The organism is Streptomyces sp. NPDC001536, assembly GCF_042894505.1.
GTDB lineage: Bacteria > Actinomycetota > Actinomycetes > Streptomycetales > Streptomycetaceae > Streptomyces.
The window spans coordinates 396,371-454,041 of record NZ_JBIAVQ010000006.1 but is presented as its reverse complement, the minus strand read 5'-3'; the positions used below and the strand labels follow the sequence as shown (position 1 = coordinate 454,041).

Genomic DNA, 57,671 nt, shown 5'->3' with positions numbered 1-57,671 from the left:
ACCTCTGCCAGCTCAACGGCGGTCTGGTTGAGGTCGACGCCGTAGCAGTTGTGCAGGGCGAAATACGCCTTGACTTTCTGCAGCTCCGCCTCGTACCGGTCCGGCGGCAGTTGCTCGCCGCCCAGCTCCGCCATCCTGCGCTTCAGGTACTCCGCAGCCAGCTGATTGATGGCCTCGTTGAGGAACGCGCCCGAGCCCAGGGCGGGCTCACACACCGTCAGGTCCAGGATCGCCCGCGCAGGCGTCGTCTCACCGTCCTGGTCCAGCAGCTCCGCCAGCGCGTGCTTGACCGTGCTCCGGGTCAACACTTCCGGCGTGTAGTACGAGGCCGACCGCTGTCGTTCCCGCCCTGACAGGCGGTACACGAAGCTGCCCTTCTTGTGCAGGACACGCTTCTTTACGCCTGTCAGCTCGTCTGTCCGCTTGACGAAGACGTCCTCGTCGTAGTTGTCGGCGTCCTTCAACGGCACGACCCAGGTGCCGCTCAGCCCGTCTGAGTCCGGCTTGGCGACCTCATACAGGTCGTCCCACGCGAAGAAGCCGGTGTAGGACATCAGGCCCTCGTACACCGCGCCAAGCTGGTTGATGCCCAGCTGCGCGTACGAGATGAAGCCCTTGCCGGTTCCACCGCCGGCCTTTCCGCGGCCACTGCGGCGGCCCTGGGTGAGCATCAGCAGGTTGAGTACCCGCCACAGCACCTTGTTCCGCAGCTTCGTCTCGATCCGCTCGCCCTCGACCGACACCGAGCCGATCAGCGGGGTCGCGTCGGCCTTGAACAGGTCGCTGCGCAGGGCCTCGAAGCGCAGGCCGTCCGCGTCGAGGACGGTCACGTTGTCCTCGGACGGTGCCTCATCCCTGCCCAGGGGGCGGTGCCCCTGATCTACCAGGCGGAACAGCAGGTCCAGCGAATCGGCGAAGTGCGTGCCGTCCTGGGCCTCCTCCGGAAGGTCGTAGGAGACCAGTTCGCCGAGCCGGGCCAGGCCGTAGCCGTCCTGGTAGGCGTCATCCTTGCTGGGCAGGATGCCGAGTTCGGGCCGGGCTTCCGCGTAGAGCAGGAACAGGATCCGGTACAGAAAGCGCAGCGACTCGCGGGTGAGCCGGCTCGCCAGCTCGGCCGGGTCCCCCAACTCCGCCGGATCGGCACCCCCCTCCTCCAGCCGGTCCAGGATCTCCTGGGCGATGAGCTCAACCGACTGCCGCAGCCCCTCCCGCAGCTCCTTCGAGACGCCCACCGCGTGCTTGCGGCCCTTGTCGACGAGACCGTCCAGGTACCCGGCGACGCCACCCTCTGTCAGCAGTGACTCCGCTCCGAACAGCGCAGCCACCGCCTCCAGTTCCTCGCCGTCCGCGCTGAGGTTGCGGTCCAGGGCCTCGTCCACGCTCACCGCGAGGAACCGGCCCTCGTGCCAGGCCGTGCGGTCGGCGAGCAGCACCGCGCCGCCCGCGAGGAGCAGGACGTAGCGCGGGGCGTAGCCGTCTTCGCAGCCGAAGAGGAAGGTGACCGCGTCGGCCGCGCCGGTGATGAGCTGCTTGCCGTCGAGCTGGATCGGCTCGAGGAGTTGTGCGCCGCCGTCCTCGACGTCCGCGACGACGAGTTCGCCGTCCACCTGCCAGGTGACGTCCATGGCGACGAGTTCCAGGCCGCCTGGGCCCGTGACGGCGAGCGCCACCGGCACCGACCGTTCTTTGTCGCCCTGCATCACACCGAAGTCGCCCCGGCGAAGTCGCGTGTGGGTGGAACCCGCGGGCTCCGGAGCAGCGGCCTCCGCGTCCTTGCCCTCGCCCTCCGGCTCGACATACGCCAGTGCCGCCAACAGGCGGTCGTTGAGCTCCCGCACCTCGGGACCGTCGAAGGCCTTGTTCTCGGTGATGCGGACCTTGGCCTTGAAGTACTCGCGGCGCAGGCCCTTCACACCCGACCGGGACGACGGAGCGCCCGCCCGGTCGGCGGAGGTCCAGCGCTTGCGCAGCTCGGTGAGGTCCTTGGCGAACAGCTCGGCGAGGTAGTGGGCGGAGATGTACTCACCGCGGTTGGTGATCGCTTCGAATGCCACGGTGTCACGCGCCCCTCTGCTGCTGGATTACGTTGCCGCCGGCGGCCGTGGGCGGGGCGAGGACCCCGATCACCCGCACCATCGCCTCGCCCTGGGTGGCGAGCTGCTCGATGAGTTGCTCGACCTCCACCGCCGTCTTCTGCACGCGCGTCTCCTCGTGCTTCCGCCGGATGCCGCTGAAGCTCAGTTGCTCGAACGTCGATAGGCTGGCCTTCCGCCATGCCTCCAACCGCTGTTCATATTCGACGAGTTGCTCCACCAGCGGGGTTTCCTGCTCGCTGCGCAGCTCGGCGATGTGCTCGCGGCTAGCTCGTACCGCCGCCGGGACCAGTGCCTGCAAGGCAGCCTCGTCGCCGGTGAAGGGCCGGTTGAGCATCCCCGGCTTGACCCCGGCCCGTTCGAGTACGCCCACCAGGTCGTCGTCGAAGGTGGGTGTGCCGCTTGCCAGGCCCTTCACACACGTCCACGCCAGGACGGTCGGGTGGCCCTTGGCGTTGGAGTACATGCCTTGAGTGAGGAACACCGGTTCGGTGACGTCCGCCGTGATGATCGGGGCGGTATTGCGGGTGAGCCTGACAAGGACCTTGTCGGTGAGCCACTCCACCACCGGGTGCTGGTCCGTGAGGTAGCTGACGTCGGGCCAGCCGGAGGTCTCGGTGCGCTCCTGCTTGGTGATCGCGCCCTTGGCACGGTTGCCGCTGCGCTCACGGGCGCGGTCCAGCCGGTCCTGGCCGAATTGCTTGTCGAAGGTGACCCGGAGCTGGTCCAGGACCTGCCGTTCGTCCAGATACGACTTGGGGAGGACCAGCAGGCGGCGCTGGAGTTCCCGGTCCGGGGTGAAGACCATCATCTGGGGGTGGTCGTCGTCCCAGTGCTTGCCGATGCGCTGCTCCGGGTTGTCGTAGACCTCCTCCAGGGCCTCTTCGACGAACGCGCGGGTGGAGCCGAACAGTTGAGGCACCCGGTAGCCGGGCGAGTCGCCGTCCGGGGTGTGGTCGGCGAGGAACGCCTCGAAGGGGTCCAGCGGGACCGACGGAACGGCAGCGTCGAACGGTTCTTCGTTCGCCAGGAGCCGTTCCATGATGGCGTTCGTCTCGGCGTCCTCGTCGCGCAGGCCCAGGATGGAGGCGGCCTCGCCGAGGGTGCGGTGGACCTCGTCCTCACGCTTGAGCAGGCGCTCGGACACGGCTCGGTCGGCGGAGGGGCGGTCGGGGTCCTCGTCGGCGGTGAGCAGCAACAGTGCGCGGATCTCCGGGGAGTGCTGCTGGCCGTAGCGGTCGATACGGCCGTTGCGCTGCTCGATGGTGATCAGCGACCAGGGCAGGTCGTAGTGGATCATCTGGTGGCACTGGCGGTGCAGGTTGACGCCCTCGGCGGCGATGTCGCCGGTGAGCAGGACCCGCAGTTCGCTGCTCGCCAGGCCGAAGTCCTTGACGGTGCGCTGCTGCTCGTCGTCGGAGAGGCCGCCGTGGAGCTGGCGGACGGCGCCGCTGGTCTTTCCCCGGCTCGGGGCGAAGCCGAGGGCCGACGGCAGGGTGTCCTGCAGTATCTGCAGGGTGGCGCGGCGTTCGGAGAAGATCACGACGCGGGTGTCGGACCCGGGGCCGACCTTGATCTCCTCCTTGAGGACCTTCACCAATTGCCGGAACTTGGCGGCGTCCTCGATGTCTATGGCCTCGGCGATGGTGCCGAGGTTGACCAGTGCGTCGCGTTCGGCCTGGCGTTCTTGTGGGTCGGTGCTCCGGTCGATGCTGTCGATCCGGTTGTCGACCGTTTCGACGAGCGCGGAGTGGGAGGAGAGGAAGGACTTCAGCAGGGTGTAGGGGAAGAGCCGGGCGCCCTTGCCGGAGACAGGGGCCTGGCGGCCGTCCTTCGGGTTGATCCAGACGTCGTACAGCTCGTCGAAGACCTGCTGCTCGGCCGGGGTCGCCGTGCAGTCGATGGCGACGGGCGGCTTGCGCGTGGCCCACATGTGGCCGATCTCGGCCGAGACGTCGGGCGACATCTTGTGGCGTCGGATGTAGAGGTGCTGGAGCTGCGTCTCGTCGTAGTCGTTGGTGTTGGGAATGGCCGTCGGGTCGAGCAGGCTCAGCAGCTCGCCGAAGGACTCCCGCTGGCCGTTGTGCGGTGTGGCGCTGGCCAGGATCAGGGCGTCGGTCTTCGGCGCGAGGAGCTGCGCGAGGCGGTTGTTCTTCGTCCCGGTGTTGATGAGCTTGTGCGACTCGTCGATGACGACGGCGTCCCAGGTGACCTGCATGAGATGGCTGCGCCAGCGGTCGGAGCGCAAGGTGTCGATCGAGATGATCGCGCGCTTGTAGTAGGAGAAGGGGTTGCGGCCGGCGGGGATGTCGTTCTTGATCCGCTCGATGCCGGCCGAGTCCAGCCGCACCACCGGGATCGCGAAGCGCGTCCACAGCTCGTGCTGGAACTGCTCCAGGATGTGCTTCGGCGTCACCACCAGGATGCGCTCGCCGCGCCCGCGCCTGATCAGTTCGGACAGCAGCAGCCCGACCTCAAGCGTCTTGCCGAGGCCGACAGCGTCCGCGATCAGTAGTCGGGGGCGGAGGGCGCGCAGGGCGGCCTTGGCGGGTTCACGCTGGTAGGCGAGGTCGTCGACGAGGTGGGTGCCCACGGTGGCGAGGCGCTGCTCGGAGAGGGGCAGCGGGGTCTTGCGGATCAACGCGTCGATGAACAGGCGCGAACGGCGGCACTCGGGGGAGTCGTCGGGGACGAGCTCGGTGTCCTCGGGACGCAGCGGGGTCACCTGGTCGAGGCCTTCGTGCGCGAAGAAGACCGCCCGCTGGTCGCGGACCAGGGGCGAGATGCCCCGTACGTCCAGGCGGGTGCCGTCCTTGGCGGTCTCGGCGGCCTCCACGACCAGCCAGTCCTCGTCGCGGGCGCGGACCTGCATCCCGGCGGCGAACCGGACGCCACCGGACGCATCGCCCGGGACGTTGCCTGACGCACTGTCGGCGACGGTGGTCATCGGCGGGTCTCCTTCGATTGCTGCTCTGCCGCTGTGCCGTTCAAGCACTGGGCGTTTGTGGTTTGTGCGCGGGTTTGACAGGGTCAGCCGCCGTAGTCGCCGCGGCGGTCCTCGATACGGCTGCGCCATCGTGCGGCCCAGCGGTCCGGCATGGCGTCCGGCCGGGGCCCGTGATCGAGCGGCTCCGCGGGCCTGCGGAAGGGCGCGGCCTCGGGCATCGGCTCGGGGGCGATGTCCGGAACGCCGTCCGGCTCGGCGTCCGCCGCGGCATCGGGATCCGGTACGGCATCCGGTGCCTCGACCGGTGTGGCCTGCCGCTCCAGCACCGCTGCGAGGAACGCCTCCGGCAGCGGCGGGTACGCCTGCGCCTCCGTCGGCACGCCGAAGTCGAGCAGGCGGCCCATCGCCTCCTCCAGCACGTTCTGTGCCGTCGGCCGGTCCTCGGCGTCGAAGGCCAGTGTGTGGGTGACCAGGTCGAGCAGCGCGGGCGGGAGGCCGGTCAGGTCGGGCTGGATGTCCAGCGTCCGCTGTGCCGGCATCTGTGCGTAGAAGGGGACGTGGCCGGTCGCCGCGTGCGCCAGCGTCGCGCCGAGGCTGTAGACGTCCGACGCCTCGCTGGCTCTACGGGAGTCCGCTGCCTGTTCCGGTGCCATGTAGGAGAGGGTGCCGAGGGCCGCGCTCGCCGTGGTCAGGCCGGTGCCGCCGCTGACGTGGGAGATGCCGAAGTCTATGACCCGGACGCCGTCCGTAGCGACCAGGACGTTGCCGGGCTTGAGGTCCCGGTGCAGTAAACGGACCGAGTGGATGTGCATCAGGGCGTCCGCGAGACCCGCTGCCAGCCACCACGCACCCAGCTCGCTGACCGGGCCGTGCTGCTCCACCAGCTCCAGCAGGGAGGGTGCGTTGATGTACTGGGTCGCGATCCACGGCGTCGCCGCTTGCGGGTCGGCGTCCACCAGAGCGGCGGTGTGGAAGCCGCCGACGCGGCGGATCGCCTCAAGTTCCAGGGCGAAGCGCTTGCGGAAGTACTCGTCCTCCGCTAGCAGCGGCCTGACGACCTTCACCGCGACCGGGCGGGTCGAACGGTAGCCCAGGTACACGACACCCATCGCGCCCTGCCCCAGTCGGCCGACCAGTCGGAAGTTCCCGACCGTCGTCGGGTCGCCCGCTCTGAGCGGCTGCAGCACCTTTGCCCCCGTACTGTCCTGACCTGGCTGGACGAGAGCGAGGTTATCAGCGGGTCGGTTCACTGCTCCTGCGCCTCCTGGGACTCGCTCTTCCCCGAAGAGGCACTGGCGGCCGAAGGCGGTAGCAGGGCACCGTTGGTCAGCCCGTCGTACGCGAGTGCACCGACCCGGTCGCCGATGGCGGCGGCCTCGCTCAGCAGTTCCTCGAAGGCGGCCAGACGCCGGAAGGCCTCGCCGTACTCCCGCTGGCGCTCGATGTCCATCTGCGGAACCTGCGCACCCGAGGCGTTCAGGCGGAGGGTGCCACTGGCGGTGGTGCTGCGGCGGGTGTTGGCGGCGCTACGCAGGAAACCGCGCAGGTAGTCGGTGTCGAGCTGGTCGGTCCGGGAGGTCGGCTCGGTGCCGTCCAGGTCGACCAGACCGCCCCGGACGAGATCGCCGAGTCCCATCGGCGCGGCCTCGATGCGGCCGGGGCCGGCAGGGAGCTCGGGGAGCAGGTCGAGCAGGTCCTGGGCGAGGCTCCGGATGCGGTCGCGCAGGGCGGCGTACTCGACGGGGTAGTCGCCGTGATGGGGGGTGATGTAGCGGCTGGGGCTCAGGTCGACGTCGTCGTCCAGGATGTCGACGGGCGGAACGTCCGCGATCTGCTCCGGCGTCGGTGCGCAGCCTTTCATGCCGATGCCGATGCCGATGCGGTCCGGGTCGGCAGTGCTGAGGTCGATCATGCGGATGTGTGTCGGGGCGGGGTCGCCCTGGGCCGGTCGCCGCAGGATCCACAGGTGCACGGGCTGGGAGTGGCTGGACATCAGACCGGGCGGCAGTGCCACCACGGAGGCCAGCAGTCCTCGGCGGACCAGTTCGGCCCGAATACGGCGACCGGCCTTGCGGTAGGCGACGGACGAGGGCAGCACCAGCAGCGCCCGGCCGCCGGGGGCGGTGTGGGCGTAGCAGTGCTGGACCCAGGCGAGTTCGCTCTCCGAGCGCGGGGGTACGCCCAGCTCCCAGCGGGGGTCGAGCAGCAGGTCGTCCCGCCCCCAGTCGGCCACGCCCACCGGGGGATCGCAGACGACCAGATCGGCGCGGAGGTCGGGGAAGGCGTCTTTGCGCAGCGAGTCTCCACAGGCCACGGTGGCCGCCCTGCCGTCGAGACGGGCGCGGAACTCGGCAATGGCGGCGGTCGCCGGATTGAGTTCCTGGCCGTACCGGTGGGCACCCGGGACGGCGGTGAGCAGCAGTGTCCCGATGCCGCACGCCGGGTCGTAGACCGTGCCGATGGTGCGGTCCGATGCTCCGGCTGCATCGTCGGCCGGCCCGGCGAACGCCGCGACGATCCGCTCCAGCGCGAGGGTGGTCATCGGCTCACCGCCGCTGCGGGTGGTGGAGGCGATACAGCGCTCGACAAGGTCGGCGTAGAGGGCGTGTGCGCCACGCTCTGCGGACAAGGTGGCGAGGGCAGCCGCGGCGGGCTCGGCCAGCGGCTGCTCGACGGCGGTTCCGAGCAACTGCGCGCCGACCGCGCCGAGTGCGGTGGGCAGGTCGTCGCCGTACTGAGCGCGCAGTTCGTGCCACAGGTCGACCTCAGCGGAGGTTTCCCGGCCCTTCCCCTGTTGGTCCAGCCACTGCTGGACTTCCGTGAGCGCGAAGAGGGGGCTGGTGGCGGTGCCGGCAGCGGAGCGCGGGAAGTCGGGGTGGCGGCGGCGCCAGTTAGAGACGGCGGCGCGGGTCACCCCGGCGAGGCGGGCGATCTCGGCAGCCGTGACGACCGCCGCGGGAGCGGATTCGTCGGCGGCCATGACGGGACCGTACACACCTCAGAGGACATAGACAAGATGCCTGCGTTAACACCGCTAACAGCGAGGCGACATTCCTGCACATTTCGGAATCCAGGGAGCGAGGAACCCCCACCTCAAGGGGACAAACAGTCAGCCGACGAGTGAGAGGGTCAACCCTCGCTGTCGAGGCACGCGGCGAAGCCGATGAAGGCCGTCCATGCGGTGCGGTCCATGGTGAGTGCGGGGCCGGTGACCGCCTTCGAGTCCCGGACGTGGACGGTTCCTGGCGAAGTCGCCACTTCCACGCACTGGCCGCCCTCAGCGCCGCTGTAACTGCTCTTGAACCACCGCAGATCCTGAGCGACGGCAGTGATCCTTCGGGTGTTCATAGCTCCCCCAGCAACTTCTCGATGTAGGCCAGCGACTCACACGGGGTGAGGGCCTGCGCACGGATGATCCCATAGCGTGCGGCGAGTGCGCGGACCTCTTCGCGATCGGTCACCAGTGTGCTACGTCCTTGCGCCTCCGTGTAACCGATCTGCTCCCCTCCCTTGCGTGTGAACAACGTGAACCCGCCGTCCACACCGGCGTTGTCCTCCCGGTCGAGCGGCATCACCTGCACCTCGACGTTCCGTTTCTGGCCGATGAGGAGGATCTGCTCCAACTGCCCCCGCAGCACCGAGGCTCCGCCGAGCCGCCGTAGCAGTACGGACTCCTCCATGACGAAACTGAACAGGGGCGCGGGCCACTTGTTGAAGATCTCCTGGCGGGCCAGACGCGCCGCGACCCGCTGCTCGATCGTCTCCTCGTTCAGGAGGGGCCGACGCATGGTCAGCAGCGCCCGCGTGTACTCCTCGGTCTGCAACAGGCCGTTGACCACATGGGTGTCGTACGTCTGAAGCTCGACCGCCTCGGCTTCCAGCCGCGCTGCATCTCGGAAGAATGCCGGATAACGCGCCCGCGCCACCTCCTCCTTCATCGCCCGCAGGACGCCGCCCGCGTTCAGCACCTCGTCCGCCCTGTCGATCAGCTCGGGCTTGGGGATGCGTCGGCCGAGCTCGACCGACGTGATCTGGTCCTCCCCGTAACCGAGCCGGGAGCCCAACTCGGCCCGGGTCAGCCCAGCCCGCTCCCGAAGCAGCTTCAACTGCTGCCCGAAGCACCGCAGGAAGCCCGCCCCGTCGTCCTGCTCCGCCATGCCCGCCACCTCCGACAACCTGTCCGCCCACGGCTCTGACACGCGGCTGTACACGGTGAGGCCACCGCACGCAGCGCGAAGGGCACGCTACGCGCGGTGGCGAAAGAGTCGGACCTGAACGTTCGCGAGTTCCCCCGTACGAGGACTTGCCCCTGCCTGTACGTCCATCGCGACGATCTGTACAGACCAGCCCCGTACAGGCCCCGTAGCTGGTCAGCGCCGTGTGGCCTCCGGCAGGCTCGCCGCCATGGAATCCTCCGACACCGCCATCGCGCCGACGCCCCAACCCCCGGCTGCCCTCCACGAGTTCGCCATGTGTTTCACCTCCACACCGCGCGGTGCCCGTCTCGCCCGCCGTCTGGTCTCGCATCGGCTGGACCAGTGGGGATACGTCTACGACTCCGCAGCGAACGAGACCCTCACCCTCATCGCGGCCGAACTCGTCGCCAACGCCGTGCGGCACGGCCACGTGCCCGGCCGGGACTTCCACCTCCGGCTGACGGCAACCAGCGACACCCTCCGCGTCGAGGTGACGGACACCCGCACCGAGCGGGTGCCGCCCCGGTCCGTTCCTGAAGTGCCCGGCGATGCGGAGTCCGGCCGGGGGCTGCTGCCCGTGGCCCGGCTGGCGACCCGCTGGGGCACCGACCTGCGCCCCGCCGCACTCGGGAAGACCGTGTGGGCGGAGCTGACTCCACGACGGAGCGGAACGGCGATGCGCTGAGCCGGCGGGTCAGCGGGCCGGCTTCTCCGGACGCACGGTCCTGCGCTCCGGCGCCCGGAACTCCGCCTGCTCCCGGCGCATGTCCGCGTAGAGGTCGGTGATCCGGGACTTGGCCGCGTCCACCCGGGCGAGGTCTCCTTGCCGAGCCGCCTCGGTCAGCATGTCGCCGGTCTGCTGGATGCGTTGCTGCAACGCGGCGTTGACCCCGTTGTGCGAGGCGAACGCCAGAGCGCTCATCACCTTGTACAGGTCCTCGCCGAGGCGGCGCCGGATGCTCAGCACCTCCTCGGCGATCTTGTGTCCGCGGTCGAAGTCCGCCGCCTCGCGCATCGACTTCAGCGCGCTGCGGTGGCGCAGCATCGCCTCAAGGTCCTCGTCCGGCATCAGCTCGGCCACGTGATGCGGGTAGCGGTAGGCGAGAGCCGTGGCCCAGCGCACGCTCTGCTGACGTTCCAACAGGACATCCGCGTCTTCCAGGAGCGTGTCCAGGGAACGCCCGGGAGCCTCGCCCCTGACGACCTGCTCCAGGGCGGTCGCCGTCTCTGCCAGGACCGCGGATTCCGCCGGGGTGAGCTCATGACGCCAGTTGGCGAGGAACGTCTGGAACCGTCCGTGTGTCTCCCGCGCCCGCCTGCGGAACTCCGGGGGCAGCGGGTTGCGTCGGAAGACGGCCGGGGTGAACGAGGATCCGTCGAGCCGGGTCTCCAGCCGGATCGAGCGGTCCCCGTCCAGGTGCACGGCGATGGTGAGGGCTTTGGTGCCCGTGCTTCCCTCGGGCAGTTCGTACATGGAGACGCCGCAGAGGTCGTTGCGCTCCGCAGGCTGGAGGTCTCCCTCGTGCAGGGCGATCTCCAGCATGTCCCCGGGATTGGCGGTGAGCTGGAAATCGTGCCGGATCGGCTGCTCTGTCGGGTAGCGGGTGCCCGCCTCGACCAGAACCACCAGACTGCCGTCGCTGGTACGGACGCCGATGGGACGAGGGGTCACATCGGACGGGGCCGCGACGGGCAGCTCCGCGTTGCAGAGTGAGCACCAGGCGAGGCCCGGCTGGTTCACGAATGCGCAGCTCGGGCATTTCAGACCGCCGCTGTCGCGCAGTTTCGCCCCGCACAGGTCGCATTCCATCGCGTCTGGACCGTTCTCCTCTCCGCACTCACCGCAGACGGACGGGGCGGGCGGTGCGGGCCGCTGGGCCGAGAGCGCGGAGAGGTCCGACGCGCAGACGGGGCACGAGCCGGTGTTCTCGGGCGCAGGGACGTGGCAGGCCGGGCATTCGACCGTCGGAGTGCCGACGAGCGGGGTGGCGCAGTCGGAACAGGTGTCGGCGTCCAACGGGCAGGTCGCGCGGCAGTCGGGGCAGTCGAGGGTGTCGACGAGCGCCGACTGGACGGCCGCACCGAGCGCGACGCACGTCATCGGGTCCACGTCCGTGCGCAGTTTCTCGCGGCCGAAGAGCTCCGCCAGTCGTTCCGCCACCAGGGGGATGGCGCTCGAGCCACCGACCAGGAGGACCTGGTTGATGTCCTCCGGTAGCAGGGACGCCTCCGTCACGGTCCGCCGGGTCAGGTCGACGGTCTCCTCGATCCGCTCGGCGATCAGGTTCTCGAAGTGCTTCCGGTCGACGGTCTCCGAGAGGACGGCGCCCGACTCGCCGAGCGGAGACACGATCACCTCGGTCGAGGACGCCGCCGACAGGCGGATCTTGGCGTGCTCCGCGGCCTTCCGGATCTTTGAGGCGTCACCCGGCAGGGGTTCGTGTCCGGGGCTGCGCTCGTTGAGGAGTCCCTGCAGGTGATCGGCCAGGCTGCCGTCGAAGTCCGTACCGCCGAGCAGGTTGTCCCCGCCCACGCCGAGCACATCGACGAACCCGGGCATCAGCGTCAGGATCGAGACGTCGAAGGTGCCACCGCCGAGGTCGTAGACGAGGACGGTTGCCTGGTCGGCATCATGAGCGCGTCCGAGGCCGTGCGCGAGCGCTGCCGACGTGGGTTCCATGAGCACTCGTACCACGTGGAACCCGGCCAGTCTGCCCGCCTCACGGGTGGCCGCGATCTGCCGTTCGCCGAAGTACGCGGGCGCGGTTATCACGGCGCGGGTGAACTCCGTACCAAGGCGTTCCTCCGCGTCCCGCTTGAGCCGCCTGAGGATGATCGCGGAGATCTGGACCGGGGTGTAGTCGTGGTCTCCGAGTCTGATCAGGATTCCGCCGTCCGGCCCCTCGGTGATCTCCGGACCGCCCTGTCCCATACGGAGGACGGCCTGCCGCACCTTCGGGTCCTTGAACTGGCGGCCCATGAGGCGCTTGACCGTGGCGATCACCCGCGAGGCGTCCCGCTCCAGCCAGTTCAGTGCCTCCCGCCCGACCAGGAGGGTTCCGTCCCCGGAGAGGCCCACGACCGACGGAGTCCCGCTCTCCTCCGGTGCGGTCGCGATGACCTCCGGTTCGCCGTCCTTGATCCAGGCCATGACCGAATTGGTGGTGCCGAGGTCGATTCCGAGTGTCCTGTGCACTTCAGGCTTCCTGTTCTTGGAGTGGGCGGGCTGTGCGGTACCGGGCAGTGGAAGGGATTCCGCAGCGGGAGGGTCAGGAACGGCGGCGAGTACGGCGCTTGTGCCGCGGCAGCCGCCGAGGCTGCCGTCGTGCCGTCGTCGACCGGCCGGGCTGCTCCTGCTCCTTCACCGGTTCCTGAGACGGTTCCGGGCCAGGGCCGATGTCACGGTCGGAGCCGGGGACGGCGACCACGACCTCGGCTGTCCGCAGCACCTGCTGCCCCAGGTAGAAGCCTGGTACGCGTTCCTCCAGTACCAGGTCGGCGGGGTGTCTGGATGTGGGTCGGGCACCCACGACCCGTGCGATCCCGGGTTCGGCGCGCTGGTGCACGAGGTCCATCGGCCTGACATCGGCGGCCAGCAACTGGCGGCGCAGCAGCCTGTGCGCGGCGGACACCTGTTCCGTCAGACTCATCAGGTCCGCGGCGGCGTGATGCGGCACCGTGGAGTGCCGGTGTGCCGACCAGAACAGGGACTCCGCGAGCGCGTCGTCGACGTCGAGCAGGCCGGTGAGCAGGCGGCGGAGCGACGTCTCCCTCTCGGCGTCCTTCCGGGCCAGTTCATCCTCGTACTGGGCACGTCGCCGCTCCAACGCCTCGCAACGTCTGCGCAGTTGCGCGATCAGACGCTCGGAGTCGGAGTCGGGCTGTGCGGAGGACGGTGCGGTCAACGCGGGCTCCCGGAACGTTTGAAGGGGCGTGAGGCGTATAGAGGCGGATGACCGAGCGGTCGTGGGGCGTCAGTCGGACGGCGGGGCGAAGCTCGCCGGGTTGGGCATCAGGGGGGCGACTCGGGACATGTGCCGACGGGCCTCGGCGAGCAGCGCACCGCTCGCATCGGACGGCAGTGCGCCGGGCAGCGGTGTCAGCAGCTCCGCCACCCGACGTTCTCCGGGGCGGGAGAGGGCGTTGCGCGCCCGGGAGAGGCGGTCGCGCAGTTCACGATCGCGCCGGGCCGCCTTCGAGCACTGTTGGTAGGCGGCCAGGACGTCGGCCCTGGACGCGCCGACCTCCAGACCCAGTACCTCGTACGGAGAATTGCCGAACATGGACATGGTCACCCCGTGTCGTCCCCTCACCACAGCTGATCGGCATCACCCGGCCCGAAAAGAGCCAGCGGATGCGTCGGGTCGTACTTGCGAACCGCCCGTACGTCGGCGTGGGCGGCGGCGGTGTCGCCCTCGGAGAGGCGTCGTCGGGCGCGTCCGGCGTAGGCCTCGGCGACGGCCCTGTCGAATCCGCTCCGGTCCTCGGCGTCTCGTGGGCACCGGCGGACGAACCGTATGGCCTCGTCGTAGTCCTCGTTCCGGCACAACAGTCCTACGAGGTGGGCCAGGAGCGCGGCCTGTTCGTCGGCGACACCCGGGAGGACTTCGTAGGTGCGGGCGACGGCGATCACGTCAAGCGCGTGCCGCAGCTCGTCCTCGTCGGACACGTCGACCGGAAACGCTCGTTCGCAGAGGCCGTTCGCGACGGCCTCCTTCGGCCCCCGCCCCGGAGCCCAGTCGTCCGAGCCCGGCTCCAGGAGGCCGCGGGCCTCCCTCATCAGACCCATGGCCTCGGCGCGGGCGCCGGTCAGGGCCACATCGAGGGAGCGCTCGTACAGAGCCGTTGCCAAGGCCTTGCGGACGGGCCGGAGGGTCGCGTCGCGGTCAAGGATCCTGCGCAGCTCCGTGATGGCACGTGTGAGCACGGACACGGGCTGTTTCTGGAGGAGGTCTTCGGCCCACCGGGTGTCGGATTCGTTCAGCGCTGCGACGACGGATTCGTTCGAAGGATCCAGCTCGTACGCCTGAGCGAAGCGGGCACGTGCCCTGTCCTGGTCCCCCTGCTGCTGGGCCTGCCGGCCCAGGTGCACGCACCCGACAGCCAGGTTCCGCTTCAGTTCCTCGTCTTCCGGTGCCAGGTCGAGGGCGCGCTGGAGAAGGCCGGTATACGCCTGCCAGTCCGGCCTGACACGGTTCTGCACCAGAGCGAGTCCGGCCTGCCGGCCTGCCCGACCGATCTCCTCCTCGTGGAGGGTGAGCGAGGCGCCAGCGCTCGCCGCGTCCTCGAAGTCCCGTACTGCGTCGGACCAGCGCTTGGCCTTCAGATGGTCGAGCGCCCGAGCGACCAGTGCCGCGCCGAGGACGCGCTGCGGGCCGTGCGGAGGGCCGGCGTCCCCCGGGGCCCGGGGTTCCGTCGCCGTCCCGGCCTCGAGTGCGGCGATGACCTGGTCGAACCTGCCGGTCTCCAGGAGCACCGTGTAGCGCCCCTCGGGTGACATCAGATCACGGAGCCGATCGCCGCTCGCCGCACCCGAGCGGCCCGCGTCCGACACCCAGCCGTCGACCTCCTCGGCCAGGGCCTTCCATGGGGCTCCGGCCGACCGCAGGAGGTCGAGGAAGCCGGGGCCGAAAGCGAGGTCGCCGCCGGCTTGAACGGGCCATCCGCAGTCCGTCGTGGCCAGGACCCCGGCCAGGCAACGGGCAGCGGCGAGCTCGACACCCCAGGCCAGCTCCAGGCTGTCCACCACCGGCCGTTCCGCAGCCCTGTCGTCGTCCCGCAGGACCTGGCGGATACGCTCGGCGACCTGGTCCGAGGCGTCCTTCCGCTCGGCGGGCGTCCATGGGTGCCCGGAGCGCCGTGCCAGTTCCTGCCAGTAAGAGGCGGAGTGCAGAACCATCGCCCAGCAGGCCATGGCCTGCCGTACGGACGCCAGACGCCTCCGGCTGTCCGTCTCGGTGTCGTCCGCGAAGACCCGGAGAGCCTCGACGGCCAGGGCGTGCACGACCACGGTGTCGACCGGTCTCGCCAGCCAGTCCTCGTACCGGACCTGCCACGCCTCGGCGTACCGACCCGCACGGCTCAGCCCCCGGGCTCTCCAGGGGCGCAGCCACCCGTACCGCGCCGGGAACGACGAGGACGCCGTGTCAGGCACCGGGGCACTCAGCCGTTCCAGGTCCACGCCGGCGAGCGTCACGGACGCGCGGAACAGCGCAAGCGCCTTGCGCCGCTCCGGAGCGAACGCCTCGAGCACGTCGGTCTGTTCACCGAAGCCCACGGTATGTTCCGGGGCGAGGCACGCCAGCAGTGCCTGCGCTGTGGCCGAGTTCGCAGCGCCGGCCCATGGAGCGAGCGCCTCTGCGGCGGCCTTGACACGGTCGGCCAGAATCGCCGCATGCACCAGGTTGTGCACTGCCACATCGAGGCACGGGCCGCAGCGGGAGACCTCGTCCATGCTTTCGGCGCCGTGCGCCGCGCAGAACCAGCGGGAGCACTGGCCACACCGGTTGTCGGCAGGTGAGGTGCAGTCGTCGTTGTGGCAGGGCTCGGTCGACTCGGGCGGACGGGCACCGACGGTTCCTGAAGGAACCAGCGACCGGATGTACCAGTCACAGCACTCCGTCCAGTTGCCGGCGCGAGCCGCGAGTGCCCCGCGCAAGGCAGCGTGGCGGGCGTCGATCACCGCGTGGCCGGTGTCGGCGTCGCGTTCCAACAGCCGCAGATGGCTGACGGCAAGCGCGAAGTTTCCGTGGGCGTAGGCGGCAACGGCCCGCTCGAACGCAGCGGATGGCCTCTCGGCCGTTCCCCCGTTTACCCCGCCCTCGTTCGGCGCGGAGTGTGACACCACCGTTCCCCTCCGGTTTTGCCGTCGGCACGGACGCCGTCGCCCAAGGCCCCCTGTTGACTCTGCATATGCCTGTGCAGCATAGAGTCTCAGGTGGCGTCCTCGAACAACTGCCGCATCAACTCCGTCTGGAAAAGGCCCACTTCGGCCCGGACTTCCATCAGTCCGCAGATGGCCCGCCGAGGCGATGTCGGGCACCGGTGAGAGATCTCGCTGGCTGAGACAAGCGCCGACCGGCACGAGTTCCGACGGCGCAGTGGCGAGCGGTACGGGCGGCGGAGTGCGATCGCGCCTGCCCGCCTTGCGCAGCGGCGTGACGGTGGGACGAGGTCGACCGAGGGAAATCAGCCGCTCGACGGTCCGTCACCGGTGGCGTCACGGCACTGATCGCTTCCCTCCCCGTCACGTGTCGAGTGTGAACAGGCGACTGACCAAATCCGGGTAACTGAGGCCTGCTTCGGCGAGAATCTTCCTGAGAGCTTCCGGCGGGCCCTTCTGCAGCGGGGCCGGGGAACCGACGCGGCCGGGTACCGCGGAAAGGTCGCCGCCGCTGAACCGTGATTCCGGTGTGGCGGGGAGTCGTACCTGGTAGGTGCGCCAGACGCGTGCCGGGGGATTCAGCAGGATCAGGTAGGGGTCCGCCCATGCCATGAAGGCCCAGCGGTTCTTGCTGCGGGCCCGTACAAGCACGCCGTCGGCGTGGTGCCGCCCGAGTCGTTCGGCGGCCTTGGCCACGACCGGAAGCGGATTGCCGAAGGAGCCCGTGATCTCCCAGAGCCCGTCCTCGCACACGACCGACCAGCCAGCCGCGGTGAGCCCCTCGATCGCCTCCGCGTAGGGGTCGTCCTCCTGCGCCAGCGCGATGAGTCCGTCCACCTCGCTCCAGGGCGCGACGCGGGCGAGCGCCCGCTCCGGCGGGATCATCAGGTCCTCCGCCTCGGCGGGCTCGGCACGCGCGATCATCGTCTTGCTGCCGTGCCAGGTGCGGGCCGCCAGTACGTCGTGCTCGGCGCCGCCGGTGAAGGTGGCGTCCTGGGCGAGCAGTGTCATCACCACGGCCGCCACCGCGTCCAGCCGTCGCCGGGTCTCGGGCGGATCATCGTGGTCCGCCTCGGCCGTCAGGTCTTCGGAACCGAGTGCTTCGAGGAGGCGGCTGAGCCCGTCGCGCCAGCTCTGGTCCTGCTCGTCCCAGACTCCGGCGGCCAGGAGCTGGACGTACAGGCCGGCCACGAGCAGCCGGACCGGAACCGGTGCTGCGGCTGAATCGTCAGGGCCCGTGAGCGCCGCGACCCAGCGCTGGGCCCAGGCGCGGAAACGGGCACGCTGCTCCGGCGCGACGTACGGGGCGACCGGCACGCTCGTGGTGGGGAGGTCCACCTCCTCCGTCTCGTCCTCGTGCTCTTCGTCGTCCTCCTCGCGCACGCCAAGAGTGACCGCCGACACGATCCACCGCGACGACGGTGCCTGCGGCAGGTCGAGCGGCGAGGTGCCGAACGCCAGATCCGTCAACGGTGCCCCGATCATCCGGCGGCAGTCGGCGAGGTAGGCGTCCCAGCGGTCGACGCCGCTCGATGTCACCGAGCCCGCTGTCGTCTCTCCCGCCGGGCTCACCCGGGGAGCGGACGTTCCGGCGGTGAGTTCGCGCAGGCGCAGCAGATCGGCTTCGAAACGGCGTGCGGCACGCTCGTCGGCGAACAGGGTCTGCACCGTGTAGTCGTATCTCAGCCGGGGACCGCTGTCGGCGCTGTGGCGCCGTGCGCAGTGCACGGGGCTGTAGACGAAGACGACGGCGGATTCGGCAGTGGTGCCGTCAGGACGAGCGCACGTGGCGCGAACCGCCGCACCAGGAACCTCGGGCAGCGGGATGGAGCAGGCCGCCGCCCCCGCCGGAATGGTTCCGGTCCGTGTCCAGGAACCCGGTGAACCGTCCGGAGACGTGCTGATCACCACGGGCAGGGGCTGGGGGTGCGCCAGAGAGACGTGCAGGCCTTCGCTGTCCGCCTTCGCGCCCAGCAGGACGAGCGTGTGACCGGTGGACTGGAAGGGCCGGATGGTGCGGCCCGTCAGGCTCGCGAGTGAGGTGACGCGCCCCTGTTCGGGAAGCAGCGGCGCGGTGTCGGCGGCGAGTACGGCGAGCTCGCAGTTGCCGCCGTCCCGGGTGCTGGTGCACAGCGCGGCGCGGGTCAGATTCGGGCTCCCGGTGAGAGCGTATCGGCGGCCGCCGGCCTGCCACTCGACGAACTTGCCGTGCCGCATCCGAGTCTCCTCGAGAAAACGGATCTGCGCGTCGAAGCCGCCGAGTGCCCTCTTGATCGCTCCGGCGTCATAGCTGGACCAGCGAGGCTGGAGCCCGAGGATGGTGCGGCGGGGTGTCAGACGGCCGACCAGCTCGCTGAGGGCATGACTGGCCTCGTCGACGAACGGGGCGTACGCGTGCAGTTCGTCGACAGGACCGAGCGGCAGTTGGTCCAACAGACTCTCCTGGAGATTGTGCAGAAGCCGGGCACCGGATTCCGGTCCGGCCGGGGTGTTGACATGCCGTTCCGTCAGAAGGGCAGCCAGTTCCGCCAGATGACTCGCCGACCAGGGGGCCAGTTCCACGGCGGAGGGCAGTGCGTCCAACCAGTCGGCGAGGTCGGCCAGGAGGGCGTGGGAGTCGTCGTCCTCGGTCTCCACCACCGTCCACAGCTCGTCGTTGGCGCCCCAGCCGGACAGCGTCGGGTTCCCCGAACCCACCGCGAGCCGGCAGGCGTGTTCTCCGATCAGAAGGACGACCTTGGGATGGAACGCACGCCGGCAGGAGGCTAGGCCGTGCAGATAACTGCGGCCGGCCATGCGCACATCCACCGGGTCGTACAGCCCTTGGGCCGCATCACCGATCACCGCGGTGCGGGCACCCAGACCACGGGCGACGGGTATGGCGACCTTCTCCAGGAAGGGAAGATCAACTGTGAAACCGAGGAAGAGCGCTTCGTGCAGCGCCTGCTGATCGCTGCGTTCGCTCCAATCCCTCAGCAGCGTGACGGGAGATGCGAACCGGGTGTGCTGTGCCGCGCTCATGGGTTTGTCTCCAGGATTCGCCGTCCCTCCGCGGTGACGGTGTGGCAATTGTCGCGGACGGCGAAAAGCCCCAGCTGCGCCGCCAAAGAGCCCAGTTGGGGGATGCGGGTGCCGATGTCGGAGTCTCCTTCGTCACCGGTCTTGAAATAGCGCTCGTTGCGAAGGTGCAGACGGGAGAAGATCTTCAGCCCGCCGGTCGCGGGGTCGGTGCGCAGCTTCGCGAGGGCGACTCTGCGGGACTGGGCGAGCATGTCGTCCACCAGCCGCGCGGCCAGGTCGCGGACCGGCCGGTCGGCGTAGTCGTCGATGAGGCCGTCGACCCACGTCGGGTCGAGGAACTCGGCCCAGCGCCGCTGACGGCCCAGGAAGACGGCCCGTACGTCGTCCGGCAGATGACCCTCCCGGGAGCGCAGCGCACCCACCATCAGGAGCAGCACATTGGTCATCGGGGCATCGGCACCCTGCGTCAGGAGTTGCCGTTCGGCCGGCAACAACTGACCTGCCGCGTCCTTGAGCGGAGGCAGGTCGTCCAGGACCCGCCGTACATTCGCGTCCGGGGCCTGTTGCGCCAGCCAGTCGCGCAGTTCCTCGGCCGTCCGGTCGGCCTCGCCGACCTTGGAGCCCACATCGGCCACCAGCGCCGCCCACAGCCGACGCCAGGCGCCGACGGAGTAATGGCGCAGCAGCACTCCCCGCCAACCGGCCGTCTCGGGAATCGCCGCCAGAACGGGATCCGTTGTCGCCTCGCCACCGAAGGCCACCGCGGAGCGCAGCGTCTCCTGATACCCGTCGCCCTCATGACCGTGGAGATCGATAGCCCGGCCGAGGATACGGAGGGTCGCACGCCGAGTACGGTCGGACGCCTCCCAGTCCCCGTGCGCGTCGGTACCTCCGCCACGGGTTGCGGTCAGGACGTCCGTCAGCCATTCCCGCTCGGCCGGACACGGGACACCAAGAGCCGCCTGCCCCGCTGTCTCCAGGTCGGCGAAGGACACGACGTCCCGCTCCGCGAGAGACAGCAGAGGGGCGAACAGCTCCTTGACCGCGGGAGGGCACGGATGCCGGCCGGGTCTGAGCACTCCGTCCCGGACGTCCACCGTGCCGAGCACCGTGGCGGGTCCGCCGTACTGGTCCCAAAAGCCCCAGCGGCGGGGTGAGTACGACTGGCTCAGCTGCTCCTCGTCGGCGGCTCGCGCGAGTTCCAGTTCCTCTGTGCAGAAACGCCGCACCCCATCGACCCCGTGGGCAAGCCACGCCGGATCCGTCTCCCTGTGGTGCTGGAGCGCCGCCAGCAGGACCTCGCTGCGGCGGACCGCCCGGCGACACGCGGTGATGTCCCACGCCTTCCGTTCCGCGTGCGCCGCGATCGCCGCATACAGCGAGTGGTAACGGATGTAGCGGGTCACCGTGGACACTCCAGGAACCAACCGGTCCACCGCCCGCATCACCGGGCCCTCCACCGCCAGGGGATAGCGCCCGGACCGCAAGCCCAATCCCTCGAGTGCCCATGCCGGCCCACGGACATCCGCTGTCACTTGCCACTCCTTGTCGGCTGCCGGAGCGTTGCATCGGCAGAAACTACCTGACCCTGCTTCAGGGTAGGTGCTGATTTCGGACGAGAGGCCAGTACGGTCGACTGGATTATGGAAGGCGCCAGGACACGCCCGATCCACCCTCAAGGCGGTCCACGACTGGACTTTCCGCAACGCCCGGGTTAAGTGTGGCGCTGGCGCAGGCGCCCGCTGTACCAACCCCCTGGGGCAGCGCCGACAGACAGCGCATCACAGGACTCCCCCCGTGTTCTCCCCACCAGGGCGGCTGCGAGTTCCCAGAGCACATGGGGTCTGGCCGAGTTGGTGCGGCGCCATCGGGACGGCACTGGTCCTGCTCCGGAGTGCGCCGCCTATTATCGCCGATCTGGGGCCGTGGGCCGCGAGGCCCGACGCCAAGGAACTGCGCCTCGAACGCTCTGACATCGAGGCCTGCCTCAGGCGCCGGTAACCGGGGTCAGAAGGCTCGCAGCCTCTCGATGTGCTGTCTCTGTTCTTTTTCGTCCTGTTCGATGTGCACACTGACAAGCACTCTTTGACCGTCCGGCTTGTAGTAGATGCGGCCAAGTCGCTCGCTTCCCGCGATGCCCGTCGCCAATTCCGTCACCTCAAACCAGCCACGCATTTCCGAAAGTTCATTCCCGGCAAGGCGCCCAGAGTCGATTTCAGCAAGTGCTTTCATCGTGGACGCTGGCGAGTCGAGGTTGGCGATCACATCGACTGCATCGAGAACGAACTCGAGGCGGCTGAACGCCCGAGGCAGGAAGTCAATGGCACCCCCGCGCCGAGGCCGTTGCGCGGTCGCGGCGCGAAGTCGTTCCGTCTCCAGGCCCTCAAGTTCTGACACTCTCCCAAGGAGTGCGTCTACCTGCACCGCCAAGTTGTCAGCGCGTGCTCCGCTTTCTGCCGCTTCCGAGTCGGCCGCTCGCACACGCTCCAGCAGCAAGGAGTTCTCGGCAAGAGCGAGTTCTCGAAGTTCCTCGGCGTCAACGAGGTTCTTCACCAGTTCCGCCGTGTCAGCCATGCCTCCCAGGCCTTGTCGAAGCACGGCGAGTTGCTCTTGCAGATCTGAATGACGGCGTTCTGCGAGGGCAACGGATTCTCGGTATCGATGCTCGCTCGCTTCCGCGTTCGCAAGATCGTGACGGAGCTGCGCGACCTCACGCTCAGCCGCCTCGCCCTTGCATGTCGCGACGTACAGTTGGTTGAGCAGCTCCTCGATCCGAGCCTCGGCATCAGCAAGGCGAGCTGTGGTCGGATTCGTGACTGGCACCGTCGGCGCGAGAGACGACGGCGGTGCGATGACATCCCCGACGAGCGCAAGTGCTTCGGCCTGGCTGCCCTTGAACCGAAGGCGCGCGAACCAGTCGTAGAAGGTGCCGTTATCTGCTGGACGATGGCTGACGTCCCAGCGCTGGATGCTGAGACCCGCGTCCTCAAGCGCTGACACCAAGCTGCTGGCAACGTGCTCCGACGCGTTGAAGACGACGGTATGCCCGTACTGGTTGGATTCGAGGTGCCACTCGATGTCGACACCGCTGGTCTTCTCCAGCGGTTTACCGGTAATGGGAGCGTACGGAACCTCTGCTCCGATAAACAGGAACCGATCGCAGTCCGCGAGTTCCCAGCTCGTTCCGTCCAAGTCGATCAGATCACCCTGCCGGAGTGGGTAGACGGAGCCCGCATACGCGACGCCCGCGTATCCATCGGGAGTCAGACGAATCGGACGGCGGACTCCAGACTCGACTTCCGTTCCGTGGTCAAGCACTCGCACGAGTGCCTTGGCGCTCGCCATGTCACGCCGTTCCGCATCGACACTCCGGGTGCCCCCACTGGCGCTTGCAGGCGGCACACGGCTTGTAGTAAAGGTGTTCCCGCAACTGGGCCTCTGTCGCACCGTCGCGCACGTGCCGGGTGAAGGCCCTTGAATTGTGCCGATACAGCACGTCGCCGGGAACGGTCGCCTGGTCCTTGTCCCTCGCCACATTCGCACGGACGACCAGTCCCGCCTGTGGCACGACCACGGACTCCTCAGGTGCTTTTGGGTGCGCGGCTGCACCTCCGGGCATAGCGGAAGCCGGGAGGCCAAGACCGAACTCCAGGTCGTAGTACGACGCCGTGACTCGATCGTGCTTCTGGCTTGATGACGCCTCGACCGACAACACCAAGTCGTCGTCGAGAACGACCTTCAGCTCGAGGCGCTCGTGCAGTGGCGGCGCGGTCTCGTCGACGCCGAGTGTGATCATTCCCAGCGACGTTCGCCGCTCGCTCGCCTGCGGGTGTGATGACAACGCGGTCGGAGTGGCGATCGGAAATTTCGCCTTCCCATCCGTCGGATCCGCGCAGTACAGGTGGAGGGTTTCGTGCTTGACGTCTCCACCGAGAGGCATTTCAGTGCCCGCAGCGAGGAGTGGCATCAACGACCCACGGGCGAGCTCGAGTTCGATGGGCTTTGCCAGTCGGAGCCTCTGCCTGTCATGCGCGATCCACGCAGCTCCTTGTGAGATCAACGTGGCACAGTTCGTCGGCACCTCAACTCGGTCCGGACCGAACAGCTCGTGCAGCCGGCTCCGAATCGCGGGCATGGCCGCCATGCCACCGACCACTACGACCAGCGAGACCTGCCCGGGCGCCATCGACAAGCTGCCGAGCAGCGACTCGATCTCATCAATACCTGCCGTCACGAGCGGCCGCGTGATCTCCTCCAGCTCCTGACGAGTGAGCCGGTACTGCAACGTGGCACCTGATTGGAAGTAACTTGGCCGGTAGAACGTCACGTCAACACGGTCAGCCGAGAGCTCGATCTTGTTGCGCTCCGCGTCCTGGAGGAGCCGGAGCTCGGCCTCAGGGATCGCAAGGTCGTCGTCAGTGGCACTTCCGCGAGCCCGAGCGCGCTTCACGACCTCGTCGCGAATTACCTTGTCGAACTCGTCGCCGCCGACCTGGGTCGAGCCACCGTTACGAAGTTGTCGAACCTGGTCTTCGTCGACTCGGCAGAGAGTCAGGTCCAGCGTTCCGCCGCCCCAGTCGACAACCAGGACGTTTCGTCGTGCAAGCCGCCGTGCCATCTCTTCTGGGTCGGTTGCTCCCCGGATGAATCCGTACAGGGCGGCGAGCGGCTCGTGGACGAACTGGGCTATACGCATCCCGGCCCCGGCGAACGCCTCTCGCAGCGCCGCGCGGCGGTGCCCATTCATGGTCACGGGGATCGTGACCACAGCGTTGTCGAGGCTGCCGAGCACCTTCCGCTGCGGACTGCGCAGGGACTCCGACCGGACGTGCCGCACGACGTCCGCAACGATGTCCACAGGGCTCCGGTCGACGCCTCCGACTGCGATCGCCTCCTCGCCGAGGAGGAACTTCGGCGATTTCACCGTGTTGCCGTGCACCCCAATGCCCGCGGCACCCAACGCGTCCTTGGCATCGCGGCCGACGACTACCTGCTCGCCCTCGTACCGGACGATCGAGGGATGTGGCCGGCCAGTCTCGACGTCCATCACGTCGATCACGCGGTCACCAACTACCACCGAAACAAGGCTATTGGTCGTTCCGAAGTCGAACCCGACGATCACGCGAAGCCTCCAGCCGCGTCCTTCAGCTGCTCGACCTCACGCGTGAGGGCAAGCAGAGAACGGTCGAGGAACTCCTCCGCGACGTCGGGCGCACCGTTCCGGAGTGCGTGCAGACCATCGGTAAGCAGATCGATCTCCCCCCCGAGACGCCGGATGATGCGCGTTCGCAGCGTTTCGTAGTCGTCCGCCATATGGCTCTTGTCGACCACTCTGTTATCGCGCTCGGCCGCGAGCTCCTTCTGCAGTCGCACCACGTCGGCAGAGAACGCGTCGGCGCGAGCCAGCGCAGATTGCTCACGCTCCTCGACGGTCGAAAGCTCATTGCGGAGCCGAGTCTCACGATTCCGAGCAGCGGCAGCCTCACTCTCGAGATGTGTGACCTGCCGTTCCAAGCGGGCGATCCGGGCGAGGTAGTTCGCGCCGACGATCCCGAGCACCTTGTGATCGCTGCTTGCCCCGACCTGGCTGGCGGCTCGCTCCAGCCCTGCTGCCTCCGGGGCCTCGTACCTCCAGAGGGAGTCGTACGACGCATCGATGAACTGATCCAGGGTCCACTCACGTTGGAGTGCGCGGAGGAGTCCGTAGCACGCGATCGCATGCCTGACGAGGCGCTCACTGCCTGCGGCTTTGAACTGCTTCGGGGCCGCTCCAAGTTCGTCGGCGACCCGCTGAGCCGCGGCACGCACGTGTTCGATCGAGAGCTGCGGATCCTTGCGGGGATCGACCAGCTGGTCCACCCTGCCCCCGAACACCGGGCTGTGGCCCAGTGCGACTACCGCGAGGTCAACGAGCCGGTTCAACGCCGGTGCGAGGCCACCGTCCTCGGCGCGCTTGAGCGGGACCCCTTGGCGCGCCGCGTACTGAAGCAGCTTGAACGGGGCCGACAACGTTGGGTCTGTCGGCGCGAGAGACTCGACCAGCGCACTCTGTGACGCGATGCCCTCATCGGTAATCGCCAGCTTCTTGAGGTCCTCCCTCGAGATCTCAAGCAGTCGAGCGTTCGACTCGTAGGCGAACGTCAGCAACTCCTCGATCGAGGTAATGATCGGCTTGGGTTTCGTCTTGGACTTGGCCCGCTGTGACCCCTTCTCCGCAGCGGGTGCCGCTGACGCATTGTCAGTAGGCGCGGCCGAGCCGGTGCCATCGCCGGTAGCGGTAGCCGATGCGGGGTCGCTCGGCCCCGACTCCGCGCCGGGCTCTGGAATGGTCTCGTTGCTCAACGTCCTACCTCTTGCAATCGGGTCCGAAATCCTGCGTACCAGGCGCCGGTCTCCTTGGAGTGCCTGAGCGCCTCGCCGTGTCGTGATGCACCATCGATGTCTCCCACAGCGAGCAGCGCCTCAGCCGCGATGAGTCGGACCTTGAATTGGTCCTGGGGCCGGAGCTCGCCCAGCGAGGGCAGTAGCTGGGTGACCATGGATGACTGTGTCCCGTCCAAAGCCGTCGCACCGAGGTCCAGGAGGTCCTCGGTAACGGAATCGCTCAAGGCCCGATCGAAGCTTCCGTGCGACCGGTCGGCCAGGCTTGTCGTGACGAATGCGCCGCCTGCGAGGAGGGATCGGAACCGCGCCGCGACATCGGAGACACGGTGGCTGTTGGTCTTGCGCACCGCAAGTTCGAACTGGTTGTAGTGCAACGCGACCAACCCGCAGATCGCCTCCGCTGCGGGGCGGTCGAAGGTCGACAGCAGAGAGACCGCACTGTTGTACCGCTGCTCGTAGATCGTCGCGCCCGACGCATCTACCCGGCCGGGGTCCTCAACCGCTTCACGCGCGAGTACGCCGTACAGGTATGCCGCCACACCTTCGCGGTAACGGCGGGCCGTCACCCCGCGGCCGGCACGCATGATGAAGGTGTCGATTGCGTTGAGACTCAACTCGCGGCTGGAGATGAGCTTCTCCAAGGCCTGGTCGACGAGGCAGAGGTCCTCTTCCTCGGCAAGGCAGAAATCGAACTCAAACGTCCGCTCCAGCGGGCCATTGGAGACGGCCACTGTCTGGACGCCGACCTTCACCGACGCGAGGAAGCCGGCGGCTTCAGATGTGGAGGTTTCGCGGCCGTTGACGGTGATGGATTCGACATCCGATGTCACCCAATCGGCGGAGCTGCTGGAGCTCGTGACCATCAAGCGCGTGCGCCCGCACTCTCGTCCCCTGAAGAGGAGGATCGGCCGCTTGGTCGCATGACCGTCGAAGCGGTGTGCTCGGCGGGTGCGCTCGGACGAGAAGACGAGTCCACACTCAGCGCAGGGAAACCGAGGGGGCTTTGGCGGGGCTGGCGGTCCGGCCGATTCGAGTCCGGTCGGCTCATGGAACTCCATGTAGCCGGTGTGCCAGAACCCCACGTACCCCCCTGTCACTTGCTGATCCGCGTCCCCTACACCTTCGGAAGGCTAGTCCGAGCGCACGAACTTTGCGAGGTCGCCGGTTGAGTGAGACCGACCTGTGATGGGCTGTCATGTCGCGTTTGTGTGGGCGTAGATGCCGGTGCGAGGCCCCTGCACCGTCGCAACGGCCGATGATCCGCGGGTACCTGGCCAGCCAGTCCGATGCGATGTGCTTGCTGGTGCGGTCCTGCCAGTCCGGCCGGAAGGCGTACGCGTCTGCCGGGATGTGGGCGGCTTCCGCCAGCAGCAGTTTCTCGTAGGCCTACCGGCATACGACAGTGCGCGGACGGCGCCCGTGCACCTTGACCAGTGCCCGGCCGGTGGGGCCCGCGAGGATGTCCCGCCCCTGAACGTACACAAGATCCTCAACGGCGAGCCCGCAGCCGACACCGAGACAGAGCAGCAGGCAGCACCTGAGGATTCGGGTCTGAGCCAGCTGACTGGCGCAATGTCCGGATTATGTACCGGCCGAGGATCTCGGCCGTCCGTTCGGGAACAGTGATCAGGCCCCGTTTCGACTCTCACGCCTCCAGCGCGGGCGCTCCGAGTTGATCGAGCATTGACTGGGCTTCGATCTGGATCGCGCTGATTTTGCGGTCCAGGTCGGTACGGAAAGCCCTAGCGTCGCGAACTGACCGGTTCACCTCGTCGATCGCGCGGAGCGCCTTGCCGAACTCGTCGTCGAGTTCAAGACGCACCTGGATAAGCGTCTTGCTCGAGATGTCATCGCACTGCGCAAGGACGCGGCCGACCAGGGCGTTCCGGCGGCGCATCTTTTCCTTTGCAGCATGCACCTCCTGACGCTCCTCTTTGACGACCGCATAGGCTTCAAGGGCAACAGGGAGTACAGCGCCGCCGATTTTGGCAACCTTTCCGATGTTGTTCGCCCAGCGCACGGCCTGGTACGGCTTGAACTTGATGTCGACGAGCTTTCCAGCCTTGTAGACGATCTTGTGCCCCGCGCTGCCTGCCGACTTCTTAATGCCGTCGCCTGCGCCCCAGACTTTCTGGAAGGCCTTCAGATGCTCGATCGACTTCGGACCCCAGGCTGGGACGCGGGGTTGCTTCCGACCTGGCTGGCGTGCCAGGCCTGGGTCTACCGGGATGTTCTGCGTCTCGATGTCCCCTTGGACATCAAGGGCGAGCAACTGGCGGGCGTACGGCGACGCCTCGATCTCCCGTACCTCGGAGGTCAAGTCGGCAAGCTGAGAGGCCAGGACGGCGCGTACCCCGTCCAGGAACCTCTGGTTCGCCGAGCTCAGCTCGTCGTTCAGAGTCACGGAGGCGGCGTCGACCCTAGACCAGTCGCGGTTCGGCGACTCCTGGATCGACTCCACCGTGTCGGCGAGGTGCTCGGCTGCCCGGATACACGCTGTGCGGAACTCGGTTGCCTGCCGTTCGAGGGCCGAGTCCAAGAGCCCGCGGCGCGTTGTGAGCGCACTGCGCTGGCGTGCGAGGACAGTCAAGACTGCTTCCTCGTCGGGGTCGTCTGTGAGCGCGGCGAGTGCCTCGCCCGCGACGAGGGCGACCCGCTGGAGCGCCACACGGAAGCTGGCCAAGTCGCCGCGGGCCCGCGCGATCCGGTTGATCGCGTCCGTGACCTTGTCCATCCGGGACGCCGCGATGCGGCGGGCGGCCCGCGACGGGTCCACCTCTAGCGCTTCCAGGTAGGTTTTGGCGTCGCACTCGACCCATGGCACCTGGTCGGCGAAGCTGCCGAGAGCTTCACGGACCTCGGCCTCCCGCACTCCTTCGGCCGCGCGAAGGCTGCGGCACTTGGTGAGCACCACAAGCAACTGCGGCGCCTTTCGCAGATCCTCGGTGACGTGCCGCAGGTGTTCGACCAAGCGATCATCGAACAAGTCAACAGTGACGGTGAACAACACAAGATCTGCGGAGCGCAGAGCCTCCTCCGCGCGTTCGTCGTGCTCCGGCCGGCCCGCCTGCACGCCCGGGGTGTCGACCAGGTCGACCATGCCGTCCCAGTTGAAGACCTCGACCCTGTCCGTCGTGACCGCCGAGCCCCTCGGAACCTGATACTTGCCATCCGTGAGTGCCTCGATCAAGGTCGACTTGCCGCTGCTGTACTGCCCGGTGAGGACCATCTGGGGACGATGGTGTTCATCCACTGCCAGCATCCGCTGGAGCCTCGACGCATCATCGGGTCGAAGGTTTCGGATCAGCTCGACGAGCCGCTCCGAGAGGTCGCGCGTCACCGCGGGGGCGGAGTGATACAGAAGGTCATTCACGTTGGCACGCTCCTCGGTGCGCTTGATCGGACAATCTTCACCGGGGTGCCCAGGTGGTCAGACAGGGTTGCGGACCATGCCTCCAGTACCTGGTTTGGCGCTGGAGCAGTGGTGGTAACGATGGTGCCGTCGGGGCGACAGCGAATGAAGGCCGGTACCCCTTCGGTCAGGCCGAGGACGTATGACATCGCGGACGCGCCCGGCAGGTCAGGTGACGGTGTGCGCCCGAAGGCCAGGAATTCGGGCGAGGACGGCGGGAACAGCCGTGTATCTGCTAGAGCCTCATCAGGCACCTCGACCAAGATGCAGACCCCGGGAAGCCGGGTCGCCTTCCCAACGGACGCAGCTAGGCGAGGCCGGCCGTCTACGCGCAGCAGGCAGCGGACTGTCTCGTGGTCGAGGGTGGAGACCGCGGAGTCAATCACCTGCTGCTGACTAGCCAGAAGGTCGGCCACGACCAACGCGGCGGCCTCGGCCTCTGCGCGTCGCACGTGGGAAGTGGTGAGTGTCTCCAGAACCCGCGCGATGGTCCCAGACACCTCGGCCAGCACCTGGGCCTCCAGCTCATTGAGGACCTTGCTGATCTCGGTCCGCAGCAGATCGCGGTTCGCCTCCAAGATTTCCGCTCTGCTCGTGAAAAGTGACTGGACCTTCTTGCGCACCGGAGTGACGAGGAACGAACCGAGGCTCATGACGACGGCGCCGACGACTGTGCCGGCTGGACCTGCCAAAGAACCCACGTACGCGCCAAGCGCCATGGAGGCGAGCGCTCCGCCTGCCCCAACCACAACCCCGGCTGCTTTCTGCTTCCACAGCCCCCTGAAGTCACGCATTCCGCTGACCTTAAGGTGCGGGCGGACAGCCGTCGTCCATTCGTGCTCGACGGCGACAGACGCTTCCTCGATCGCTCGCGCGAGGTTGCTGAGCCGTGCTTCCAGCCTCTCGTCGAGTTCGGCGACCAAAGCGGCCTGTTCCGTGTCCCATTGCTCGACGATCTGCGGGCCGAAGTCAGTGACGTTCTGGGGCCACCCCTGCCGTCGGCCGACGAGGCGAACAACGTCGTCCTCCATCCTCTGCATGCAGGCATCGACCAGGCGTACGGTCCGTCGTTCCTGGTCTTCGCGCATCCTCCGGCCGACATCGACGATCTCTCGGGTCTCCCGCTCCACAGCGGCGAGAGCTTCGCTCAACGCCTGTGCCTGCGAGCGAACCTCGTCGGCCTCGCGCAGTACCCGCCGGGCGGTGCGGCGCTTGCGGCTTTCCTGTTCCAGGACGGCGAGCAGGGCGCTAAGGCGGCTCGCTTCCCAAAGGTCGGCACCGTAGTCGCCGGCCGCCCGCGCCTGGCGGGCGGCCTCGGCATGGAGCATTACCTCGGCGACGGGGCGTACGGCGGCAGCGGATAGATGGGAACGGATCATCTTGAAGTGACCCTCGTGCTCGGCGAAGACTGAATCCGGTTCCTCCAGGAACTCCTCGTGGTCCAGATCGTCCACGAGTGGTTTGCGGCAGTTCAATGCCACAACGACAGGCTTACCGCGCGATGCCACGGCACGTAGCTCCTGTGCAGTCTCCTCCTGAAAGGAATCGTTGCTCGCAACCCACAGCACGAGGTCGGCACCGGGGACCTCAGCCATCGCTTGGGCGACGTCATCCATACTGTCCCTGGCACCCACTCCAGGGGTGTCGACGATCTCAACGTCGTGCAGGTCCACCGCCGGGGCCGCGAAGACGTCGCGCGAGTACCGCTGCCGGCCGTCCCCAATCCGCTCCACAGACCCGCCGGTGAGCGCCGCAAGGAGGGTACTCTTGCCGGCCATCGTCCGCCCCATCAGGACGATCCTCATCGGCGCGCCGACTGGCGGTGCGTCGGTGACCTCCACTGACATAAGGAAGTCGACAAACTGCCTAGTCGTCTTCTCTGCCGAGGCCCCGTCCCGAGACAGCCGGTGAACCCTTGCCAGGGTCGCTCGGCAGGCAGCGACTGCCTCCGCATGCGCGGGAGAGGGGTTATCGCAAGGCGGTTCGGGACCGCGCAACTGGTCCCGAGCGGCAGGACTCCAGCCGTGCCTGTTCTTGCTCGTCAATCGCCCCCCTTGAAGCGCACCTGTCCCCTCGAAGGGTGTCGTGCCAGCGTCATGTTAGGCCGTATGAAGTGCGGTACTTGCGGTGCCGGGCCTGCCCGGCCGGGGAGGTTCCCGGTTTCGCGGGTGGTGTCAAGGTCGGCCGCTGCGCGGTCGCTTCGCAAGCCTTAACACCGCCCGTTTGAACCGAGAGTGATCGGCCGTCTCTCCGGGCGGGTCCGGGGAGAAGGCTGCGGGACCGGGAACGAAAGACCGGGGCCTTGCACGCAAGTTACTGCGGATTGCCGCCACGGAGGACCGTGAGCGGTAGTGCCGCAATCGCGGGTACTGCGGTTGGGCTGGACGTTCACGACCGATCGACCGTGGCCTGGGCCCTGGACGGCCTCATCGGCGAGGTCGTCGCCGAACACTTGGTCCCCGACACTGCGGCGGTGGTGGGCTGGCTGGAGCGGTTGCCGGGCCCGGTGGCCGTGGCCTACGAGGCCGGCTCGACAGGGTTCGGCCGGGTAGCTGGTGGAACGCTTTTGAGGATCTTCGTCTTTTCGACTTCGAAGACGGCATAAAAGGACGACCGTACTTGCCGTCGCGGTCGCGAAGCTCCCAGGTCAGGGGGTGCAGGTCGCGGGATCACCGCGACGCTCATGCATGCATGCGCATATTGCTGGGGAGTGATCTTGAGTCCGACGGGATGTTCGTGAGTATTTAGGCACGCTGTGCCTGGCCAGGGGATTTCGTTAACGACCCACCAGCTGAGACCCCTGTTCATCAGGAGTCTTTTGCTTTGGGTCGAGGTCGGGCAGGGCCTGCCGGGCCTCGCTGCGCACCGCCCCCATGCCGGCGACGGTCACCAGCACGATGCCCGTGCTCTGGGCCCACGAGGGCTGCTCGGCCAGGAGCACGAACCCGACGACGGTCCCGATGGCGGGCTCCAGGCTCATCAGGGTGCCGAAGACCGTCGTGGGGAGATTGCGCAGGGCGACCATCTCGGCGGCGTACGGCAGGATCGGCAGCAGCAGCGCCGCCAGCGCGGACAGCGCGAATGCCTGTGGGTCCATGTGGCCGACGATGTGCCCGACACCGGCGAAGGGCAGGGTCACCGCGGAGGCCGCCGCCATGGAGACGGCCAGCCCGCCGAGGCCGGTGAACTGGGCACCGACCCGTTTGGTCAGCAGGATGTAGCCGGCCCAGCCCGCCGCCGCCCCGAGCGCGAAGCCGACCCCGGCCAGATCGACCTCACCGCTCCAGGGCCGGGTCAGGGCGAGCACGCCGGCCGCCGCGGTCAGCGGCCACAGGACGTCGATCCGCCGCCGCAGACCCGCCACGGCCACGCCCAGCGGGCCGAGGAACTCCAGGGCCGTCGCGGTGCCGAGGGGGATACGGACCACCGCCTCGAAGTAGAGAAGGGTGAGCAGTCCGCTGACCGCGCCGAGCAGCAGGGCGGTACCCACCTCACGACGGTCGCGGCCGCGCAGACGGGGCCGGGCGAGGAGCCACAGGACCACCGCCGCCCAGGTCAGACGGAGCCAGGCGGTACCGGCGGGCGTGAACTTGTCGAAGAGATGACTGGAGGTGCCGGCGCCGGTCTGCACGCTGGCCATCGCCACCAGGGCGAGCGCCGTCCCCCGGTAGCGGGAACCGGTGTCCGGGGCGGGCGGAAGCTTCATGAGGCGCGCGCCCCGTCGGCTGTGAGAGCTGCCGGGTCTGTGGGGTCCGGCAGACGGGCGACCAGAGCGGCGACCGGGTGTGCCGTCGCGTCCCCGACGCCCGCCACGGCCACCTCGCGGCGCCCCTCGGCGAGCGCGAGCAGCCACGCGCCGACCTCGGGGATCCAGGGCACGCCCAGCGCTTCGGCGTCCCGCTGCACGCGCTCCGGTCGGGCGGCCGCCTGCCGGGCGAGGTAGAGCTGTGCGCGATCGGGGTCGGCGGCGGGCAGCGTGGCGAACCGGGCGGCGACGAAGTCGAGCCACCGGGCGTCCCCGTCCTCCAGGGCGTCACCGAGCAACACCCGCGCGTCCTCGGTGCGCAACGCCGCCCCGCCCCGCTCGCAGGCCAGCCCGACCAGCACGCGGTCGCCGGACGAGACCCCCAACGCATAGGCATCCGAGGTCTGTTGGGCGAGCAGGTCGGCATCGTCGCAGCGCTCGAAGGCGAAGCGTACGGCGGGTGCGCTGCCCGAGGTCAGCAGCTGGCGCCACATGCCGGCATCCACGGACTGCCAGTCGGCGTCCGTGAACACCGTGAACAGGGCGGGCAGTTCGGCGAAGCGCGCCTCGGCCACCAGACGCTGGAACACCGCGGTGAAGCCCTCGATGCGAGGAGAAGGGCGCAGACAGGCGAGGGCCGCGGCCAGCTCGTGCAGCGTGCCGTCGGTGACGGCCTCGGCGACGGCACGCTGGATCTCCCGGGGTTCGAGGCGGACCTCGACGTCGGCGAGACGGGCCAGCTTGCGCAGCGCGCCGTGGCGCCCGCTCGCCAGGAGCGCGCGGATGCCGGTGGCCGCCGCGTCCGCGTCGAACCGCACCGGGACGCCGGAGAGTTGGCGCATGTAGTCCACGGCGCCGAGCCGGCCGGCGGCCACCAGGACGTTGTACGACCGCAGGACCGTCGTCTCGTCGAGGGTGGGGCGCACCCCGGTCGCCGCGATGATCTGCTCGATGCCGCCGGCGTTGCCGCGTCGCGCCAGCCGGGCACAGGCCCGGTCGATACGGGCGGGGGTCGGACGCCCCGTCGGCGGCAGGTGCGCGTACAGGAAGCAGAAGTCGTCGACCACGCCCCGCTCCAGTGCCCGGTCGGCCGCGCGGGCCACGGCTTCCGCGGACAGTCCGGCCATGACGGGAACGTATTTGTTCACCTGCTCCAGGACGTATATCTCGTCCCTCTCGAGCAGCCATCGTGTCTGCGCGGTGAGGAATTCCCCGGGCAGCCGGATGAGCTTCTCCGGGGCGTCCTCGGACAGTTGCTTGAGAAGATTGCGGTACGCGCGCACGGCCCTACCCCGCCAGCGCCAACTGCGCCGGAACGAAAGGCAGCAGGTGGCCGAAGTCGTGGTCGCGATTGAAGCGGACCATGGCCTTGCGCAGTTCGGGGTCATACCCCTCGCGGCCACGGAAGTCGGTGCTCTCGTCGGCGAGTTCCTCGCTCCACAGGCCCGTGTAGACGGGCAGCCCCATGGAATGCCCGGCCACCACGACATCGAAGATGCCCTGAATGGTGGGCGGGGTCCAGTCGCCCGGCTGAGTGGTCTGCTGGAGATAAGAGCCCTCGGCCACATAGGTGGGCGTCAGATAGATCACCAATTCGGTGCCGTGGCGGTCGCAGAGGTCCTTCAGATACTCCATCGTGGCGACGGCCTCGCGCACCCCGTGCTCGTCCGTCATCCGCGGCGCCGGCTTGACCAGGACGTACGAGGTGAGCCGGATCCCCAGCTCGCCGAGGAGCGCGACCCGGTCCTCCATCACCCGGCGGGAGATCTTCTTCTTCAGGACGGTCTGCCGGATGAAGTCGTCCTGCGTCTCGAAGCCGACCGTCACATCGAGCCGGGGCGCGTGGGTGGTCCTGGCGATGTGCTCCAGGTAGTCGCGCTTGACGTACTCGGGGCGCGTCTCGATGGACAGGACTTCCAGGTTCTCCATCTCCCGGGCGCGGTGCAGCAGATGGTCGACGGACTCGCGGTGAAAACGCCTCGGGTCGAGGGCGGAGCCCTCGTTGCCGAAGCACAGCTGACGGTAACCGTCCAGTTCACCGGCCTTGGAGTCGAAGACGTGGTCGATCTGGTTGTTGATCTGCTCGGCCGTCACCTCGAACGACGCCGAGCGGGTGGGCAGCGCGCAATACGTGCACTGGAACTGGCATTTCGTCGTGTAGAACGACAGGACCAGGTCACGCCTTCCGAGGAACTTCCGGGTGCCGACATAGAGCGGTGTGTTCGGATCGTGGGTCTCGTTGTTCTCGGACATCCTCAAACCTCCGTGGATATACGGCCGTTCGGCTCTGGGGGCTGTCGTGAGGTCAGCGCCACGGATGCAGAATGATCTTTCCGCATTCCCTGGTGAGCTGGAGTTTCCAGGCCTGCTCGATCTCGTCGAGCGGAAAGGTGTGCGTGATGAACCGGTCGATGAGCGGTCCCGTGCGGGAAATGGCGTCGAGCATTCCCGGGGCGTGCTGGAGATACAGATCGAGGCTGCCGTAGAGCGTGACGCCCTTCTGGATCAGGTCCTGGTCGACGTGGAGCGACAGTTCGCCGGACTCCCCGAGGAAGGTGACCCGCCCGCCGCGTCCCGCGGCGTCCAGTCCGAACCGCTGGTGGCCGGCCTGCGCCGAGCAGTCGATGACATGGTCGACGCCCGTGCCCCCGGTGAACTCCCGTACGGCATCCAGGGCGTCCGGCGTCCCCAGGTCGACGATCAGCTCCGCGCCCAACTGGCGTGCCAGTTCCCGGCGGTAGGGGCTGCGCCCGGCGCAGATCACCCGGGCACCCCTGGCCTGCCCGTTGATCACGGCCCCGAGCCCCACCTGGCCGAGCCCGGTCACCAGGACCGTGTGACCGGCGGCGACCCCCATGTTCTCCATCGCCGTGTACGTCGCGCCCATCCCGCAACAGGCCATCGCGGCATGCTCGTACGACATCCCGTCGGGGATCCGGAGCAGCAGCCGCTCCCGCTTGACCATGTACTGCGCGAAGCCGCACTCGCCCGAGTCGCCGCCGCACACCGCGAGGGGATCCTCGGTGTCGGCGCAGTGCGCGTACCGCCCGGACACGCACAGCGCGCAGCGCCCGCACGGATAGCCGCTGAGCACGACCACCCGGTCACCCGGCCGGAACGGGCTGCCCGCACGGGCCTCGACCACCTCGCCGGCCGCCTCGTGCCCCAGGGAGTCCCAGCGGTTGCGGTCACGGAAGTCCCAGTGCTCGTACGCGAGATGCTCGTTGCACATCGGGGCCGCGACCACCTTCACCAGGACGTAGTCCTCGGCGATCCGCGGCAACGGCTTCTCGATGATCCGGCTGACGCCGGGTCCGTCCAGTGCGGCGACTTTCATGCGTGCCTCTGCGGCCATGGTCGGTGCTCCAGGAGGTCGGGGAGGACTGCGGTCCGGGTCCGGGGCAGGGCGAACAGCCCTTGTGGCAGGCCTGATCGGTGAACCGGGGACGGTGCGCGCGCACCGTGCGCCGCTCGTACGCGGCCGGCGCACCGCAGGGGTGGGGGTGCGGCCGACGACCACCGCCGCGTGGCTGCACGGCATGCGGATCCGCTGGAGGGGTCGTTCAGAGTCTCTGCGGATCCGCTAGGGGACGACTCGACCGACAACTGAGCCCTCGCCCTCAGGTGGACCGGACGAGGTCGTCGCCGACGCGCCTGCCGGGGGCTGCCGTATAGCCTCCCTGGCCGCGAGCCTCCCCAGCCGTGCGGCCTCCCGCGCCGGGGCCACGGAAAATCGCGTGACCCGCCCGCCCCCGTCTCCCTACACTCGCCACGCGTCGCGCACCACCCACATCGGGCCGGTGCGCGTGTCATGACGAGGACCGACGAGTGAGGGGAGACCGGCCGTGTGTGACCGCGCCGCTGTCGTCGTTCCCCCGTCGTCGTACGACGTGATCCTCGTGTCCTGCTCCGTCCGGTGCCCGCTGCGCGGCCGGTACCGGATGCCCCGGACACACGCCTGACCGTCAACCAACCGCGTACGTCCCCCGATTGACGTGCCGTCGGATCAGCCCTGTCCGGGAATCGCGCCGCCCTGTCACACATCACCCGAAAGGCCATGGGCCGTGCGCATCAACCTCGACACCCTCGCAGTCGTCCGCAACCTGGGCATCCTCGCCCACGTCGACGCCGGCAAGACCACCGTCACCGAGCGGATCCTCTACGCCACCGGGACCACCCACCGGCGTGGCGAGGTCCATGACGGCACGACGGTCACCGACTTCGACCCGCAGGAGCGCGACCGCGGCATCACGATCTTCGCTGCGGCGGTCAGCTGTGCCTGGGGCGGCCACCGGATCAACCTGATCGACACCCCGGGACACGTCGACTTCGCCGACGAGGTGGAGCGTTCACTGCGGGTGCTCGACGGGGCGGTCGCGGTCTTCGACGCCGTCGCCGGCGTCGAGCCGCAGAGCGAGTCCGTCTGGCGGCAGGCCGACCGGTACGGCGTGCCGAGGATCGCCTTCGTCAACAAGCTGGACCGCGCGGGCGCCGACCTCGACACCGCCGTCGACTCGATCCGGGAGCGACTGCACCCGGCCCCGCTGGTCGTGCAGCTGCCGATCGGCACGGAGGACGCGTTCCGCGGCGTCGTGGATCTGGTGCACATGCGGGCGCTGACCTGGACCGACGGCGGCGACATGGTCGTAGCGGACATTCCCGGGGAGCTGCGGGAGGAGGCGCGACGACGGCGTCGACTGCTGGAGGAGGCGGTGGCCGAGCTGCATCCGGCCGCGCTCGAGGAATTCTGTATGCAGTCGACGCTCGACACGGGAACGTTCGACACGGGGACGTTCGATACGGGGACGCTCGACACGGCCACGCTCGTCGACGCCCTGCGCGACCTCACCCGCACCGGCGACGCCGTCGTCGTGCTGTGCGGCTCGGCCTACCGCAACCGCGGGATCGAGCCGCTGCTGGACGCGGTCGTGGCGTACCTGCCGTCGCCGCTCGACGTGCCGCCCGTGCACGGCGCCCTCGGCGACACCCGGCAGGAACGGCCCGCCGACCCGGCGGCACCCTTCGCGGCGCTGGTGTTCAAGGTGAACGCCACCCCGAACGGGCGGCTCACCTACCTCCGGGTGTACTCCGGAACGATCGAGAAGGGAGACACGGTGATGGACGCGGGCGCGCGGCGCGGCGAGCGCGTCGGACGGATCCTGCGCGTACAGGCCGACCGGCACGCCCAGTTGGAGCGGGCGGTCGCCGGTGACATCGTCGCGGTCGTCGGGCTGAAGTCCGCCCGCGCCGGGTCGACCCTCTGCGCGTTGGACGCCCCGCTGGTGCTCGAACCGCCGAGCGTCGCCGAACCGGTCGTCTCCGTCGCGGTCGAGGCCGTCAGGTCCACCGACACCGACCGGCTGGCCTCGGCGCTCGCCAGGCTCGCCGAGGAGGACCCGTCGCTGGTCGTGCGGACCGACCCGGAGACCGGGCAGACCGTGCTGTCCGGCATGGGCGAACTGCATCTGGAGGTCGCGCTGGAGAAGGCGCGGCGGGACCACGGGCTGGACGTCAACGCCGGCCGGCCCGGGGTCGCGCACCGCGAGACCGTCGGGCGCGGTGTGTCCGGGCATGTCTTCCGGCACGTCAAACAGGACGGCGGTGCGGGGCAGTTCGCGCATGTCGTCCTCGATGTGGAGCCGCTGGACGCCGACGCCGGTTTCGAGTTCCGCTCGGCCGTCGTCGGTGGCCGGGTGCCGCAGGAGTATGTCCGGGCGGTCGAGGCCGGCTGCCGGGACGCCCTGGCCGAGGGTCCGCTCGGCGGACACCCGGTGACGGGGCTGCGGGTCACCCTCACCGACGGGGCGACGCATGTGAAGGACTCCTCCGACACGGCCTTCCGCACGGCGGGCCGGTTCGGACTCCGGGAGGCCCTGCGGGCCTGCGCGATGGTCCTGCTGGAGCCGGTGGCCGAGGTCACGGTCACGGTGCCCGACGCCGCCGTCGGGGGAGTCCTCGGTGACCTGGCGGCACGGCGCGGCCGGGTCTCCGGCTCGGTGACGCGGGCCGGCTCGGCGGTCGTCACCGCCACCGTGCCGCTGGCCGAACTCTTCGGCTACGCGACCCGGTTGCGCAGTCGGACCCAGGGCCGCGGCACCTTCACGGCCCGGCCCACGGGGTACGCGCCGGCACCGGCGACCGTGGCACCGGGCCGGCGATAGCGGCACCAGGGCGGCCCCTCCCGCACAGGAGGGGCCGCCCGCTCTCCGTTCAGGAAGTGAACGGTCCGGCATCGACTCGCACGATCCATCGAACTTCCGCTGCTCAACCCCTTGACGTCCCGAACCCGTGGCATTTAACTCACGTCCTAAATTAAGCCGTGAGTGCATTCCCTGAAGGGACACCAGGAGCCATGCGCAGCAACCGAGCCGCGGCCGTAGGCGCCGTCACCCTGTCTCTCGCCCTGGCCGCTACGGCCTGCGGAGGCGGTTCGTCGACGGGCGGCGGGTCCAACGACTCGCCGAAGACGCTCACTTACTGGGCCTCCAACCAGGGGGCGAGCATCGAGGTCGACAAGAAGGTTCTCCAGCCCGAGCTCGACAAGTTCGAGAAGCAGACCGGCATCAAGGTGAAGCTGGAGGTCGTGCCCTGGTCGGACCTGCTCAACCGCATCCTCACCGCGACCACCTCGGGTCAGGGCCCGGACGTCCTCAACATCGGCAACACCTGGAGCGCCTCGCTCCAGGCCACCGGCGCGCTGCTGCCGTGGGACGCGAAGAACTTCGCGAAGATCGGCGGCAGGGACCGCTTCGTGGACTCCGCGCTCGGCTCGACGGGCGCCGAGGGCAAGGACCCCTCCGCTGTGCCGCTGTACTCGATGGCGTACGCCCTCTACTACAACAAGAAGATGTTCGCCGACGCGGGCATCGCACAACCCCCCACCACCTGGGCGGAGTTGGCCGCCGACGGCAAGAAGCTCTCCAAGGACGGCAAGTGGGGCCTGGGAGCGGAGGGTTCGAACCCGTCGGAGAACATCCACCACGCCTTCGTCTTCGCCAAGCAGCACGGCGCCGACTTCTTCACCGCCGAAGGCAAGCCCGACTTCACCAGCGACGGGGTCGTCACCGCGGTCAAGCAGTACGTCGACCTGATGGCCAAGGACAAGGTCATCGCGCCCGGCAACGCCGAGTACGCCCAGAACCAGTCCGTCAGCGACTTCGCCAAGGGCAAGACGGCGATGCTCCTGTGGCAGTCGGCTTCCGCCAACCTCAAGTCGCAAGGCATGAGCGAGGACGACTACGGCATCGCCCCGGTGCCCGTGCAGTCCGGCACCCCGGGCACCGGCGCACAGGTCAACTCGATGGTCGCGGGCATCAACCTGGCCGTCTTCAAGAACACCGACAACCTCGACGGCGCCACGAAGTTCGTGAAGTTCATGACCAGCGACGCGGAGCAGAAGATCCTCAACACCGCCTACAGCTCCATACCGCCGGTGAAGGCGGCCCAGGCGGACTCCGCCTTCAACACCCCCGCCAACGCCGTCCTGAAGGACACCCTCGCCAAGAGCGCCGCCGCGCTCCCGCAGGTCGCCGACGAGTCGCAGTTCGAGACGGCCGTCGGTACCGCCATCAAGGGCCTGTTCGCCGACGCGGCCGCCGGACGCGCCGTCACCACCGACTCGGTGAAGGCGGCGCTGGAGAAGGCCCAGCAGCAGATGCCGGCCGCCTGATGACCACGACCCTGGAACGCGCCGAACCCAAGGCGCCGCCCGGCGAGAAGCGTCCTCCGCGCCCCGGCCGCATCCGCCGCATCGGACTGCCGTATCTGCTTCTGCTGCCCGCTCTGCTCCTCGAACTCCTGGTCCACCTGGTGCCGATGGGCGTCGGCATCGTGATGAGCTTCAAGGAGCTCACACAGTTCTACATCCGCGACTGGGGCACCGCGCCCTGGTCCGGGCTCGACAACTTCAAGGTGTCGGTGGACTTCGACGCCCCCGTCGGCGAGGCCCTGCTGCACTCCTTCCTCGTCACGGTCGCCTTCACCCTGCTGTCAGTTGCTCTGTGCTGGCTGATCGGCACCGCGGCCGCGGTCTTCATGCAGGACACCTTCCGCGGCCGTGGCCTGCTGCGGGCCCTGTTCCTGGTGCCGTACGCCCTGCCGGTCTACGCGGCCGTCATCACCTGGGTGTTCATGTTCCAGCACGACAACGGCCTGGTGAACCACGTCCTGCACGACCAGCTCCACCTCACCGACAAGCCCTCCTTCTGGCTCATCGGCGACAACAGCTTCTACGCCCTGCTGATCGTGTCGGTGTGGAAGGGCTGGCCGTTCGCCTTCCTCATCGTCATGGCCGGACTCCAGAACATCCCGAAGGAGCTGTACGAGGCGGCCGCCCTCGACGGCGCCGGCGTGTGGCAGCAGATCCGCCGCATCACCCTGCCGTCGCTGGGCGCCGTCAACCAGGTGCTGATCCTGGTGCTGTTCCTGTGGACGTTCAACGACTTCAACACGCCGTACGTCCTGTTCGGCAGGACCGCCCCCGAGGCCGCGGACCTCGTCTCGGTCCACATCTACCAGGCCTCCTTCGTCACCTGGAACTTCGGCACCGGCTCCGCCATGTCCGTACTCCTGCTGCTGTTCCTGCTCCTCGTGACGGGCGTCTACCTCGTCGTCACCTCGCGCGGACGGAGGACCTCGCGTGCGTAACTCCCCGATGGCGCCGCCGCGTTCGTTCCTCTGGTCCCGGCGGATCTTCCTCACCCTGCTCGGCGGCTTCGTGCTGGTGCCGGTCTATGTGATGGTCTCCAGCTCGCTGAAGCCGCTGGCCGACGTCACCGGCAAGTTCCGCTGGATGCCGAGCGAGTTGACGATCCGCCCGTACATCGACATCTGGTCCACGGTCCCGCTCGCCCGGTACTTCGTGAACTCGCTGATCGTGGCGGGCGCGGCGACGGTCTGCTCGGTGGTGATCGCGGTGTTCTCGGCGTACGCGGTGAGCCGCTACGACTTCCGCGGCAAGCGGGTCTTCACGGTCACCGTCCTGTCGACGCAGATGTTCCCGGGCATCCTCTTCCTCCTCCCGCTGTTCCTGATCTACGTCAACATCGGCAACGCCACCGGCATCGCCCTGTTCGGCTCGCGCGGCGGGCTGATCCTGACGTATCTGACCTTCTCGCTGCCGTTCTCGATCTGGATGCTGATCGGGTACTTCGACTCGGTGCCGCGCGACCTGGACGAGGCGGCGCTGGTCGACGGCTGCGGTCCGCTGAAAGCGCTGTTCCGGGTCGTCGTGCCGGCCGCGATCCCCGGCATCGTCGCGGTCGCCGTCTACGCCTTCATGACGGCCTGGGGCGAGGTGCTGTTCGCGTCGGTGATGACCAACGACACCACCCGCACGCTCGCCGTCGGACTCCAGGGCTACTCCACGCTCAACGACGTGTACTGGAACCAGATCATGGCCGCCTCGCTGGTCGTCAGCGTGCCGGTGGTGGCCGGCTTCCTGCTCCTCCAGCGCTATCTCGTCGCCGGGCTGACGGCGGGCGCCGTCAAGTGACCAACCTCGAAAGGGATTTCGTGACCATCGACCTCGCCGCACTCCCGCACGACTTCCTGTGGGGCACGGCCACTTCGGCGTACCAGATCGAGGGAGCCGTGGCGGAGGACGGCCGGGCGCCGTCGATCTGGGACACCTTCGCCCACACCCCCGGGAAGATCGCCGGGAACGACCACGGCGACGTCGCCTGCGACCACTACCACCGCTGGCGCGAGGACATCGCGCTCATGCGCCAACTCGGCACCAACGCCTACCGGTTGTCCATCGCCTGGCCGCGTGTGCTCCCGGGCGGCGACGGACCGGTCAACGCCAAGGGCCTCGACTTCTACGACGCGTTGATCGACGGCCTGCTGGACGCGGGCATCACCCCGTCCGTCACCCTCTACCACTGGGACCTGCCGCAGGCGCTCCAGGACCGGGGCGGCTGGCCCGAGCGGGAGACCGCCGAGCACTTCGCCGCGTACGCCTCGGTCGTGGCCGCGCGACTGGGCGACCGGGTCAGCCACTGGACCACCCTCAACGAACCGCTGTGCTCCGCCTGGATCGGCCACCTCGAAGGAAAGATGGCCCCGGGGCTCACCGACCTGACCGCCGCGGTGCGCGCCTCGTACCACCTGCTGCTGGGCCATGGACTGGCGACCCAGGCCATCCGGGCGGCCGTCCCCGGCGCCGAGGTCGGCATCGTCAACAACCTCTCCACGGTGTACCCGGCCACCGACCGTCCGGAGGATCTCGAAGCCGCCCGCCGGATGGACGGCCACACCAACCGCTGGTGGCTGGACCCGATCCACGGCCGCGGCCTCCCCGAGGACATGCTCAAGGTGTACGGCGTCGAACTCCCCGAGCAGACAGGCGACTTGGAGACGATCGCCACCCCGCTCGACTGGCTCGGCCTCAACTACTACTTCCCGGCCACCGTCGCGGACGACCCCAACGGCCCGGCCCCGTACGCCCGTTCCGTACGCCGCCTCGGAGTGCCCCGCACCGGCATGGACTGGGAGATCGACGCGAGCGGCATCGAGACCCTGCTGCTCCGCCTCACCGACGAGTACGGCGCCCGCAAGCTGTACGTCACCGAGAACGGCTCCGCCTACCCGGACGTCGTACGCCCCGACGGGACCGTCGAGGACCCCGAGCGGCAGGACTACCTGGCCCGGCACCTCGCCGCCTGCGCCTCCGCCGCCCGCCGGGGCGCGCCGCTGGCCGGCTACTTCGCCTGGTCGCTGCTGGACAACTTCGAGTGGGCCTACGGCTACGACAAGCGGTTCGGACTGGTCCACGTCGACTACCGGACCCAGGCCCGCACCATCAAGGGCTCCGGACACCGGTACGCGGAGATCATCCGCGACCACCGGGGACGGGCGCGGCACGCGGCCTGAGCAGGCGGGAGGCTGGGACGGAAGTCCCTGGTCAGCGGGTCCTAGGACGGGTCGTTCTCCCGTCCTAGGGCTCTGCTGTACCCCGTGCCGCGAGAGGAGGGTGAATGAGCAAGGACACCCTCCTCACCACCAGGAACAGCCATGCCTGCCGTACACGAAGCGACGACCACGGTCGCCGGCCGGTCCTACGACCTCGCCCAGTACCGGCCCGGCCGGGACATCACCGACTGGGAGCCCGAGAACGAGCTCTTCTGGACGTCGGCGGGGAAGCGGGTCGCCCGGCGCAACCTGTGGATCGCCGTCCCGGCGCTCCTGGTGGCCTTCGTGGTGTGGCAGGTGTGGAGCGTCACCGCCACCAACCTCGCGGACGTCGGCTTCTCCTTCACCACCTCGCAGCTCTTCTGGCTGACCGCGATCCCCGGCCTGACCGGCGGCACGGCCCGGGCGATCTACACCTTCCTCGGCCCGCGGATCGGCCAGCGCACCTTCACCGCGCTGTCCACGCTGGTGCTGATCGTCCCGCTGATCTGGCTGGGCCACGCGATCCAGGACACCTCGACGTCCTTCACCACCATGGCGACCATCGCCGCCCTGTGCGGTATCGGCGGCGCCAACTTCTCCTCCTCCCTCGCCAACATCGGCTTCTTCTTCCCCAAGCGCGAGAAGGGCAACGCGGCCGGCGTCAACGGCGGCCTCGGCAACCTCGGCGTCTCCGTCGTGCAGCTGCTGACCCCGATCGTCATCACCAGCTCGGTGATCGCGATCGGCTCCGGCCAGGCGAACACGAGGACCGGCGAGACGGTCTACCTCCAGAACGCGGCGTTCGTCTGGGTTCCGGTCCTTGTCGTCCTGGCGGCCCTCGCCTGGTTCGCCCAGAACAACCTCAGGACGGCCTCGTCCTCCTTCGCCCAGCAGAAGATCATCTTCAGGCGCAAGCACACGTGGGTGATGACCTGGATCTACGTCGGCACCTTCGGCTCCTTCATCGGCTTCGCCGCCGCCCTGCCGATGCTGATCAAGACCACCTTCCCGGCCTACTCCGTCGCCACCTACGCCTGGATGGGGCCGGCCCTGGGCGCCCTGGCCCGCTGGGCCGGCGGCTGGATCGCCGACAGGCTCGGCGGCGCGCGCGTCACGATCCTCTCCTTCGTCGGCATGGCCGCCTCGATCGTCGGAGTGATCACTTTCCTCCCGAGCGGCGGCGACGAAGGGAACTTCGCGGGCTTCCTCGCCTGCTTCCTGGCCGCGTTCCTCTTCTCCGGCATCGGCAACGGCTCGACCTTCCGCCAGATCCCCGTGATCTTCCGCAACCAGCACCTCAAGGGCCTCACCGAAGGCACGTCCGCGTACACGAAGGCGCTGCGGCAGACCGAGAGGGAGGCCGGCGCGGTCACCGGCTTCACCGCCGCGATCGCCGCCTACGGCTTCTTCTTCATCCCCGCCCTGTTCGCCAACTTCGCGGTGACCAGTGCGATGTGGGGCTTCGTGGCCTTCTACGTCACCTGCATCGCCGTCACCTGGTGGTACTACGCCCGTAAGGGCGCGGAGTCGCCGAGCTGAGCGAAGCGACTACGCCCGTAAGGGCGCGGAGTCGCCGAGCTGAGCGAAGCGGCGGAACGAAGGGCCGGACATCCGCCGTCCGGCCCTCCTTAATACGTTGCCGCAGGCCAGGCCCCCTGACAGCCTCACACCATGCCCACCTTCACCGCCCCCGACGGCACCACCCTCGCCTACCACGCCACCGGCGAAGGACCGCCCCTGGTCTGCCTCCCCGGCGGCCCGATGCAGGCCTCGGCCTACCTCGGCGACCTGGGCGGCCTCACCGCCCACCGCACCCTGATCCGCCTGGACCTCAGGGGCACCGGCGACTCGGCGACCCCCGAGGACCCGGCGTCGTACCGCTGCGACCGCCAGGTCGACGACGTCGAGGCCCTGCGCGAGGAACTGGGCCTGGACCGCCTGGACATGCTGGCCCACAGCGCGGGCGCCAACCTGGCCGCCCTCTACACGGCCCGCCATCCCGCCCGCGTCGCACGCCTTGCCCTGATCACGCCGAGCGTCTACGCGGTCGGCATCGCCGTCACCGCCGAGGACCGCCTGAGCACGGCCCGACTGCGCCGCGACGAGGAATGGTTCGCGACGGCGTACGCGGCCCTGGAATCCCTCAACTCGGGCCGTCCCGCCCCCGACGCCTGGCAGGCCATCGCGCCCTTCTGGTTCGCCCGCTGGGACGAGGAGGCCAAGGCGGTCCGCGCGGCCGAGGACGAGCAGCGCAACGACGAGGCGGCCGCGGTCTACGGCTCCGAGGGCGCCTTCGACCCGGCGGCGACGCGCGCGGCACTGGCCGGGTTCGCCGGGCGCGTCCTGGTGCTGGCGGGGGAGGTGGACGTGGCCGGGCCCCGGCGGGCGATGGCCGAGTACGCCGGGCTGTTCCCGCAGGCCGAGTCGGTGGTCCAGGAAGGGGCGGCGCATTTCCCCTGGCTGGACGACGCGCGGCGGTTCGTGGCGGAGACCGCGAGGTTCCTCGCGTAGAGACCGGGCTTCTTCGCGCGGAGGCCGAGATGCCGCGCGCAGATCGCGTTGTCAGTGGTGCCTGTCATGATCCGAGGCATGCTCTACGACGACATGGTCCGCGCGTTGACCGACCCCGCCTGCACGCTCGACGTCCGGTCCGGCGACGTGTCGGGGCTGTCCGACGAGGAGTTGGGGGAGCTCCTCCCGGTGGCTCACGGTGTCGACGCCGAGGCTCCGGCCGCGATGCGGCAGGCGGGCGTCACGGTCCGGTATGCGGCCAGGGAGCGGGAGCCGCGGTTCACGCCGGACGCGTGCCGCCGGATGTTCGAGGCGCTCGCCGCGCGGCAGGGGGAGGCGGGACTGCCGCCCGCGATCGACGCGCTGCTGCACTGCACGGGGCCATGGCCCGAACTCTCCGGCCCCGCCCGTGCCCTGACCGAGTGGCATCTGGCGAAGGAAAAGGTGGTGTCCCATCCGTACTCGCTGCTCGCCGTGGCGGGGCTCGCGGGCGGCGAGACGCTGCGTGCGGCCGCGGACCACCTGGGACGGGACGAAGGGGCCATCGTCATGGACGGAATCGACGTCGTCATCGAACTCACGGCTGCCGAGCGGGCGGTGCTGGCCGAGGCCGACCAGGTCCACACCTATGTACCGGAGCCGAACGCCCCGGACGTGTGGCGCAGGATCGCCGGCATCCCGGCCTACGTCGCCTTCGCCCGCAGGGCGCTGGAAGCGGCCGCCGACCGTGTCGACGCCCTCCAGCGGGGCGAGATCCCCTACCTGGCCGACAAGGCGTTCACGCCCCGTGAGGTCGACATCCTCGGACAGGCCGCTCGGGTGGCGCTGCTGCGGGACGAGCCCTGGCTGCCGGACCTCCTCGACCGGCTGCTGCCCGGCATCGCCGTCGCCCCGACGGCCGCGAGGACCGTCCCCTCGCAGGCCCTGCTCTACGAACTGGTCCGCGCCGCCCGGGACTTCCCGACACCGGAGGTGGTCACCGCGATCCGCACCGCACGCTCGGTGACCCGCCACGCCGGAATACCCCGGCAACTCGACAAGCTCCTCAAGAAGGTCGAACCGGCCCTGGCCGAGCGGACCGAGGTGGCGCTGCGGCTGTCGAGGGCGGGGTTCGACGACGACGGTGTCCTGCGCAGGGAGGCGGGCGGCGGGTACACGGCCATTGTCACGGTCATCGAGAGCGCCGAGCTGACCTGGGAGAAGGACGGCCGCCCCCTGAAGAGCGTCCCCGCACCCGTCCGCCGCGACCACCCCGACCTGGTCAAGGAGCTACGCGACCTGGTGAAACGGGTGGACATCCAGCTCGGCACCCTCGCCCGGGCGCTGGAGGGCGGCTTCACCGTCGACGCCGTCCACCCGTACGGCTGGTGGCGCGCGGAACTGGCCGGGCATCCGCTCGCCCGGTCCGTCGTGCGCCGGCTGATCTGGGAGATCGAGGTCGCGCCCGGTCAGTGGCGGGCGGTCCTGCCGTCGACCGAGGACCTCCCCGACGCGCCCGACGACGCCTCGGTACGGCTGTGGCACCCGATCCGCGCCGACGCCGACACCGTACGGACCTGGCGGGACCGGCTCGTCGACGGGCAGCTGCGGCAGCCGTTCAAGCAGGCGTTCCGGGAGATCTACCGGCTCACCCCGGCGGAGGAGGAGACCCGCGTCCACTCCCTCCGCTTCGCCGCCCATCTCGTGCACTACCGCCGGATGTTCGCGCTGTTCCGCGCCCGGGGCTGGGCGAGCCGACTGCTCGGCCCCTGGGACGCCGGGGACGGGGACGCGGCGGTACGTACCCTGGGGGCGGGGGAGTGGCAGGTCGCCTTCTCCCACACCTACGTGGACTGGGCCGACGGCGACGGGGTGGCCTCGACGGACCGGGTCCGCTTCGAGCGCCGGGTGGCCGGAGCCTGGCGGGAGGCACCCCTGGCGGAGGTGCCGCCGCTGGTCTTCAGCGAGGCGATGCGCGACGTGGACCTCTTCGTCGGAGTGACCTCGATCGCCGCCGACCCCCACTGGACCGAGCAGGGACCGGCCCGCGCCTACTGGGAACGGGCCGGGTTCGCCGAGCTGAGCGAGAGCGCCGAGGCCCGCCGCGACGCCCTCGCACGGATCCTGCCGCGCCTGAAGATCGCCGACCGGTGCACCCTCGACGGCCGGTTCCTGGTGGTCCGGGGCGACCTGCGCACGTACCGGATCCATCTGGGCTCGGCGAACATCCTGATGGAGCCGGACGACTCCTATCTGTGCATCGTCCCGTCGCGCGCCAAGGTCGGCGGCAAGGTCTTCCTGCCGTTCGAGGACGACCGGCTCACCGTGATCCTCAGCAAGGCCCTGCTGCTCGCCGCCGACACCGAGATCACGGACCCGTCCATCCGCTCGCAGATCGGGAGCCGAAGAACGGGCTGACGGCTACGCCCCCGTCAGCAGTCCCTGAACTCCGGCGACTGATTCAGGATCTGTGAGCGCGTCGAGGTGAAGCGCGCGTAGGTCTCGCTGTGCTGCGCGCCCGGTCGGAACGCCGCCACCCGGTGGCAGTTCTGGAAGGCCAGGGCCACTCCGAAGTGCCGCTCCAGGCTGCCGCGGATCGCGTCGCTGGCCAGGGCCCGCAGCAGCTGGCCGCGCTCCTTCTCGGACGGCGGGGGCGTCTGGTTGTCGGTGAACTCGTCCTTGCCGTCGTGGAGTTCAGTGGCGAGAGAGGCGATCAGGTCGTAGGCGTACGGGAGGGACGTGCGGACGGTGTCCACGAAGTCCTCCTCGCGGACGGCGCCGTTCTCGGCTTCGGCGAGGAGCTTCGGGGAGACGTCGAGAGACATGAAGGTGCTTGTCCTGTCTGTGCGTTGAGTGGGGGGTGGGGGGAGAGCGCGGGGGCGCGTCAGGTGAGGGAAGCGGGACCGGGTACGAAGTCGGGGTCGACCTGGGCGGCCAGGTCCTCACCCGCCCAGGCCCGGGCGTTGCGCAGATGGAACTCGACGGCGTGGCGATGGAGCGTCGCCCAGTCGCGGGGGCAGGCGTCCACGGTCTCCCGCAGGACGTCCAGGGCGTGCCGGTTGTGCGACTCCAGGGACTCCAGGCCGCCCTGTGCCCGGCCCTGTTCGGCGGCCCGTACGAACGGCGACTGGACCAGGTGGGTGAGCAGGTCGTCCCCCACCTCCTGCTTGAGGAAGAGCAGATCGTCCTCGCCGGTCACCTTGTTGCCGACGACGGCGATCCGGATGCCGAACTCACGGGCGTGGTCGCGGTACTGGCGGTAGACCGAGACGCCCTTGCGGGTGGGTTCGGCCACCAGGAAGGTGAGGTCGAAGCGGGTGAAGAGACCGGAGGCGAAGGCGTCCGCGCCCGCCGTCATGTCCACCACCACGTACTCGCCGGGTCCGTCGACGAGATGGTTGAGGTAGAGCTCCACCCCGCCGAGTTTGGAGTGGTAGCAGGCCACCCCGAGGTCGCTCTCCTCGAACTCGCCCGTCACCATCAGCGGTACGTCGCCCACCCGCCGGACGTGCCGGGTGTGCAGTTCGTCGTCGCCGAGCAGGGTCAGCAGCCGGGAGCCGCGGCCCGGCGGAGTGGTCTTGATCATCGCCTCGGAGGAGGCGATGCGTGGATTGGTGCCGCGCAGGTAGGTCTTGATGGCGTCGAGGTGCGCGCCCAGGGGCGGGGCAGCCGGTGGTTTCCCGTCGTGTCCCATCGCCTCGGCGAGGTGCTGGTTGATGTCTCCGTCCACGGCCAGCACGGGGGCACCTGACTGTGCGAGGTGGCGGGAGAACAGGGCCGACAAGGTGGTCTTGCCGCTGCCGCCTTTGCCGACGAAGGCGATGCGCATCAGCACCACCCCCGCACGACTCGTAAGCCATTTTTGAAAATGGATGTCATGTCGGTAGGTTGTAGGCGGGTTGTCGATCACTGTCAAATCGCCCGGTGATCAACCGGTTCCCTTAATGCATATGATGTGCAAGTGCGTGACTACAGCATCAGGGCCGCGGGCCCTGACGACCTCGACGGTGCGCGAGCCGTCATGCTCGACACCGTCTACCGCGACTTCGGTTCCGGCTATGTGCCCCGCTGGCACGGCGACATCATCGACCCGGCCGCCGCCTACCTGGTCCCCGAGCGCCACACCCTCCTCGTGGCGCTCGACCCGCGCAGCGGCGAGGTCGTCGCCACCGGCGCCCTGGACTCCCGGGGCCCGGCCCACCCGCCGAACCCACGCCATGTCGCCGAGCGCTACCCCTCGGGGCGGACCGCACAGCTGCGCCGCGTCTACGTCCGCCCCGAGCACCGCAGACGCGGTCTCGCCCGGCGCCTGGTCGCGGAGTTGACGGAGTTCGCCGCCGCCGAGGGCGGCTACCGCTCCGTGTATCTGCACACCGACCCCGCCGTCCCGGGCGCCGAGGCCTTCTGGCGATCGCTCGGCAAGCTCGTGCACGACGAGCGCGAGGACCCCGAGGGCGCGCACGGCGTCCTGCACTTCGAGATCCCGATGGGGCGATGACCCGCATGACCCGACCGCGTTTCCTCCTCGCCCTCCTGCTCGCCCCCGCCCTCACCGGCTGCTTCGCCTCCGACGGCTCGGGCGGCTCGTCCGACGGCGCCGGGGACGGCTCCCGGCTGCGGGTCGCCCTCGCCTTCCCGCCCGCCGAGAACCTCTCGCCGTACGGCGCCGACGCCACCCTCCTCAGCCGGCTCGGCGTCACCGAGGGACTGACCGCCCTGGACGCCAACGGCGCCGCCGCCCCCGCGCTCGCCGCCTCCTGGACCCGCGAGAACGACCGCACCTGGCTGTTCACCCTGAACTCGGCAACCTTCCAGGACGGCACCGACGTCACCCCGGCCGCCGTCGCCGGCGCCCTCACCCGTGCCACCGAGGCAAAGCCGGCCCCCGCCGCCCTCTCCGGCGTGACCCTCACCGCGAAGGCCGAGGGCGCCACCGGCGTGCGGGTCACCACGAAGGACCCCGACCCCGCGCTGCCGCTGCGACTGTCCAGCCCCAGCCTCGCCATCCTCTCCCCGAAGGCCTACGGCCAGAAGGCCGACCCGATCGGCCACGCCACCGGCCCCTTCGAACTCACCAAGGTCATGGGCGCCACCGCCGCCACCCTCGACCGCTACGACGACTACTGGGGCGGCCGCGCCCAGGCCTCCGGCATCGACGTGAAGTTCGTCGCCGACGGCACCGCCCGGGCGAGCGCGCTCCGTACCGACCAGGTCGACCTCGCCGAGGCGATCCCCGTCGCCCAGGCCGCCACCCTCGACAAGGGCCTGCGCAAGGCCACCGCCACGACCCGCACCACGAGCCTGCTCCTCAACACCGAGTCGGACGTGTTCAAGGACGCCGGCCTCAGGGCCGCCGCACGGCAGGCCGTCGACACCTCGCGCTGGCCAAGGGCGTCTACGAGGGATACGCCGACGCCGGAGCCGGCCTCTACGGACCCGCCGTGACCTGGGCCGAGGGCAAGCGGACCGACCCGGCCGGCCGGGCGGAGGCCGCCGACCCGGACGGGACCAGGATCACCCTCGCCACGTACGACAACCGGCCCGAACTCCCCGAGGCCGCCCAGGTGTTGAAGCAGCAGCTGGAGAAGGCCGGGTTCGAGGTCGAGCTGGAGGTGCGCGAGTACTCGCGGCTGGAGAGCGACGCGCTGGAGGGCAGGTTCGACGCCTTCGTCGGCGCCCGCAACAGCCTCCTCGACACCGGCGACCCCGTCTCGCTCCTCGCCAGCGACTTCACCTGCGACGGCAGCTACAACCTGGCGCTGCTGTGCGACAAGGACGTCGACAAGGCGGTGCGGAAGGCCGAGGGCGTCGCCGACACCGCCAGGCGCCAGGACGCCGCCATGGCCGCCGAGGCGAAGATCCTCGGCACCGACGCCGTCGTCCCGCTGGTCCACCAGCGCGTCATCACCGGCGTCGGTGCCAAGGTCAGCGGCGCCCTCCTCGACCCGTACGAGCGCACCCTCGTCGGCATCGGCACCCGGCGCTGACGTATGCGCCACCAAGCGGCCACGCTCCTGTGGCGGGCAGGGATCGCCGCCGCCCTCGTGTGCGCCATCGGCCTGCTGCCGTGGCTCACGCGCACGGACCCGGCGCTGACCGTGCTCAAGGCCCGGTCGGCCGAACGCGACCCCGACCCTGAGGTGTTGGCCGACATCCGTGCCCAACTGGGCCTGGAAGACGGCCCGTTCCACCTCCTCGGCCAGTGGCTGAGCGGTCTGTGGCGCGGGGACGCGGGCCAGTCGTGGATCTCCGGAAGCGAGGTCACGCCCGCCGTGCTCCAAGCACTGGGCGCGTCCCTGCTGTTGATGGCGGTGGCCCTGGTGGTCGCCGCCACCACGGCCGCGCTGATCTGCGCCCGTACCCTGCGGCTCGGCGCACACCACCGGCTCGGCGGACGCCGGGCCGGCGGCGGGTCCGCGGTCCTCGCCGCGCTGCCCGAGTTCCTCACCGCGTCCGTGCTCGCCACCGTCGTCGGCGTCCAGCTCGGCTGGCTGCCCGCCCTCGGCTGGTACGGGCCGCAGTGGACGATCCTCCCCGCCCTCGCCCTCGGCCTGCCCGCCGGCGCAGTGCTCGGCCGCCTCCTCGACGACCTGCTGCCCGGCGCCTTCGCCGAACCCTGGGCGCTGGCCGCCGCCGCCCGCGGACTGCCAGGCCGTACGATCGCCCGCCAGGCCCTGCGCCGCTGCCTGCCCGGACTCCTGCCGAACACCGGCCTGTTCGCGGTCGGCCTCACCGGCGGCTCGGTCGCCGTCGAGCAGATCTTCGACATACCCGGCCTCGGCCGCACCACCCTCCAGGCCGCCCTCGCCCAGGACCTCCCCGTCCTCCAGGCCGGCACCCTCGCCCTCGTCCTCCTGGCCGCCGCCTTCGCGGGCCTCGCCGCACTCGCCACTCGCCTGCTCATCGGCACCGCCCTGCGCGACGGCGCCCTGCCGTCCCTGCACGGACCGAAGCCGCCGGTACGCGGAGTACAGCCTTTTGCATACGGTGGACTGCTGGCGGTCGTCATCGTCCTCGGCCTGCGCCGCGATCCGCTCGCCCTCGACACGGAACAGCGCCTCCAAGCCCCTTCCCCGAAGCACCCCTTCGGCACCGACGCGCTCGGCCGCGACGTCCTCGCCCGCGTCGGCCACGGCGCCCTCGAAACCCTGCTGCTCGCCCTCGCGATCGGCACGGCCGCCCTGTTCGTCGGCGTCCTGCTCGGACTGCTGCCCCGGCTGTCCGGCCCGCTCGTCGACACGGTCACCGCCCTGCCGCCGGTCCTCGTCGCCCTCCTCGTCACCGCCGTCGCCGGCAGCGGCCCCGCCACCCCCGCGCTCGCCGTAGGCGCCGTCGCCTGGGCACCGCTGGCCGCCCACACCTCCGCACTGCTCCGCCAGGAACGCGCCGCCCTGCACATCACCGCCACCCTCGGCCTGGGCGCCGGCCCCTGGCACCTGCTGCGCCACGAACTCCTGCCCGCCGTCCTGCCGCCCGTCACCCGCCACGCCCTGCTGCGGCTCCCCGGCCTCGCCCTCGCCCTGGCCTCGCTCGCCTTCCTCGGCCTGGGCGCCCAGCCGCCCTCCCCGGAGTGGGGCCTGCTGCTCGCCGAGAACCAGCCCTACGCCGAGCGCGCCCCCTGGGCCGTCCTCGCCCCCGCCGCCGCACTCGCCCTGCTCGGCGCACTGGCGGTCACCGCGGCGGGCGGGGTGCGCCGGCCGCGCCGGAAGCCGCGCCCACCTGTCACCGAATCCGGACAGCAGCCTCGTACAAGGGAATGGGTGGAGACTCGATGAGCTCAATCGCGACCGTCCTGCGCAAGGACGTGAGCCGTACGCGTCCTCGTCTCACGCCCCTGCTCCGGCTGCTGATCCTCACCCAACTCGCCTTCAACGTCGGCTTCTTCGCCGTGCTGCCGTTCCTGTCCGAGCACCTCGGCACGGCGGTGGGCATGGCGGGCTGGATGGTCGGGTTCGTGCTGGGTCTGCGGACCTTCAGCCAGCAGGGGCTGTTCGTGGTGGGCGGGGCGCTCGCCGACCGGTACGGGATCCGGCCGGTCGTGCTCGCGGGATGCGTGCTGCGGATCGCCGGGTTCGCCTGGCTCGGGTACGCCTCGGCGACCTGGGCGGTCATCGGGGCCGTGCTGCTGATCGGGTTCGCCGCCGCGCTGTTCTCCCCCGCGGTCGAGTCCGAGGTGGCCCGGCAGGCCGTCGCCCACGAGGAGGAGGGCGGTGGATCCCGTACCCGGGTGCTCGCGCTGTTCACCGTGGCCGGCCAGGCGGGGGCGTTCGTCGGGCCGTTGCTCGGCGCGCTGCTGCTGTCGGTGGACTTCCGGAGCGTGTGTCTCGCCGGTGCCGGGATCTTCGTGTTCGTCCTCGCCGGACACGCGTGGCTGCTGCCGCAGCACATTCCGGGACGCCAACGGGTCCAGTTCAAGGGCGGGATGCGGGTGCTGGTGCGCAACCGGCGCTTCCTCGCGCTGTGCTGCGCGTACGGCGCCTACCTGCTCGCCTACAACCAGCTCTATCTCGCCCTGCCCGCCGAGGTGGAGCGTGCCACCGGCTCCCAGTCCGCGCTGGCCTGGCTGTTCGCCCTGTCCTCGCTGCTGGTGGTGACCGCCCAGCTGCCCGTCACCCGCTGGGTGGGGGACCGGCTCGCCCTGCGCCGCTCGATGGTGGCCGGACTGCTGCTCATCGCCGCCGGGTTCGCGGTCGTGGCGCTCGCCCGGCCGGCCGGGTGGACCGGGACGGCGGGGCTGCTTCCCGCGGCCGGGTTCGTCGTGCTGCTCACCCTCGGCCAGATGCTCGTCGCCCCCGTCGCCCGAGCCTGGGTCCCCGACCTCGCCGAGGAGGGGCGGCTCGGTCTCTACACCGGCGCGCTGTCCTCGGTCTCCGGCCTGATCGTGCTGGTCGGCAGCTCGCTCACCGGCACACTCCTCGACAGCGGGCTGCCGGCGGCGGTGCCGTGGCTGGTGCTGGCCGCCGTACCGGCCGCGGCGATCGCGCTGCTGCCGCGCCGGCCGTAGGTCATCCGGCGACCAGCTCGCGCACGTCCTCCAGCAGGACCGCCTCGATCCGCGAGGTGCGCAGCAGCCACAGGACGTCCCGGCCGAACGACCACACCAGCGCGCCCAGCGCCGTCGCGACGACCCCGAACTCCAGGGCGTACGGCAGCAGACCCGAGGCCGCCAGCAGGAGGAACACACCCTGGAGGGCGGCCACCGTCTTGCGGGCCGTGCTCGGCGGCAGCGGGGCGTTCAGCCACGGCCAGACGCGGGCGGCGGCGACGAAGGCGTAGCGCATACCGCCGATCAGGAGGACCCACGGGCCGTGCGCCATCGAGACGTAGACGCTGAGCACCAGGATCAGGAACGCGTCGACCTCCATGTCGAAGCGCGCGCCCAGCGGGGTGGAGGTGCCGGTGCGGCGGGCGACCTTCCCGTCGACGCCGTCGAGGATGAGGGCCACGGCCGTCAGACCGACGAAGAGGGTGACCGGCGGCGAACTCTGGAAGGAGTCGGCGACCAGGGCGGTGACCCCGCCGACCAGGGTGGCCCGGCCGAGGGTGACCCGGTTGGCGGGGCCGAAGGAGCGCGGACGGTGGCGGTGCAGGGCCCGGGAGAGCACCGCCCAGGTGGCGACGGCGAAGACGAGACCGGTCAGCCAGCCCGCCGGTCCCATGCCGATCGCCGTCCCGAGCAGAGCCAGCAACAGGATCTGTACACCCGCTCCCACAGCGGTCTCCTGCTGGACCAGCCTTGCGTCGTAAGTGTTGTTCAGGGCCACCGAACATCCTCCGGCCGTGTGACAGAGTCGATCAACGCCGCGTACTGTGCGCGACCTGTGCACACCTCGGTACGTGAACTACTTCCCAAGCGTTCAGGAGGAGGCCGATGAAGCGCACCGCGAGTGCTTTCTGGCTCAACAGTCCGGGTGAAGGTGAGATACGTGAGGTCACCCTCCCGGCTCCCTCCGAGGGGGAAGTACTGGTCCGTGCCCTGTACTCCGGCGTCAGCCGCGGCACGGAGACCCTCGTCTTCCGCGGCGGGGTCCCCGAGAGCCAGCACGCGGCCATGCGGGCGCCGTTCCAGGAGGGCGACTTCCCGGCCCCCGTGAAGTACGGCTACCTCAGCGTCGGAGAGGTCGAGGAGGGCCCGGCGGACCTCGTCGGCCGTACGGTCTTCTGCCTCTACCCGCACCAGACGCGCTACGTCGTCCCGGTGACCGCCGTGACCCGGGTGCCCGGGAACGTGCCCGCCGAACGGGCGATCCTCGCCGGCACCCTGGAGACCGCCGTCAACGCCCTCTGGGACGCGGCCCCCTTGATCGGCGACCGGATCGCCGTGGTCGGCGGCGGCATGGTCGGCTGCTCGGTCGCGGCACTCCTGGCCCGCTTCCCCGGCGTACGGGTCCAACTGGTCGACGCCGACCCGGCACGGGCGGGGGTCGCGAAGGCCCTGGGTGTCGACTTCGCGCTGCCGAAGGACGCCCTGGGGGAGTGCGACCTCGTCGTCCACGCCAGCGCCACCGAACAGGGACTGACCCGCTCCCTGGAACTGCTGACGCCCGAGGGCACGGTCCTCGAACTCAGCTGGTACGGCGACCGGCAGGTCAGCCTTCCGCTCGGCGAGGCCTTCCACTCCCGGCGGCTCGTCATCCGCAGCAGCCAGGTCGGCACGGTCTCCCCGGCCCGCCGCTCCAGCCGCACCTACGCCGACCGGCTGGCCCTCGCCCTCGAACTGCTCGCCGACCCGGCGCTCGACGCGCTCGTCACGGGGGAAAGCGCGTTCGAGGAGCTGCCACGGGTGATGCCCATGCTCACTTCCGGGGAAATTCCTGCTCTTTGTCACCGCGTGAGGTACGGCAAGAGCGCCTGACCTGAGAAAAGAGTGAGAGACGGCTGAACGCGAGGAAGCGAGGAGCCGTACTACTCGGCATCCCCGCCGGCGATCAGCCGGGGGGATCAGACGTGCCGCACCTGGAGGGTCGTCCGTTGTTCAGTGTCACCGTCCGCGATCACATCATGATCGCCCACAGCTTCCGCGGCGAGGTCTTCGGACCCGCACAGCGCCTGCACGGAGCGACGTTCCTCGTGGACGCCACCTTCCGGCGGGAGCAGTTGGACGACGACAACATCGTCGTCGACATCGGACTGGCCACGCAGGAACTCGGCGCTGTCGTCAGCGAGCTGAACTACAGAAACCTCGACAACGAACCCGACTTCGCCGGGATCAACACGTCGACGGAGTTCCTGGCCAAGGTCATCGCCGACCGGCTCGCCGAACGGATCGAGAAGGGCGCGCTCGGCGAGGGCGCCCGGGGCATCGCGGCGATCGCCGTCACCCTGCACGAGTCGCATGTCGCGTGGGCCAGTTACGAGCGTGCGCTGTGACCGACGTGACCCTGGAGAAGGCCCCGCAGCCGGCCCTGGGCTATGTGCCCGTGCAGCATTCCTCTCTGAAGAACGCGGACATCGTCCCCATGTCTCTGCGCTCCGTGCACTTCGTCATGCCGGGCGGTGTCGACGACCCGGCCGCGCCGAGCGGCGGCAACGCCTATGACCGGCGCGTGAGTCTGGACCTGCCCGGCTTCGGCTGGCAGGTCCACAAGCACGCGGTGGCGGGCGAGT

At 69.5% G+C, this 57,671-nt stretch carries 41 protein-coding genes and 1 pseudogene (2 of these 42 running past the window's edge); 17 read left to right on the top strand and 25 right to left on the bottom strand.

Going from position 1 to position 57,671, the window contains the following annotated elements; genetic code table 11:
* The 6 genes from ACFY0U_RS19865 to ACFY0U_RS19840 form a co-directional block, all read right to left on the bottom strand.
* Nucleotides 1-2,054, bottom strand: partial view of an Eco57I restriction-modification methylase domain-containing protein gene (locus tag ACFY0U_RS19865; RefSeq protein ID WP_388637144.1) — the beginning only. It extends 2,899 nt beyond the left edge of the window; the window shows 2,054 of its 4,953 coding nt (coding positions 1-2,054); the start codon lies at nt 2,052-2,054; the stop codon falls past the left edge of the window.
* A 4-nt stretch (nt 2,055-2,058) separates the two neighbouring features.
* Nucleotides 2,059-5,040, bottom strand: a complete 2,982-nt coding sequence (locus ACFY0U_RS19860) for a DEAD/DEAH box helicase (RefSeq protein WP_388637141.1) — start codon at nt 5,038-5,040, stop codon at nt 2,059-2,061.
* Nucleotides 5,041-5,123: 83 nt separating this feature from the next.
* On the bottom strand, nt 5,124-6,227 hold the full coding sequence (locus tag ACFY0U_RS19855) for a protein kinase (protein WP_388637139.1): 1,104 nt from the start codon (nt 6,225-6,227) through the stop codon (nt 5,124-5,126).
* Between the two features lie 59 nt (nt 6,228-6,286).
* Nucleotides 6,287-8,020 (bottom strand): N-6 DNA methylase, encoded by a 1,734-nt coding sequence (locus ACFY0U_RS19850; RefSeq protein ID WP_388637136.1) that lies wholly within the window; start codon nt 8,018-8,020, stop codon nt 6,287-6,289.
* A gap of 149 nt (nt 8,021-8,169) precedes the next feature.
* The gene (locus ACFY0U_RS19845) at nt 8,170-8,388 is read right to left on the bottom strand and encodes a DUF397 domain-containing protein (protein WP_388637133.1); all 219 of its coding nucleotides are present in this window, start codon (nt 8,386-8,388) and stop codon (nt 8,170-8,172) included.
* Complete coding sequence (locus ACFY0U_RS19840) at nt 8,385-9,197, bottom strand: helix-turn-helix transcriptional regulator (protein WP_356778687.1); 813 nt, start codon at nt 9,195-9,197, stop codon at nt 8,385-8,387. Before ACFY0U_RS19840 ends, ACFY0U_RS19845 begins: the two co-directional genes overlap by 4 nt.
* 247 nt (nt 9,198-9,444) lie before the next feature.
* Here ACFY0U_RS19840 and ACFY0U_RS19835 point away from each other — a divergent pair, with 247 nt between their 5' ends.
* On the top strand, nt 9,445-9,921 hold the full coding sequence (locus tag ACFY0U_RS19835; RefSeq protein WP_388637130.1) for an ATP-binding protein: 477 nt from the start codon (nt 9,445-9,447) through the stop codon (nt 9,919-9,921).
* Between the two features lie 9 nt (nt 9,922-9,930).
* Here the strand turns inward: ACFY0U_RS19835 and ACFY0U_RS19830 are convergent, their stop codons facing one another.
* The 12 genes from ACFY0U_RS19830 to ACFY0U_RS19775 form a co-directional block, all read right to left on the bottom strand.
* Nucleotides 9,931-12,432 carry an Hsp70 family protein gene (locus ACFY0U_RS19830; protein WP_388637127.1) on the bottom strand — a complete coding sequence of 834 codons (2,502 nt, stop codon included), beginning with the start codon at nt 12,430-12,432 and terminating at the stop codon, nt 9,931-9,933.
* A 73-nt stretch (nt 12,433-12,505) separates the two neighbouring features.
* Nucleotides 12,506-13,141, bottom strand: coding sequence for a nucleotide exchange factor GrpE (gene grpE, locus ACFY0U_RS19825; protein ID WP_388637124.1), 636 nt, complete (start codon nt 13,139-13,141; stop codon nt 12,506-12,508).
* Nucleotides 13,142-13,210: 69 nt separating this feature from the next.
* Nucleotides 13,211-13,519, bottom strand: a complete 309-nt coding sequence (locus ACFY0U_RS19820; RefSeq protein ID WP_388637121.1) for a hypothetical protein — start codon at nt 13,517-13,519, stop codon at nt 13,211-13,213.
* A 26-nt stretch (nt 13,520-13,545) separates the two neighbouring features.
* The gene (locus ACFY0U_RS19815; protein WP_388637118.1) at nt 13,546-16,080 is read right to left on the bottom strand and encodes a tetratricopeptide repeat protein; all 2,535 of its coding nucleotides are present in this window, start codon (nt 16,078-16,080) and stop codon (nt 13,546-13,548) included.
* A gap of 402 nt (nt 16,081-16,482) precedes the next feature.
* Nucleotides 16,483-19,140: a hypothetical protein gene (locus ACFY0U_RS19810; protein ID WP_388637115.1), complete on the bottom strand. Its 2,658-nt coding sequence runs from the start codon at nt 19,138-19,140 to the stop codon at nt 16,483-16,485.
* Nucleotides 19,137-20,546: a hypothetical protein gene (locus ACFY0U_RS19805; protein WP_388637112.1), complete on the bottom strand. Its 1,410-nt coding sequence runs from the start codon at nt 20,544-20,546 to the stop codon at nt 19,137-19,139. The genes ACFY0U_RS19810 and ACFY0U_RS19805 overlap by 4 nt, the downstream gene beginning before the upstream one ends.
* Before the next feature lie 601 nt (nt 20,547-21,147).
* Nucleotides 21,148-22,485, bottom strand: a complete 1,338-nt coding sequence (locus ACFY0U_RS19800) for a hypothetical protein (protein WP_388637108.1) — start codon at nt 22,483-22,485, stop codon at nt 21,148-21,150.
* Between the two features lies 1 nt (nt 22,486).
* The gene (locus ACFY0U_RS19795; protein ID WP_384524790.1) at nt 22,487-24,262 is read right to left on the bottom strand and encodes an Hsp70 family protein; all 1,776 of its coding nucleotides are present in this window, start codon (nt 24,260-24,262) and stop codon (nt 22,487-22,489) included.
* Nucleotides 24,259-25,482, bottom strand: a complete 1,224-nt coding sequence (locus ACFY0U_RS19790; protein ID WP_388637106.1) for a hypothetical protein — start codon at nt 25,480-25,482, stop codon at nt 24,259-24,261. Before ACFY0U_RS19790 ends, ACFY0U_RS19795 begins: the two co-directional genes overlap by 4 nt.
* Entirely contained in the window at nt 25,479-26,354 is an 876-nt protein-coding gene (locus ACFY0U_RS19785) for a hypothetical protein (protein ID WP_190080761.1), read from the bottom strand. Before ACFY0U_RS19785 ends, ACFY0U_RS19790 begins: the two co-directional genes overlap by 4 nt.
* Before the next feature lie 815 nt (nt 26,355-27,169).
* Nucleotides 27,170-28,897, bottom strand: a complete 1,728-nt coding sequence (locus ACFY0U_RS19780) for a GTPase domain-containing protein (RefSeq protein WP_120050371.1) — start codon at nt 28,895-28,897, stop codon at nt 27,170-27,172.
* Nucleotides 28,894-30,777 carry a GTPase gene (locus tag ACFY0U_RS19775; RefSeq protein WP_388637103.1) on the bottom strand — a complete coding sequence of 628 codons (1,884 nt, stop codon included), beginning with the start codon at nt 30,775-30,777 and terminating at the stop codon, nt 28,894-28,896. The genes ACFY0U_RS19780 and ACFY0U_RS19775 overlap by 4 nt, the downstream gene beginning before the upstream one ends.
* A gap of 563 nt (nt 30,778-31,340) precedes the next feature.
* On the opposite strand from ACFY0U_RS19775, the gene ACFY0U_RS19770 reads away from it, so the two are divergent.
* Entirely contained in the window at nt 31,341-31,541 is a 201-nt protein-coding gene (locus tag ACFY0U_RS19770) for a hypothetical protein (protein ID WP_120050369.1), read from the top strand.
* A 171-nt stretch (nt 31,542-31,712) separates the two neighbouring features.
* Here ACFY0U_RS19770 and ACFY0U_RS19765 read toward each other — a convergent pair whose 3' ends face one another.
* The 4 genes from ACFY0U_RS19765 to ACFY0U_RS19750 are packed head-to-tail and all read right to left on the bottom strand — an operon-like array spanning nt 31,713 to nt 36,036.
* On the bottom strand, nt 31,713-32,642 hold the full coding sequence (locus ACFY0U_RS19765; protein WP_388637101.1) for a DMT family transporter: 930 nt from the start codon (nt 32,640-32,642) through the stop codon (nt 31,713-31,715).
* Entirely contained in the window at nt 32,639-33,964 is a 1,326-nt protein-coding gene (locus ACFY0U_RS19760; protein ID WP_388637099.1) for a hypothetical protein, read from the bottom strand. The genes ACFY0U_RS19765 and ACFY0U_RS19760 overlap by 4 nt, the downstream gene beginning before the upstream one ends.
* A gap of 4 nt (nt 33,965-33,968) precedes the next feature.
* Nucleotides 33,969-34,934, bottom strand: coding sequence for a hypothetical protein (locus tag ACFY0U_RS19755; RefSeq protein ID WP_388637097.1), 966 nt, complete (start codon nt 34,932-34,934; stop codon nt 33,969-33,971).
* A gap of 52 nt (nt 34,935-34,986) precedes the next feature.
* Nucleotides 34,987-36,036 (bottom strand): zinc-binding dehydrogenase, encoded by a 1,050-nt coding sequence (locus ACFY0U_RS19750; RefSeq protein ID WP_388637095.1) that lies wholly within the window; start codon nt 36,034-36,036, stop codon nt 34,987-34,989.
* A gap of 709 nt (nt 36,037-36,745) precedes the next feature.
* On the opposite strand from ACFY0U_RS19750, the gene fusA reads away from it, so the two are divergent.
* From fusA to ACFY0U_RS19710, 8 genes are all read left to right on the top strand, one after another.
* Nucleotides 36,746-38,842 carry an elongation factor G gene (fusA, locus tag ACFY0U_RS19745; RefSeq protein ID WP_388637092.1) on the top strand — a complete coding sequence of 699 codons (2,097 nt, stop codon included), beginning with the start codon at nt 36,746-36,748 and terminating at the stop codon, nt 38,840-38,842.
* Between the two features lie 191 nt (nt 38,843-39,033).
* A complete protein-coding gene (locus tag ACFY0U_RS19740; RefSeq protein ID WP_388637089.1) occupies nt 39,034-40,350 on the top strand; it encodes an ABC transporter substrate-binding protein in 1,317 nt (438 codons plus the stop codon).
* The gene (locus ACFY0U_RS19735) at nt 40,350-41,327 is read left to right on the top strand and encodes a carbohydrate ABC transporter permease (RefSeq protein ID WP_388637085.1); all 978 of its coding nucleotides are present in this window, start codon (nt 40,350-40,352) and stop codon (nt 41,325-41,327) included. Before ACFY0U_RS19740 ends, ACFY0U_RS19735 begins: the two co-directional genes overlap by 1 nt.
* Before the next feature lie 7 nt (nt 41,328-41,334).
* Nucleotides 41,335-42,174: a carbohydrate ABC transporter permease gene (locus ACFY0U_RS19730; protein WP_388637214.1), complete on the top strand. Its 840-nt coding sequence runs from the start codon at nt 41,335-41,337 to the stop codon at nt 42,172-42,174.
* A 20-nt stretch (nt 42,175-42,194) separates the two neighbouring features.
* On the top strand, nt 42,195-43,553 hold the full coding sequence (locus tag ACFY0U_RS19725) for a GH1 family beta-glucosidase (protein ID WP_388637082.1): 1,359 nt from the start codon (nt 42,195-42,197) through the stop codon (nt 43,551-43,553).
* A 141-nt stretch (nt 43,554-43,694) separates the two neighbouring features.
* Nucleotides 43,695-45,113 carry an MFS transporter gene (locus tag ACFY0U_RS19720; RefSeq protein ID WP_388637079.1) on the top strand — a complete coding sequence of 473 codons (1,419 nt, stop codon included), beginning with the start codon at nt 43,695-43,697 and terminating at the stop codon, nt 45,111-45,113.
* A 132-nt stretch (nt 45,114-45,245) separates the two neighbouring features.
* The gene (locus ACFY0U_RS19715; protein WP_388637076.1) at nt 45,246-46,085 is read left to right on the top strand and encodes an alpha/beta fold hydrolase; all 840 of its coding nucleotides are present in this window, start codon (nt 45,246-45,248) and stop codon (nt 46,083-46,085) included.
* A 66-nt stretch (nt 46,086-46,151) separates the two neighbouring features.
* Nucleotides 46,152-48,482 (top strand): DUF4132 domain-containing protein, encoded by a 2,331-nt coding sequence (locus ACFY0U_RS19710; RefSeq protein ID WP_388637073.1) that lies wholly within the window; start codon nt 46,152-46,154, stop codon nt 48,480-48,482.
* Nucleotides 48,483-48,496: 14 nt separating this feature from the next.
* On the opposite strand, the gene ACFY0U_RS19705 is transcribed toward ACFY0U_RS19710, so the two are convergent.
* Together ACFY0U_RS19705 and ACFY0U_RS19700 are read right to left on the bottom strand one after the other, a co-directional pair.
* Entirely contained in the window at nt 48,497-48,889 is a 393-nt protein-coding gene (locus tag ACFY0U_RS19705; RefSeq protein WP_388637070.1) for an SCO5389 family protein, read from the bottom strand.
* A 59-nt stretch (nt 48,890-48,948) separates the two neighbouring features.
* A complete protein-coding gene (locus ACFY0U_RS19700) occupies nt 48,949-49,893 on the bottom strand; it encodes an ATP-binding protein (RefSeq protein ID WP_388637067.1) in 945 nt (314 codons plus the stop codon).
* A 132-nt stretch (nt 49,894-50,025) separates the two neighbouring features.
* Between ACFY0U_RS19700 and ACFY0U_RS19695 the strand changes: the two genes are divergently transcribed.
* From ACFY0U_RS19695 to ACFY0U_RS19680, 4 genes and pseudogenes are all read left to right on the top strand, one after another.
* Nucleotides 50,026-50,562: a GNAT family N-acetyltransferase gene (locus ACFY0U_RS19695; RefSeq protein WP_388637064.1), complete on the top strand. Its 537-nt coding sequence runs from the start codon at nt 50,026-50,028 to the stop codon at nt 50,560-50,562.
* 5 nt (nt 50,563-50,567) lie between these two features.
* Nucleotides 50,568-52,051, top strand: a pseudogene (locus ACFY0U_RS19690) (ABC transporter substrate-binding protein).
* A gap of 3 nt (nt 52,052-52,054) precedes the next feature.
* Complete coding sequence (locus tag ACFY0U_RS19685) at nt 52,055-53,839, top strand: ABC transporter permease subunit (RefSeq protein ID WP_388637061.1); 1,785 nt, start codon at nt 52,055-52,057, stop codon at nt 53,837-53,839.
* Nucleotides 53,836-55,068 (top strand): MDR family MFS transporter, encoded by a 1,233-nt coding sequence (locus ACFY0U_RS19680; RefSeq protein WP_388637057.1) that lies wholly within the window; start codon nt 53,836-53,838, stop codon nt 55,066-55,068. Before ACFY0U_RS19685 ends, ACFY0U_RS19680 begins: the two co-directional genes overlap by 4 nt.
* A gap of 1 nt (nt 55,069) precedes the next feature.
* On the opposite strand, the gene ACFY0U_RS19675 is transcribed toward ACFY0U_RS19680, so the two are convergent.
* Entirely contained in the window at nt 55,070-55,828 is a 759-nt protein-coding gene (locus ACFY0U_RS19675; protein WP_388637054.1) for a CDP-alcohol phosphatidyltransferase family protein, read from the bottom strand.
* Between the two features lie 107 nt (nt 55,829-55,935).
* On the opposite strand from ACFY0U_RS19675, the gene ACFY0U_RS19670 reads away from it, so the two are divergent.
* The 3 genes from ACFY0U_RS19670 to ACFY0U_RS19660 form a co-directional block, all read left to right on the top strand.
* Complete coding sequence (locus tag ACFY0U_RS19670; protein WP_388637052.1) at nt 55,936-56,919, top strand: NAD(P)-binding protein; 984 nt, start codon at nt 55,936-55,938, stop codon at nt 56,917-56,919.
* A gap of 116 nt (nt 56,920-57,035) precedes the next feature.
* Nucleotides 57,036-57,434, top strand: coding sequence for a 6-carboxytetrahydropterin synthase (locus ACFY0U_RS19665; RefSeq protein ID WP_171142241.1), 399 nt, complete (start codon nt 57,036-57,038; stop codon nt 57,432-57,434).
* Nucleotides 57,431-57,671, top strand: partial view of a glycosyltransferase family 4 protein gene (locus ACFY0U_RS19660; protein WP_388637049.1) — the beginning only. 950 nt of this gene lie beyond the right edge of the window; 241 of the gene's 1,191 nt are visible here — the first part of the coding sequence; the start codon lies at nt 57,431-57,433; its stop codon lies beyond the right edge, outside the window. The genes ACFY0U_RS19665 and ACFY0U_RS19660 overlap by 4 nt, the downstream gene beginning before the upstream one ends.

Coding starts and splice junctions, on each gene's coding strand:
- ACFY0U_RS19860 (WP_388637141.1), bottom strand. CDS start 5,040: ATGACCACCGTCGCCGACAGTGCGTCAGGCAACGTCCCGGGCGATGCG.
- ACFY0U_RS19850 (WP_388637136.1), bottom strand. CDS start 8,020: ATGGCCGCCGACGAATCCGCTCCCGCGGCGGTCGTCACGGCTGCCGAG.
- ACFY0U_RS19845 (WP_388637133.1), bottom strand. CDS start 8,388: ATGAACACCCGAAGGATCACTGCCGTCGCTCAGGATCTGCGGTGGTTC.
- ACFY0U_RS19840 (WP_356778687.1), bottom strand. CDS start 9,197: ATGGCGGAGCAGGACGACGGGGCGGGCTTCCTGCGGTGCTTCGGGCAG.
- ACFY0U_RS19835 (WP_388637130.1), top strand. CDS start 9,445: ATGGAATCCTCCGACACCGCCATCGCGCCGACGCCCCAACCCCCGGCT.
- ACFY0U_RS19820 (WP_388637121.1), bottom strand. CDS start 13,519: ATGTTCGGCAATTCTCCGTACGAGGTACTGGGTCTGGAGGTCGGCGCG.
- ACFY0U_RS19810 (WP_388637115.1), bottom strand. CDS start 19,140: ATGAGCGCGGCACAGCACACCCGGTTCGCATCTCCCGTCACGCTGCTG.
- ACFY0U_RS19800 (WP_388637108.1), bottom strand. CDS start 22,485: ATGGCGAGCGCCAAGGCACTCGTGCGAGTGCTTGACCACGGAACGGAA.
- ACFY0U_RS19765 (WP_388637101.1), bottom strand. CDS start 32,642: ATGAAGCTTCCGCCCGCCCCGGACACCGGTTCCCGCTACCGGGGGACG.
- ACFY0U_RS19755 (WP_388637097.1), bottom strand. CDS start 34,934: ATGTCCGAGAACAACGAGACCCACGATCCGAACACACCGCTCTATGTC.
- ACFY0U_RS19750 (WP_388637095.1), bottom strand. CDS start 36,036: ATGGCCGCAGAGGCACGCATGAAAGTCGCCGCACTGGACGGACCCGGC.
- ACFY0U_RS19740 (WP_388637089.1), top strand. CDS start 39,034: ATGCGCAGCAACCGAGCCGCGGCCGTAGGCGCCGTCACCCTGTCTCTC.
- ACFY0U_RS19735 (WP_388637085.1), top strand. CDS start 40,350: ATGACCACGACCCTGGAACGCGCCGAACCCAAGGCGCCGCCCGGCGAG.
- ACFY0U_RS19730 (WP_388637214.1), top strand. CDS start 41,335: ATGGCGCCGCCGCGTTCGTTCCTCTGGTCCCGGCGGATCTTCCTCACC.
- ACFY0U_RS19720 (WP_388637079.1), top strand. CDS start 43,695: ATGCCTGCCGTACACGAAGCGACGACCACGGTCGCCGGCCGGTCCTAC.
- ACFY0U_RS19715 (WP_388637076.1), top strand. CDS start 45,246: ATGCCCACCTTCACCGCCCCCGACGGCACCACCCTCGCCTACCACGCC.
- ACFY0U_RS19710 (WP_388637073.1), top strand. CDS start 46,152: ATGATCCGAGGCATGCTCTACGACGACATGGTCCGCGCGTTGACCGAC.
- ACFY0U_RS19705 (WP_388637070.1), bottom strand. CDS start 48,889: ATGTCTCTCGACGTCTCCCCGAAGCTCCTCGCCGAAGCCGAGAACGGC.
- ACFY0U_RS19700 (WP_388637067.1), bottom strand. CDS start 49,893: ATGCGCATCGCCTTCGTCGGCAAAGGCGGCAGCGGCAAGACCACCTTG.
- ACFY0U_RS19685 (WP_388637061.1), top strand. CDS start 52,055: ATGCGCCACCAAGCGGCCACGCTCCTGTGGCGGGCAGGGATCGCCGCC.
- ACFY0U_RS19680 (WP_388637057.1), top strand. CDS start 53,836: ATGAGCTCAATCGCGACCGTCCTGCGCAAGGACGTGAGCCGTACGCGT.
- ACFY0U_RS19670 (WP_388637052.1), top strand. CDS start 55,936: ATGAAGCGCACCGCGAGTGCTTTCTGGCTCAACAGTCCGGGTGAAGGT.